Origin of the sequence: Picosynechococcus sp. PCC 7003, from assembly GCF_001693255.1 — a bacterium.
Taxonomy (GTDB): Bacteria; Cyanobacteriota; Cyanobacteriia; order Cyanobacteriales; family MRBY01; genus MRBY01.
The window spans coordinates 2,459,244-2,516,914 of record NZ_CP016474.1 but is presented as its reverse complement, the minus strand read 5'-3'; the positions used below and the strand labels follow the sequence as shown (position 1 = coordinate 2,516,914).

Genomic DNA, 57,671 nt, shown 5'->3' with positions numbered 1-57,671 from the left:
CGCCGGAATTTGACCCTGATTTTCTAACAGCTTGACTTGGCCTTGGTAATAGAGCAGCGGTGGCGGACTGGGAATTTCTAACAATAACTTTGGGTACTCTGGATCCGCTGGCGTCCAAAATTGCGGGTTTTTCTCAAGGTGCTCATGGTAAAGCCGCTCTGGATCCAAAGGCGATCGCCCAGCCAGGATCAGGCGAATCAACTTATCCCCTAAGCCATCCACTGCCCCTAATTCCTGCCCAGAAGCCTTCCAGGCCCGTTCCATGGAACCGAAACCGTGCCAAATTTTTTTGAGGCGACTTGGGCCGATCCCCTTGATTTGTGACCAGGCCACCCAGTAATACTGTTCCATCTTGATGACTAATTTACTTAAAAAACAAAAATGTATTGAGAAGAAGTTGCAGTAGCTGCTAAAATCACCATTACCTTGATAACATCATCTCTCAATTACAACGCTTTATGAAATCCCGTTCCCTGTCCCTCTGTGGACTTTTTCTTGGCTTGGCGATCGCCACCGGTTGCACCCCAACCACCGATAACAATGATTCCACCGACACAACCCCTGATCCCGGTACCCCCTCCACCGAAGCAACCGGCGAAGTTAACCTCTACTCTTCACGGCACTACGACAGCGACGCAGAACTATACGAAGCATTTTCCGAAGCCACCGGCATTCAGGTCAATCTCATTGAAGGCAGTGACGACGAACTCCTAGAACGGATTAGAACCGAGGGAGAAAATAGCCCCGCCGATGTCCTGATTACCGTAGACGTGGCGAGACTTTGGCGTGCCCAACAGGATGGCCTACTGCAACCCATAGAATCCGAAGTGCTGACTAGTGCCATTCCCGAAAACCTGCGCAGTAGCGACAATACTTGGTTTGGTCTGACAAAACGGGCGCGAATTATCGTGTACAACACCGAAACCGTTGATCCCACTGAACTGTCTACCTACGAAGACCTCGCTGATCCGAAATGGGAAGGTCGAGTGTGTATCCGTAGCTCCAGCAATACCTATAACCAGTCCCTCGTGGCCGCGAAAATTGTCGAAAAAGGCGCTGAAGCGACCGAAGAATGGGTACAAGGTTTAGTTGCGAACTTTGCCCGTGAGCCGGAAGGGAACGACACTGCCCAAATTCAAGCTGTTGCTTCCGGTGAGTGTGGTGTCGCCCTGGTTAATAGCTACTACGTCGCCCGTCTGCGCGCCTCTGAAGATCCCCAAGATCAAGAGATTGTGGCCAATATCGGCGCATTTTTCCCGAACCAAAACGCAGGTGAAGGCGGTACTCACATCAACATCAGTGGGGCTGGCATTATCGCCAATGCACCGAACGTTGAGGAGGCCCAAGAATTTCTAGAGTTTATGGTGACCCCAGAAGCCCAGGAAATTTTCGCCAACAATAACAATGAATACCCTGTGGTAGATAGCGTTGCCCCCAATGACGTGGTGGCCGAGTTCGGTGACTGGACCGCTTCGGATCTACCCCTCGAAAGTTTTGGTGAAAAAAATGCGGAAGCCGTTATGTTAATGGACCGCGCTGGCTGGAAGTAAATTTCTCCTTCAGGAGTTACGCAATCAAACGAAATAGCCCCGTGTCCATGCTGCCTTTTTAGTGGGGATCTCGGTATTTCAGGATGCAATTAAATCGCCGTAACTCCTGATCCAAGATAGGGGATTTGCCCTAGTGAAAATTACGGCCAATAACCTGAATTGATAGTTTTGTCTAAATACACACTAGATGTAAGCCTTCTACTAAGTCCACGTTCAAGATGGGTCATCAGTACGAGTATCCGAGGGGAAAAGATGGATTTGCCGTTGACTAAGACCTCGATAAATACCCTCGATTGCAAAGGCTAGACCAACCATCGCGACTACTACCCAAAGATGCTGTGGTTGGGTTCGAGCTGTTTCTGAAAGTAGTACAATTACTGCTCCCAAACAGGCCACTGTTCCAATCAAGGAAATCCATTGATGACTCTTGGTTTGACGGTGTAGTCGTACATTCGCAAAATTAACCACCGCAAAGATCAGTAAAAAACCGGAACTGCCCATCGTCGAAATTTCGGAAAGATTAAAGCTATTGGCAATCACCAAGGTCAGTCCACTTGTAATCAATAATCCTTCAATTGGCTGATTCCAAATTTTTTTTTCTAATGCTGCAGGTAATTCTCCAGATTTCGCAATAATGTAACTGAGCCGAGAGGTGCCATAAAGAGTCGCATTTAATGCCGAAGCTGTAGATAATAATGCGGCGATCGCAATCATCGTAAACCCCACAGAACCCATAAAGGGTTTTGCTGCCACTGCCAACGCATATTCCTTCGCCTCAATAATTTTATCCGTTGATAACGAGCCGACGGTGATGCCGGCAATCAGCAGATACAGTACCAAGACAAATCCCACTGCAGAATAATAGGCTCGAGGCAATACATGCTCTGGATGGTGTACTTCTTCAGCGGTATTGGCCATCAACTCAAACCCCTCAAACGCCAGGAAAATGATCATACCGCCAGAGACAATCGCCAAAGGATCAGCCCAATTCTGCGGTTCTAAACGCGTTACGTCCACTCCCTGAACGCCAATACCAATAAAAACCAGCAAAATTAGCAACTTAAACGCCACAATCCAACTTTCTGCTTTGCCAATCACGTCTGCGCTAAGCAAATTTAGCCCTGTAATGCCGATAATGGATCCACTAATCAAGATATGGCGCATGAGTGACTGCACCGACTCTGGGAAAAAAGCGGCTCCGTAACTCCCAAATGCAGAGGCATACAAAGATAACATCACGATATAGCTCAACCAGAGCAACAGATTTATACTGCCGGTAAAAAAGCCTGTACCAAAGGCTTTATTTAAGAAAGTGACTGTGCCTCCACGGCTGGGAAATGCCAGGGACAGCTGTACGTAAGCATAAGTTGTAACCAAAGCAATTAAGCCAGCGACCACAAATGCGATGGGTGCGCCCCCCTGAGCCAACTCTACCGATAAACCTAATACTGCAAAAATGCCGCCGCCGACCATGCCGCCAATTCCGACAGCGGTCACTGACCAAAATCCCATTTTTTCTTTTGCCATTAATCTGTTTTTATAAGTTCCACTAGACGTTAAAAACTGTTATTCCCATTGGGATTGTTTTATGTTCTATGTCATGCGTTGCTGAGTGCCATACGAGATAATGCAAGTTTAGATTTCTTGCTGAACTGTAGTTATTGTGCGCACTGTTAATGTTGACGCAGATTTTTCAAGATTCGACAACGTCCCAGAATCGTGACCATAAAGACTCGTCCATACTGGCAATGCCTTCAGGAATGAGTCAGGAATGAGAACCTCTGATGCCCCACCTAAGAGGATGTCTAAAAAGCCCCTCGCCCCCCAACTTGGGGGGAACTGCTCAGATATTAAGCAAATGAAGTCCCCCAGCATGGGGGATTTAGGGGCTAACAACATTTGGATACTTCTCGGACAACCTCTAAGGGCAACGTAATAAGCGCGAAAATCTCTCCCCTTTTTTTCCATGATGTAATTCGTTCAGGGCGCTGCCTTTCTCCCATCACTGTAACGAGGATTAACTTCCATGGCGATCGCCCCGGAAAGGGCACCAAAATCACATGGATTTCCCAGCAGATTATTCCGGGTCATAAACATTCGATCTCTCTAACGAAAATCGCTTCTAATCGCCAGGGCAGAACCCCCTAAATCCTGTCTTATTTCAACGATATGCCCTCGAAAGTTTGACAAAAATGTATCTATTTCTCCGTAAAAAAACTTAATAGCATAAACCCATAAAACCAGTTAACCTACGAAACTGAGCAGTCTTTTAATTTTGTTAACTTTCTTTAACAAACCTTTTAATATCTATTCATTTTCAGTAAGAACAAGGGACTTATTTCTATGGTCGCTAACCTAGCAACAATGTTAAGAGAGGGAACGAAAACTTCCCACACGATGGCGGAAAACGTTGGCTTCGTGAAATGCTTCCTGAAGGGAGTCGTGGAGAAAAAATCCTACCGGAAGCTTGTGGCAGACCTTTATTATGTTTACTCGGCGATGGAAGAGGAGATGGAGCGCCTCAAGGATCATCCCGTCGTCTCCCAAATTTATTTCCCTGAGTTAAACCGTAAACAAAGTCTCGAAACGGATCTGCGCTATTATTTTGGCTCCAACTGGCAAGCCGAAGCGAAAATCACCCCCGCTGGTCAGGCTTATGTGGATCGCATCCATGAAGTGGCCCAGACTGCGCCGGAACTATTAGTCAGCCACTCCTATACCCGCTACCTGGGCGATCTTTCTGGCGGGCAAATCCTCAAAAAAATTGCCCAAAATGCGATGAACCTCGACGGCGAAGGAACTGCTTTCTATGAGTTTGAGCATATCTCCGACGAGAAGGCTTTTAAGGATAAGTACCGGGCCGCGATGAACAGCTTGGATGTGCCGGAAGAAACAGCAGAACAGATTGTTCAGGAAGCCAATGATGCCTTTGGCATGAATATGAATATGTTCAAAGAGCTGGAAGGAAACCTCGTTAAGGCCATCGGTGTGATGCTTTTCAATACCTTGACCCGTCGCCGCACTAAGGGCAGTACCGACGCTGATCTGTCTCCGGCGAGCAACTAACAAGTTTCGTCTAAACCTCAAACAATGGGTTCCTCAGTCGCGGTTGTGATTGGGGAATTTTTTTTGGTTAGGGGTCTTGGGAGGCTGGGGCATTAGTCTCCGTATCAGCAGTTTGGTTCGGGGCTTGGCGATCGCCACGGGCGGTGGCAGCAGATAGACCGTCCCCTTGGTAACCGAAATACCATAGGGCGATCGCCGCTTCCTGTTGGGTAACCGTTTTCTGGGGCTGAAAGAGGGTGGTATAGCCAAATACCCGCCGCACATTCGCTTGGTCACCGTTCTGAAAGTCCACGTAGAGGGCTTGGAGCGCTCTGGTGTCAATTTTGGGGGCATCCTGAAAGCCCCAGGTTTCGGCGATATTATCGAGGCTGGTTTGGGGCAGAGCCTGGCGACGGTCGAGGGGCACCTTCCAGGCGATCAAGCTTTCCCGGGTGAGGGGGGCATCGGGGCGAAACGTTGTAAGGGTGTCGTTGGTGAGGGTCGAAGGAATAATCCCCGCTTCGGCCAAGCCTTGGATAAAAGGAAAGTCGGGGTCACTGGCCGGCACATCGGTGAAGATCGGTTTACTGTTGCTATTGGCGCGGCGAATTTGTTGGTTTTGGCGATCGCCATAGATGGCGTTGTGGGCCTTGAAGAGCCAGCGGGCAAATTGACGCCTCGTAATCACCGTATCGGCCTGAAAATCAGTAGCGGTAAAAACCTTGAGGGCAATGAGATCCTGTACCTGGGCCGCAAGGTCAGTATCCGCAGGCAAATTTGAAGTATCAGTGGGGGCGGTATCGTCAGTTCCGGTGGTACTTAGGGCGCGATAGCTCAGGGCGAAGGTGGTGCCCGCAACAGCTTGGTCGGAGTCATTGGTCGTGGGAGAAGCGGCTTCAGACAGGGACAGGGTCACTTCCAGGTCGCTGGTGCGAGCCACAATTTCTAAGAGATTATCCGGTGCGGCAGCAGGGGACTCGACAATTTCCCAGGGGGCTTCACTAAAAGCTTTCCGGTAAAAGGCTTCGAGGCTCTGGACATTATCGGCGATCGCCCAGACGGTAGTCTTGTCTTCTGCTTGAATGAGGGTTGCTTCAGGGTAGAGGGGAATTTCTGCTGGAAAATCGGTCGGTAAGGAGGAATCTGCGGGGGGGTCGGTTTCAGCGGCTTGTTCCTGCTGTTCTACAAGGCGCGGATCAGGGGCCAAGCTTTCTTCCAAATTGCCCAATTGGGCACAGCTCCCCAAGAGAACCAATAACCCACTCAAAAGTCCAAATTTCTGCCAACTGTACTGCACGCCTGGTTTGCCGCTAACTTTACATCGTTTGTGATCGTAGCGTATTCCCTCGCTCGGTTGGCGATCGCCTTTTTGGAAAATTGAGTTTAAAAATCCCTCACAAGATTACGCACCTTCAGAATCTTTTGCCTCATTGGGCAGCGGTACAAAAGCTGTGGGTAATGGTGGGGGTTCGGGAGATGTCGTCGCTGTCTTTTTCTCCTTTAACTCGGCCAGGAGAGATTCCACATTTTGCAGCACTGCGTTGTTACTGGTATCAGCATTGTTATCCTGTAACAGGCCTTTCACCTGGGCCAACAGCGCCCCCAGCTTACCGTCTTCTAACAAACCATTCACCAACGATAAACCGCTGGTCGAGAGCAACAATTTATTAATATCCCCTAAGCCTGCCCCATCGCCATTGGTGCCCGGAAAGGCAAACACCTTCGCATCGCCCAGTACACCGGGTTGGGGGGCGAGGGACTTCATGATGTCTGGCAGTTGGTCGGCCAGGGTCGGCAAAAAGAGTTTCATCAATTCGGCAGTACGGTTGGCATTGCTCAGGGCATTTTCCGCTTCGATTAAAGCTTGTTTCCCCTGGGCTTCAGCGAGGGCCTGGTAACGGTTGGCATCGGCTAGGGTGCGGATCGATTCTGCTTCTAGTTCCGCCGCTTGACGGGCAATTTCTGCTTGACGCCGCCGCCGGAACACATCAATTTCCACCACATTTTGGTCGGCGATCCGTTTTTGATCCGCTTCTTTTTCGGCATCAATAATCGCCAAGCGTTGCTCCCGGTTCGCCTGTTCGACGGCCTTGGAGGTAGCCACTGCTTCTTCGGCTCGGGTGCGTTCTGCTTCTGCGGCAAGGCGTTCTTTTTCTTTGTTGGCAATGGCGATCGCCGCCTGTTGTTGGGCAATTTTTGCTTCTTCTTCCGCCTCCGCCATGGCAATTTTGAGGGCTTTATTTTGCTGCTCTAGGGAAATATCGGCGGCAATTTGGTTTTGCTGAATTGAAAGTTTCTGTTGAATTTTTTCTTCTTCGACGGCCTTTTCTTGGAGGATGCGATTTCGTTCAATCTTGGCTAACTCTTGATCCTGGGATGCCTGAATTTCCTGGGCCTGTTGCGCCTTGAGAAACTCAATTTCCTTTGCTTGATTCAGCTTGGCCTCTTCTTTTGCCTTTGCAAGCTTTAGGGATTTTTGTTCGGCGGCCAGTTCTTGTTCTTCGATTTCCACCTTGGTGCTGAGTTCCAGTTCCCGCTTTTCCTTGAGTACCGTTAGCTCGACATCAAGTTTTTGTTTAATGGATTTTTGGATTGTTTCCGTGCGGAGACGGACGCCTTGGGCATCGAAGAAATTATTTTCATCGTAGGTGTCGCTTTCTTCGATTTCAGAAATGGCAATATTATTAAGGGTCAGGCCCACTTTCTTGAGATCCTGCTGGATGAGATTCAAAACCTCGTCCGCAAATCCCAGTTTGTCAGAATCAATTTCGGCGATGCTTTTGCGCTTGGCGGCAGCGCGAATCGCGTCATCGGCCCTTTTCTCCAGGGCTTCTTTAATATCTACTTCGGAAATGCGGCCCTGTTTCGAAAGTCTGGCGGCGGCGACTAAAACATCTTCTTCATTGGCATTAATGCAAACATAAAAAGTTACCCGCATATTCGCCCGCAGGTAATCTTGGGTCCGCACGGCAAGGTTTCCGGTACGTTCGACATCAATGGAAATTTCCCGCAGGGGCACCCGGGTCAGCTCATGGAAGCCGGGTAGAACAATGCAGCCCCCGTTGAGAATGACCGTTTTCTTTTTGCGGATCACGCCCCCGGTACGGACAAAGGCTTCGTTATTGGGGGTAATCACATAGACCCTGGTGTAGGCCCAAATGCTCATCAGAAAGAGCACAATCAGGGTGACGATAATGCCGGGAAAGATCAACGCGCCACTAACGGGGAGTTGGGCCGGGGTCAGGGTGGCAGAGACCGGAGAAGTGGGACGCGGATCAAGCCGCAGTGCCTGGGTATCGATTTCGGAATCGAGTAACTCTACCTCCATAGTGCTCAGGTCAGGCAGAGATTGGAGCAGGGTAAACCAAAACTTCATGGGCACGCATCCTTCGGTAACGGGCATTCTGTTTTTATTTTGCCCGTGCCCCCTGGGAATCAAGCGATTCACGCAACAATATTTACATCTGCGCTATGGATAGGCTTTTTGCGATCGCCAGTTCCAAAAAAACAGTGCGGTAGGAAGCCCATGGCTATGTACAATGGAAAAACTGTTTGCTCTCCAGAGAGCTTTAGAGATATTTGTACGAGAGAGGACAAGAAAGGTTTATGAACGTTGGCGATCGCATCCGTGTTACGGCATCTGTCATTGTGTACAACCACCCCCAAAACCGGAAAAAAGCCTTTGATCTAAAAGGTATGGAAGGGACCATCGAAACGATTATCGGCCGCCCGATCACCGCAACGTTACCAATCAAAGTCCGGTTCGACCCGAAATATGCGGCCCACCTCCGGGAAGAGGAAATCGAAGTCATCTGAGATTCAGTCAGGGGCGATCGCCAGCCATTAACGAGACGACAAACAACGAAGCAAGTCATTTCTACAACAGTGATTTTGGCGGGGCATTGGGATTAAACCTAATGTCCTTAAGTTTTTTATGGGGCCATCAAACTTTGCAAGGGCAACAAAACCGCCGCACAATAGAAAGACTTTGATGGGCAATTCCAGACCCGTAAACCGACAATATTATGGTGACAACTTCTTCTCGCTGGCAATTTTGGATTGATCGGGGCGGCACTTTTACGGATATCGTCGCGAAACGCCCTAATGGCGAGCTGGTTACCCATAAGTTGCTGTCGGAAAATCCAGAATGTTACCCCGATGCACCGGTGCAAGGAATCCGGGATTTATTGGGTCTCAGTCCGGATCAACCGATCCCCACAGAACAAATCGACGTGATCAAGATGGGGACGACGGTGGCCACCAATGCCCTGTTAGAACGGAAAGGTGATCGCCTAGTTCTCGTGATCACCCAGGGCTTTCGGGATGCCCTCAGAATTGGCTATCAACATCGCCCCGATATTTTTGCCCTAGAGATCAAGCTGCCGGAGATGCTCTATGAATGGGTGATCGAAGCGTCAGAAAGAATTGACGCCCAGGGTCACATTTTGCAGCCCTTGGATCTCGCGCAGGTGCGCCAAGATTTACAGCAGGCCTTTGATGGAGGGATCCGCAGTTGTGGCGTGGTGCTGATGCACGGCTACCGTTACCCCGACCACGAACAACACATTGGGGCGATCGCCCAAGATATTGGCTTTACGCAAATCTCCCTGTCCCACCAAGTGAGCCCTTTAATCAAACTGATCAGTCGGGGTGACACAACAATGGTGGATGGCTACCTGTCGCCAATTTTGCGCCGTTATGTGGATCAAGTGGCGAGCTATCTCCAGGCGGAGGGGCAGAGGCCAAAGCTGATGTTTATGCAATCCAATGGGGGATTAGCAGAAGCCCAGCAATTTCAAGGCAAAGACAGTATTCTATCTGGACCAGCTGGGGGCATTGTCGGGGCAGTCAAAACCTGTGCGATCGCCGGCTTCGAGAAAATTATTACGTTTGATATGGGGGGAACCTCCACCGATGTCGCCCACTACGATGGCAGCTACGAACGTAGCTTTGAAACAGAAATTGCCGGGGTGCGTTTAAAAACACCGATGATGGCGATCCATACCGTGGCGGCGGGGGGCGGTTCCCTAGTGCAATATGACGGGGCGCGGTTTCGGGTCGGGCCAGAATCTGCCGGGGCGCATCCGGGGCCAGCCTGTTACGGCAAAGGGGGGCCACTGACGGTCACGGACTGCAATGTACTGTTGGGAAAAATTCAGCCGGATTTCTTTCCGCAGGTTTTTGGCTCAGAGGGCAAAGCCCCCTTAGATCGCGCCATTGTCGCAGAAAAGTTCCGAGCCCTCGCCCAAGCTCTAGCGCAAGAGCCCGCCGAGATTGCTGCCGGTTTTTTGGCGATCGCCGTGGAAAATATGAGCAATGCGATCAAGCAAATTTCCCTGCAACGAGGCCACGATGTGAGTGATTATGCCCTCTGTTGTTTCGGTGGAGCCGGGGGTCAACATGCTTGTGCGATCGCTGATACCTTGGGGATTAAAACCATTGTGATTCATCCCTTTGCGGGAGTGTTATCCGCCTATGGGATCGGTTTGGCAGAAATTCGTATTTTGAAAGAAAAAGCCATTGAAAAAGTTTTAGAAGCAGACCTTTTCCCTGAACTAGAAGCAGAATTTCATGGACTTAAACACCAGGCCACCGAGGAACTTACCCAACAACATCCCCCAAACAAAGCGGAAATTTTCGAAGAATGTAAGGCCCATCTCAAATACCAGGGCACCGACTCGACGTTAATTGTGACCTTTGCCGATCAAAAAACAATGGCGGCAGAGTTCTCCTCTCTACACCAACAACGTTACGGTTTCACGTTACCAGATAAAGCCCTGATCGTCGAATCCATTAGCTTGGAACTCATTTGTGCCACTCAAACTGTGCCAGAAACACCTGAAACCTTACACACTAACGGTCAGCCCAAGCCGCTTGAAACCGTTGCCATGTTCAGCGATGGCCAATGGCAACAAACCCCCGTTTATGATCGTGCCATTCTCCGACCCGGTGACGTGATTCCCAGTCCGGCACTCATTACTGAAAAAACCGGCACCAATGTGATTGAGCTCGGTTGGCAAGGTCGCTTAAATGAATACAATCACCTGATCCTCGAAAAAGTAAGTGACATATCCCCAGAAATTAAATCTGTATCAACAGACTTTAGCCAACCGGATCCCGTCACCCTGGAAATTTTCAACAATCTCTTTCGGGCGATCGCCGAACAGATGGGAGTCACCCTGCAAAACACCAGTTACTCGGTGAATATTAAGGAGCGCTTAGATTTTTCCTGCGCGATTTTTGATCCCCAGGGTCACCTCGTCGCCAATGCCCCCCACATTCCCGTCCACCTCGGCTCCATGAGTGAGAGCGTTTATAGCCTGATCCAAGCCCACGGCGCGCGCCTCAAACCGGGGGATGTGTATATGGCCAATAATCCCTACAACGGCGGCACCCACTTACCGGACGTGACGGTGATTACGCCTGTTTTCGCGCCGGGACAAGGGGAAAAGACCCAGGCCAAACCCTTATTTTTCGTTGCATCTCGCGGCCATCACGCCGATCTAGGGGGCATAACACCGGGTTCTATGCCGCCCCAAAGCACCCAGATCCAAGAAGAAGGGATTTTGATTGACAATGTTTGCCTTGTGAAACAGGGGGAATTCCAAACGGAAACCGTTGAGAAATTGTTTACCGAAGCGGCCTATCCTGTGCGCAATCTAACCCAAAATCTAGCGGATCTCCAGGCGCAAATTGCCGCCAACGAAAAAGGACTCCAGGAACTGCAACGGCTGGTGCACCATTACGGTCAAGGGATGGTTTTGGCCTATATGCAGCATGTGCAGGATAACGCCGAACAAGCAGTAAAACAGCAGCTTCAACAACTCCGGGATGGAGAATTTACCGTTGCCCTAGATCATGGCGATCGCCTCCAGGTCAGTATCAAAATTGATTGCGAGCAGCAAACGGCCACGGTAGATTTCACGGGCACTTCCCCCCAATCGACGACAAATTTTAATGCCCCGAAAGCCGTGACCCAAGCAGCGGTATTGTATGTTTTTCGGAGCTTGGTGCAGGATGATATCCCGTTAAATTATGGTTGCCTCAAGCCGATCAAGGTAATTGTTCCCGAAGGCTGTTTGCTTAACCCCCAATATCCAGCGGCGGTGGTGGCAGGTAATGTGGAAGTGTCCCAAAATATCACCGATTGTCTCTATGGTGCTTTGGGGGTGATGGCGGCCTCCCAGGGAACGATGAATAATTTCACCTTTGGGAACAACCATTATCAATATTACGAAACCATTTGTGGCGGCTCAGGCGCTGGCCCCCATTTTCACGGCACCGATGCCGTCCAAACCCACATGACCAATTCTCGCCTGACGGATCCAGAGGTGTTGGAATGGCGCTTTCCGGTGCTCCTAGAGGAATTTTCGATTCGTAAAAATAGTGGCGGCCCAGGACAATTTCACGGCGGGAACGGGGTGATCCGCCGCTTGCAATTCCGGGAACCGATGACTGCGGCAATTCTTTCTAGTCGGCGGCAAGTGCAACCCTTTGGGTTAGAGGGGGGTTTACCAGGTCAACGGGGTGAAAATAAAGTGATCCGCGCCGATGGGACAGAGATAACCTTACCGGGAACCGTTGAAGTTGCCATGGAAAAAGGCGATCGCCTAGAGATCCAGACCCCCGGGGGCGGTGGCTATGGCTCCCCTGGTTAAATGCCTTTTGCCCCGGTAATTTTCGTCTGATCATTCACGTAGGCAAAATAAAATTTCGTGCCGCTGAGATCAGTTTCGCGCAGGTTGCTCCCCAGAAAGCTCGTGTTGTGGAGCACCGCATCCTGGAAATTACTGCCACTGAGATCTGCCTGGTCAAAATTGGTATTTTGCAGACGGGTATTGCTGAAATTTGACTTGAGAAAAACCGTTTCAATGCAGGTGGCACAGGACAAATCGGCCCCAGAAAAATCAACGCTGCCCTGGTGATAAGGATATTTTTTATTGCCTTGGGTGGCGCTGCCATTGAGGTTTGTGCCGCAGAGCCTCGCCCCGATAAATTTAACGTTCGACAAATTTGCATTGGCCAACTCCATCCGCTCCAGATTCCCTTGGGAAAAATCAGCATCCACTAACACCGCCCCTTCCCATTGACTGTTGGTAAATGTTGTCGCTGTAAAGTTGCCTTTTTTGCCGTTGGTTTGGTTCAGAATCGCCCCTGCAAAGCTCGCCTGGAGACAATTGGTTTCCCCCAGATTGCCCCCGCACCAATGCACATTCTGGAGATTGGCCCCCTGAAAGTTGGCGCGGTAGGCATTGGCTTGATTGAGGGTTGCAGCGGTTAAATTGGCCTGATTAAAATCAGCGTTTACCAAGCAGCTATCGGTTAAGTTAGCCTCTGTCAGATCCGCCTGGCTAAAGTTAGCCAACTCGCCGTTAATACCTGTTAAATTCGCCTGCTTCAGTTGGGCCTGACTTAAATTTGTGCCTCCTAGGTTCGCTTGACTCAGATCGGCCCCTTGTAAATTCACCCCCTGCAAATTGGTCTGACTGAGATCCATGCCGCTCAAATCAGCACCAGCGAGGTCGGGCAAATAGGTTTCATATTCACGGAATTGGTTCCAGGCTTTGATGCCGGCTTCCCCTGCCTTGAGGAGTTGGATCGCCCGCTTGGTGTTGATCAGGTTAGCTGACTCTGGGGAAGATTCACTATCGGGTGGATGTTGGGTTGTCTTTTTTTGGTTTGCTGTTTTTTCAAAGCGAGCAAGGAGCTGCTGAATCTGCTGTTTGATCTGGGGTGAGTGCACCACCGACAGGGCTAATTCTAGATAGGTTTTAATCTCTGGGGCGATCGCCACCGGATTGTTGTCGAGTAACTGGCGACTGTAGAGCATCAGCACTTCGCCATAGAGATCTGCACATTGGGGATCGGTCGGAAATTGTCCGTAGAGGCTCTGGGCCTGGGCGATCGCCGCCTGGAAATTTTTTTGATCCCGGAGTTGCCGGACGGTGCGTAATAGATCTGCTTTTTCCGTGCCTTGGAGATCTTGGTTATATTTTTGCCGCTGTTCCGGATTAGACAAAATTTCGTAAATGCGATTGAGCTCCTTAAAGTCTTCCTCGGCTTGTTTCCGCTGATCGGCAGGGGTATTAATCGTTAGGGTATCTGGGTGGAGGGCGATCGCCTTGCGTCGGTAGGCCGTTTTAATTTCTCGTTGATTGGCCGTAATCTGAATCCCCAAAATCTCGTAATAATTCATAAGTGCCCCGCTGCGACTGATGATTTTCTATCCTAGTGCTCACCTTTTAAGCCGTCGCAACGGTGCCGTGATTTATCAACTAAACGTTAAAAATATTTATGCTTAGATACGCAATCGTTATGATTAAAAAAAAGTAGCCAATAACCCAATCTCTTTTTGAACCACCTCATTTCTCCTGCCATCCCCTAGCCGCCAATGCCCCACCAACCCCTACCGATCCAAACCGAAAAACCAGTTTATTCTTGGGCTGGCCATAATCTAGGCTCCCAGGAACTCCAAATGGCGAAAAATGTTGCTTCGTTGCCGTTTGTGTTTAAACATGTGTCCCTGATGCCTGATGTTCACCTAGGGAAAGGAGCCTTAGTGGGTTCTGTCATTGCCACAAAGGATGCGATCATTCCAGCGGCGGTTGGGGTTGATATTGGTTGTGGCATGGCCGCCCTCAAATTGCCCTTTAAAGGCGATCGCCTCGACGGAAAACTCAAGCAAATCCGCAAAGATCTCGAAGCCGTGATCCCCGTTGGTTTCGACGAAAACAAAGACGTTGATAAAACCGTGGCCAATTGGGGCGGCTGGCGAAATTTTAAAGATCTCCACAAAGGGGTAAAAAATCTCGAAGGTAAAGCCCTCAAACAAATGGGTTCCCTCGGTGGTGGCAATCACTTCATTGAAGTATGTCTCGATGAAGAAAATAATGTGTGGTTAATGCTCCACTCCGGTTCCCGTCACATTGGCAACAAACTCGCCCAATGCCACATTGGGACGGCAAAGGAGCTCTTGAAACTCGCAGAAACCAAAGTCCCAGATCCCGATCTCGCCTATTTTGTCAAAGGAACGCCGGAATTTGAAGCCTATTGGCGCGACCTCCAGTGGGCCCAAAACTATGCCCGGTTTAATCGCGATGTGATGCTGGAGAGGTTTAAAAAAGTCATCGAAAAACATCTCGCTGGCGGCAAACCGACAAAAGCCTCGATGTTTGTGAATTGCCACCATAACTACGCCGAACAAGAAACCCATTTTGACGAAGACATCTATGTCACCCGCAAAGGGGCCGTGCGAGCACGCCAGGAAGACTACGGTATTATCCCCGGCTCCATGGGCGCAAAATCCTACATCGTCAAGGGCAAAGGCAATGTGATGAGTTATTGTTCCTGTAGCCACGGTGCTGGGCGTTTAATGTCCAGGGCCAAAGCCAAAAAAACCTTTACTTTAGACGACTTAGTGGCCCAAACGGCTGGGGTTGAATGTCGCAAAGATAGCGGCATTATCGACGAAATTCCTGCCGCCTACAAACCCATCGAGCAGGTGATGGCCCAACAGACGGATTTGGTAGAGGTCGTTGCTACCCTCAAGCAGGTTTTGTGTGTAAAAGGCTAAGAAAAAGGCGACATGGGGAACTGGCTGAGGTAGTCCGAAGCGACGATCATCGACCCAATGCCATCGTTGGTAAAAATTTCGAGGAGGAGGGCATGGGGAATCCGTCCGTCGATGATGTGGGCCGCCTTAACGCCTTGGGCTAGCGATCGCACACAACAGCTTACCTTCGGGATCATCCCCCCGGACACAACACCTTGGTCAATTAACTCTCGCGCCTGCTGCAGGTTCAAGCGGGGAATCAAGGTCGCGGGGTTATGGTAATCCTCCAAAATGCCAGGGGTATCGGTGAGTAGGATCAGTTTTTCGGCGCTGAGGGCAGCCGCTAACTCGCCAGCGACGGTGTCGGCATTGATATTGTGGGCTTGACCTGTTTCGTCGGCGGCCACACTGGAAATAACAGGTACATAGCCATTTTCAACGAGGGATTGAATCAATTTCGTATCAATGGTGGTCACTTCCCCGACAAAACCAACCCCTTCTTTCCCGACGTGGCGGGCTTGGATCATGTTGCCATCTTTGCCACAGAGACCCACAGCAGCGCCACCTTCTTGGTTGATCAAAGAGACAATTTCTTTATTCACCCGACCCACAAGCACCATTTCCACCACGTCCATGGTGTCGGCATCGGTGACCCGCAGGCCATCTTTAAATTGGGGTTCAATGTTTAGTTTGGCCAGCCAGGTATTGATCTCTGGGCCACCGCCGTGGACAACAATGGGCCGCATGCCGATACAGGAGAGAAAGACAATGTCGCGAATGACTTTATCTTTGAGGGTGCTGTCTTTCATCGCGGCGCCACCATATTTCACGACAATGGTACGCCCCGCAAATTGCTGCATATAGGGGAGGGCTTCGCTAAGGATGCGGACGCGGGTGGCTTCGGCTTCTCTGATGTATTCGCTTTCCATGAATTGTTGTCGTTTCTAAGGATGGACTGAGCGCGGTGATGCGGCTCGACATGGGTCGGTATTGTACGGGATCGGCGATCGCCCCATTTGTTCCCAATTAGCATTTTTAACGAATTTTTAGGTTTGGCTCCCGTTAAGGGCGATCGCCAATAAATTCTGGGGGTTTGCGGAGAACCGAAGGAATTTGGGCGATGATATCCTCTGCAACGGCCCGGGGGGGACGATTACCCGGAATTTGAATATGTAAATCTGCCTCGGCATAACGCGATCGCCGTTGTTGGAGCAGTTGCGTTAATTTGCGCTCAAGATCAACATTTTGCAAAAGGGGGCGCGACGTATCACTCCGCAGCCGTTCTACCAAAATCGGCACTGGCACATCTAACCAAATGGTCAAACCCTGGCGCAGATAATACCAATTGGCTTGGGACACAACAATGCCGCCCCCCGTCGCCACGACCGTCCGTGTTTGTACCGCAATTTGCTTGAGGACTTGGGTTTCTAGTTTTCGAAATTCGGCCTCTCCCATCTCCGCAAAAATCTCACTGATGGACTGTTTTGCTAGGGTTTCAATGATGCTGTCCGAATCCAAACTGCGGTAGTTCATCAACTCCGCAATGATTTCTGCGAGGGTACTTTTTCCCGTGCCCATCATGCCGATGAGATAAATATTTAAACCTTTGAGCAAATCATCCATGGGTTAGCAAGTCCGAACCGACAAAAACACCATCATAAAGGGTTTTTTCCCACTCCCCTAACGACGGGAGCCCAAGGGAATTAAGCTGCCCAAGATGAGACCCAGTCCGACCCCAAGGGCGAGTAGGATACCGAAGGGTAAACGCACCGATTGCCACAGGAGAAACCGGATCGACACCAGTTCAATATTTTGGATCGACACCACCGCCACCACCACAATCACAGCGGCCAGGAGAGACATGGCAATCAAGCGGCCTAGGGTCTGCATCGGTTATGCTCCGCGACTAAACAGCTTGAAATAGCTTGCCACAAAAAATTCCTTGATGGGAAACAACAGATAGGTGAAGGGGTTGATAGTGACAATGATGTTGCGAAAATCTCGTCTGGCGCCACCGACAATTCCTTTAGCGACCCAGCGGGCCGACATCACGCCCACAGGATTTAAGGCACTCTTAAACGGCCCCAAAATGAGCTTACGGATCACAATGGGAGAATCTAAACGCTGGAGGGTAACGAGGTCGCCCAAGGCTCGCTTACTGAGTTCGTAGAGGGGACTGACGGCGGGGCTCACTTCCGCCTCGGAGGTGTTTACCCAAATTTCTTTGCGAACCCGGTCTTGGTTGGTTTCAACGGTGCTGAGGAACAGCTCAATTAAACGCTGCTGGGAAAAAGTATTGATGGCGTAGGATTTGTGGATTGCTGCGGGAGTGCGATCGCCATGGACGTTGATCCCATGGTTCAGGACAAGAATGTCAACTTTTTTTAAGGTTTCTAATAAATCTGCTTCCGCGCCAATCTGCCAAGGCACCGTTTGCAGGGGAACCTCTTGCTGTTGAATGGTCAGGGAAATTGTTTCATGGCTAGAAGTGAAGGCGATCACCTTGGCCCCAGCCTGATGTAATTCCGTGAGGAGAGCATGGCCCAGGGTACCCGAAGCCCCGGTCACAGCAATGCGTTTACCTTTTAAAGAAAGTGCGGTGCCCATTAATTTATCGACGAGGGTAAAGGTGCCACAATAATAAGCCTCTTGATTATCAAAATGGTGCCGCCAGTGGTAAGGACGATTCACAAACCAATCCCCTGGCAACTCCGTAAAAGCTCCGGGGCGGTGGGTTAGATCCGTCAGTTCATCCACGTAGGGTAAACCCAAGCCCCTGGCGATCGCCGCCCCCAAGAACGAGAGCGTATACAGACAGCCCGCTAAACCGAGCCAAGCCGTGGGTACCGCCAAAGCCACCAACAGCCCCCAAAGCAATAACCCAAAACTGAGCATCACCAACGCCTCTGGCACATCATTGTACCAATGGGCTTTACGATAAATGTCCTCGTTGACAGGCGTTAGATCCCGCCGGAAAACCCGATGGTGCCATCCATGGAGGCGACCCACCGGCTCCCACATATGGGCAAGGACATGGTACAAATCCCGCACCAGCTCCACCCAAAAGACAGACCCAAAAATCAGGCCACTACCGAGAACAAGTTGGCTACTGCTGATCATGCCCAAAGAATTACAGAATAATTATCGAGAGTTTTTGCTACCCAATTGTTGTAGCATTGTTTCTTTTTCTTGGGAACTTCCCCAATCGCCGCACGCCCCTAGGCTAACAACCCAAGTCACTGCTTTGGCGATCGCCTTAAACCCAGGCAAACCCCGGACTTGATGTCTGTCAATTTGTACTTGACAAAAATAAAAAACAGTGAATTTTCAAGTTGTTTTTGGCGGTGATCCCCGCAAGCTTCGATAAAATAAGGCTTTAGCCAACCCCACAAATCTTAAAACACCCTGAACTTTTCCCGCTGATTCGCCAGACAATGTATTAGAATAGAGCCAAGTTAACAAAAATTAAAATATGCTGGTTCCGATTCTCATCTTTGATGTTGCCTTAGTTGCGTGGTCACTCCACCTGATGCAACAGGCATTTGACCAACAGGAGTTTTCTCTAATGTTGGCGGGAACCTTAGTTGCAGCAGCAGCGGCTGCCATGATGGTTGTGTACTTTTTGATGAACAACTGTCTCCACCAATTGTTGTTGTCCTGAGAAGCAAAAAATAAAACCCCTAACATAAAGCCCCCCATGCACAATGGAGGGTTTTATTTTGGTCTCAACTTGAAAATGTTGAAACGAAATTTTAAGCTTCTATGCCCACAACGGCACCATCGAGGGCCTCGACTAATTGGCGCACCGTTGCCACCATCGCCAGGGGATCGTTGAGCTTGTTGATTGCAGAGCCGACGCCAATCCCAGCAGCACCAGCGGCGATCGCCATGGGAGCCGTCACATCAGACAACCCAGACGCACACATCACAGGAACATCTACCGCCCGGGAAATGGCATGGGCTGCCGCCAAGGTGGGCGCTGCTTTTTCGATTAAACCAAGGGTGCCAGCACTGATCGGATGGCTAGAAGTCCCCCCTTCTGTTTGGATAATGTCTGCACCCGCTGCCACGAGTTGTTCGGCGAGGGCAACCTGCTCATCGAGGGCAAGGATATGGGGAACCGTCACCGAAAGGGTTACGTTGGGTAATAACGCACGGGTTGCTTTCGTGATCGCGAGAACTTCCTCAGCCTCAAACCGAATTCCTTGGGCGTAGAACGCATCGAAGTTACCAATTTCCACGAGATCAGCCCCCGCTTCAACCGCATCAGCTAAAACTTGAGCATCAACCCCAGAGACACATACAGGTAGAGAAATAGCTTCTTTCACCTGACGAATCAAATCTGCATCGGCGGCAATATCGACAAAGGTTGCGCCACCGGCTTCGGCTGCACGGGCCACGGCGAGAACATTGGCCGCATCAAAGTTATTCAAACCACTAATGACCTTTAATGCCCGACGTTGAGCAAAGGCATCTTTGAGCATGGGATCCATAGAATCAAACAGTTATTCAAAATTTTTGCTTCCCTCTAGTGTATCCTTCAATGTTCCTTCCTTCGTCGCTGGCGGGCATGACTCGGTAGAATTGTTCGAGTCCCTCTAGAGAATCTTGGTAATGGCAGAACAATGTGATGCAACCTTAAGGGTCTGTGCGCAAAATCTTGGCCTAGATCGAATTGATCGCCATGTGTTTATTTGTGCTGACCAAACGAAGCCCAAATGTTGTGATAAGCAGGCCAGCATCGACGCCTGGAACTATCTCAAAAAACGACTGAAAGAATTGGGATTAGATGCCCCCAGTGACACTTCACCGCACATTTTCCGCACCAAAGCAAACTGTCTCCGGGTCTGTAGTCAGGGGCCAATTTTGGTGGTCTATCCTGATGGTATTTGGTATCACAGCGCGACACCAGCAGTCATTGAACGGATTATTCAAGAGCATTTAATCGGCGATCGCCCCGTCCAGGACTATGTGTTTATGGCCCATCCCCTACCCGAGCCATCACCAGCGAACCCCATCCCAAATTCGTAATCCCAGCGAAAATTCCTTTGCTAAGATTTGGCTAACCCTGACCTTTGCGACCCCATTCCTACCATGAGCGATTTCCCGCATCCCCAAGGTACGACTCTACTCTTGATTGATGATGATCCCAATCTAATTTTGCTGGTGCGTGATTATCTCGAATTTCGCGGTTATGACATGCTGACTGCGGCCAATGGTGCAGAAGGACTGCAAATCCTCGAAGAAACAACCCCTGACTTGATTATTTGTGATGTGATGATGCCGGAAATGGATGGTTATACTTTCATCCAAAATGTCCGTCAAAATCCGCAAATTAGTTGGATCCCTGTGATTTTCCTATCGGCAAAAGGACAAACCCGCGATCGCATCGAGGGTCTTAACCAGGGGGCTGATGTGTACATCGTGAAACCTTTTGAGCCAGAAGAATTAGTCGCTCAGGTGGAATCCTCCTTAAACCAGGCGCGGCGCATCCTCAGCCATTCGGGGGCGACGACCGCCTCAATGGCCTTCCAGGTACCGAGCCATGTAGAGCTTACCCCCACGGAAACCAAAGTCGTGGGCTTTGTCGCCCAGGGACTGTCTAACCGGGAAATCGCCGAAAAGCTCAATGTGAGCCAGCGCACCATCGAAAGCCATGTGTCAAATATGTTGAACAAAACCAGCTTAAATAACCGTACAGAACTGGCGCGGTGGGCCATGGACAGTCGATTGGTCTAAAAGGCTTGACAATTTCCGGTGCGCTTTTGCTATACTTGCATACGGTTTAGAGACCAATGCCCACGTAGCTCAGTTGGTAGAGCAGCTGATTTGTAATCAGCCGGTCGCAGGTTCAAGTCCTGTTGTGGGCTTCTAAAATTAGGCGTTTATCAAACATCACGAGGGAAGGCGATCGCCTTCTGCTGAAGGAGTACCATGGCGGCGGAAATTATCTGTGTCGGCACCGAGATTCTCTTGGGAGATATCGTTAATAGCAATAGTCAGTACCTTGCCCGGGAGTTCGCAAAACTCGGCATCACCCATTACTTTCAGTCTGTGGTGGGAGACAATATTTCCCGCATCCATTCCCTGCTAGAGATTGCGGTACAACGGGGAACGAAAATTTTAGTGTTTACAGGGGGCCTTGGCCCCACCCCCGATGACCTCACCACCGAGGCGATCGCCACCTATTTCAAAACCCCCCTCGTCGAGCGGCCAGAGATTATCACCGATATCACCACAAAATTTGCCCAACGGGGGCGCGTTATGACCCCCAACAACCGCAAACAAGCCCTTTTGCCGGAAGGGGCCGATATCCTCCCGAACCCGACGGGGACTGCCCCTGGTCTGATTTGGCAGCCCATTGCAGGACTGACGATTTTTACGTTTCCGGGTGTCCCTGGGGAAATGAAGCGGATGTGGCAAGACACCGCCGTGCCCTACCTCAAGGCCCAGGGCTATGGGCAAATTGTGATTCATAGCGAAATGATGCGCTTCCGGGGCATTGGTGAGTCGAGTCTAGCCGCCAAAGTTGACCACCTTTTTGAGTTAACAAACCCGACCGTAGCCCCCTACGCCTCTAAGGGAGAAGTCAAACTACGGGTGGCTGCCCGGGCAGAATCCGTTGAGGCAGCAAAAAAATTAATGGATCCGGTGGTCGCAGAAATTAAGGCGATCGCCGGGTTGGATTACTTTGGTTCCGATGGGGCTAGTCTCCCCCAAGTCATCGGCGACTTCCTCCGGACACGTCAGGAAACCCTAGCTGTTGCCGAATCTTGCACAGGGGGCGGCCTAGGCGCATTGATTACAAGCGTTTCCGGAAGCTCCGACTACTTTTTGGGGGGCATTACCGCTTATGCCAATGCCGTAAAAATAAACCTTTTGGGCGTGAATTCTGCCGACTTGCAAAACCAAGGGGCTGTCAGTGAAACCGTTGCCCAACAGATGGCCCTGGGGGTCAAGCAAGCCATCGGTAGCGATTGGGGTATTGGCATTACAGGCATTGCTGGCCCCAAGAGTGATGACTCCGCAAAACCTGTCGGCTTGGTTTGTGTCGCCTGGGCCGATCCCCAAAATCAAGTATTTAGCCACACCTACCGCTACGGCACAGACCGAGACCGGGAATTGATTCGTTATCTGAGTGCCTGTGATGCCCTCGATGGCCTCAGACGGTATTTCAAGAGCGACAAACCTTAAAGTTTTGTTACGAAAATCGGTGGTTTCTGAGGGGAAAGTCTAAGCCGGAACTCAGGATTGGGCGATCGCCCCCCGAAAAGCTTATGTTATTCTTAATATATCTATAAGAACAACGTACCAAAGACGCCAAGATCTATGATGAATAAATCAGAGCGTGGTACATCGAGTTTACAGGAGTCGTCTTTTTGATGGGCTATATCGAAAAAGTACTGGAAAAACTCAGAGAGTGGGCGGAAAAAGTCGTTGAAACCCTCCTTGGGCCAGCGGCCGAACCTGAGCCTGAACTCATCCCGATCCCTGTCCACGACCGTCAACGTCGCCGCTACTAAAGGTCTTGGGCGTTGGGATGCTAACCTTATTAGTTAATCTGCTTTAGGTTCACCACCGTTGTCCACTTTGAATATCCTTGTGCTCCACGGGCCCAATTTGAATTTGTTGGGCTTACGGGAGCCTGAAATCTACGGCGCTACAACGCTCAAAGACATCAATGCCCGCCTCGAAAAGGAGGCCCAAAGACTTGATGTTTCTCTGCAATGTTTCCAATCCAACCATGAGGGCGCGTTAATCGATCAGATCCAAGCCGCCCTCGGCAAGTTTTCTGGCATTTTGATCAATCCGGCGGCCTATACCCACACCAGCGTTGCCCTCAGGGATGCTTTAGCGGCGGTGAATTTACCCACCGTAGAAGTGCATCTCAGCAATATTCACCAGCGCGAAACTTTCCGCCACCATTCCTACATCGCGCCCATTGCGGTGGGTCAGATCTGTGGCTTTGGGGCCGAAAGTTACTATCTCGGCTTACGGGCTTTGGTAAACCACATCCGTTCCTAAGCCCTTGATAAAAATTGCCATGGTGCAGCAGAGTACAGGAATTTGGTTGGCGATCGCCTTGGTGCTTGGAGGCATCGCGTGGGTCGTTACACAGCGACAAAATACCTTAACAACCTCAGAATCAGAGTTTGTCGCCGCCGATGCTGAGATTCTTTTCCCTGTCCAGGCAGCAGCGATCCGTTCTTTGTCTCTAGAAATCCAGGGCGAGACCCTCAACTTTGAGCAACGCTTTGAACCCGTAGCTCAATGGTGGCTAACCAGTCCCGTTGAAAAACCCGCTAATCGAGGGGCGATCGCCTTTCTGTTAAATTTACTCATCGAACCCCAGCGTTACGATAGTTTTCCCGTCGCTGCTGAAGAACTCGCTGATTATGGCTTGCTTGCACCCAAGGCCGTGATCACGCTCCAAACATCGGCAGCACAACCCTACCAACTGAGCCTCGGCACAGAAAATTTTGACCAAACCAAAATCTATGGTCGCTTGAATGATGAAAATATCGTTCTGGTCTTACCGCTAGAATTTCGCCATGGTGTAACCCGGCAGTTTTCGGAATGGGTCGAGGGCAGTTAAGCGCCAAAATTCTAAAGAAATTGTTAGGATGAAATTCCTTTTGTGGTGTATGTTAGGGGTTTCTAACGTGAACGTTCGGGCAATGAGAAGATGGTGAATATTGCGGTTGTTGACTACGACATGGGGAATCTCCACTCCGCCTGCAAAGCCCTAGAAAAAGCGGGGGCAACTCCCACAATCACGGATCAACCAGAGCAAATCCTTGGGGCCGATGCGGTACTTCTGCCTGGGGTTGGTGCCTTTGATCCGGCAATGCAACATCTCCGCGATCGCCACCTCGAAGCCTCGATTCACCAGGCGATCGCCAGCGGCAAACCCTTCCTCGGCATTTGTTTGGGGATGCAAATTTTATTCGACAGTTCCGCCGAAGGGACAGAAAAAGGCTTGGGGGTCATTCCCGGCACCGTGAAGCGATTTCAGCCAGAACCAGAGATTACCATTCCCCACATGGGCTGGAACCAACTGCAACTGACTCAGCCCGCTCACCCCATTTGGCAAGATTTGCCCAAAGATCCTTTCGTTTATTTTGTGCACTCTTTTTATGTTGTCCCAACAGATCCTAAAGTAAATGCCGCCACCGTCACCCATGGTAAGCAAACTGTCACGGCGGCGATCGCCAAAGATAATTTAGTTGCGATGCAATTTCACCCCGAGAAATCATCAGCAATTGGCCTAAAAATCCTCGAAAATTTTGTGCACTGGATTAAGCAACAGTGAAACTCTTTAAGTCTCCTACAGAACAATGATTTAGAGATTTATTAAAGTCTCCCTTCCGAAGGGAGATTTAGAGGGATGTCCCCTTCCCAAGCAACTTTCTTTACCTTTACCGTTCTCCTTTACCATGGCTCAAATCAAACTGATGCACGCGAAACTACACCATTTGCGGGTGACCCAGGCTGAGCTAGATTATGTGGGCAGCATCACCATCGACCAGGCCCTCATCGAAAAAGTGGGAATCTTGCCCCTCGAAGAAGTGAATATTTGGAATGTCGAAAACGGTAATCGTTTAACGACCTATGTGCTCCCTGGCGAACGCAATAGTGGGGTTGTTTGTCTCAACGGAGCGGCGGCCCATCTTTGTACCCCAGGCGATCGCCTAATTGTCGCAGCCTATGAATTACGCGATCGCGCCAGTGTTTTAGCGCAAGGTCACACGGCAAAGGTGATCCTGACCGATGAAGAAAACCGCTGCCAGACTTTTTTTGAACAACGCCTCGATCCCCAAGGCCAAGTGGGTGCGAACTTACAGGTAACAGATCAATACTCAGTGACAGCAGATGGGGCAGTGCTGATCGGTTAACAAATACCCTAGGCGGAGTCACAAGCATTGGTCAAAGTTTCGCGGTAGGATAGCAGTTAGCTTTAAGCGTGCTTTTTTATACCGAAAAACTATGTTAAAGAAATTTTTATCTCGCCTCGTGGCGATCGCCCTGGTGGTTATGGTGAGTGTTACCGGACTAACTGCCTGTAGTGGCGCCAGTGCCAGTGGCCTTACCGGGAGATATGTTGATGATACTTTACTCGTCGTCGAAAATCTGACCGAAGCGATTCAACTCCCTGCCGATGCCCCCAACCGTACCGAAGTCCAGGAAGCGGCTCGCCTACAGATGAATGAATATATGTCCCGCTACCGTCGTGACCCCAAAACCTCTGGGTTGCGTTCTTTTACCACGATGCAGACTGCGTTGAATGCTTTGGCTGGTTATTACAGTTCTTTCGGGAGTCGCCCCTTACCTGAAAAGCTCAAAACTCGTTTAGCGACTGAATTTGAAAAGGCTGATATTGCTGTTAAGCGTGGAATTTAGGGAACCTCGATTAATTGCTTCTTTGAACTTGGGCGCGGCAGTCCCTATCCCTCTTTAGGGTAGGGAAGGATAGCGCAGCTACTGAAGAGAAACGGAAGTAGCCAAATCAATCAGGCTTAGGCAATCGCCTTATGTACTCTCTGATAATTTGAGCCATGCTGACATCCTTGTTGGACGCGAACGCCTTGAGTCTTGCCAGATCCTCTGATGTTAGCCTTATTTTTAGTACTTCTGACTTGTTCATTGTGGGTACAATAGACTACAATAAGAGTATGGTAACACGCCGAATCACTTACAGGCTCTATCCAAGTCGCCAACAGCAAAAAAAGCTGCACTATTGGCGGCGTTTACATTGCAGTTTGTACAACGCAGCAATCGCTAACCGTAAAACCCAGTACCAAAAGTTCAACCATGCAGTCGATTACTTTGAGCAGCAAAATAGTCTGCCAGGGTTCAAGCAAGTATGGCCAGAATTTAAAGAACTGGGTTCCCATGCCCTACAGGCAACGTTAAAGCGAGTGGACTTTGCCTTCAACCGATTTTTTAAGGGATTGGGGGGATATCCAAAGTTCAAGGCATCTCGGAAGTATTCGGGGTGGACATATCCTTGTGGTGCAGGCTGGAAGGTAGAAACAGGAGGTCACCATGGCTTTCTCAAGTTGAGCAATGTGGGAAGGTTGCAGATGAGGGGCAAGGCCCGTACCTGGGGAAAGCCAACAACCTGCACGATATTCTTCCGCCAGGGTAAGTGGTACGCCTCAATCACCGTCAAATGTGAACCCAAGCGGGAAACCGAGGGTGGGTCTGTGGGGATTGATTTAGGTTGCAAGGAAGCAATTGCCCTTTCGACAGGGGAGCAAATCAGCAAGCCAGATTTTATTAAGGAGGGAGAACAACAGGTTAAGCAAGCATCCAAGCAACTCAGACGAAAGCGTGCACCAAACCGAAATAAGCGAGTTAAAGCATCGCGGCGGTGGCAAAAAGCGAGACGGCAGGTATCAATGCGGCAACGCAAAATTACCCGTCAGCGCGAAGATTGGCTGCATCAAATCACAAGCGACATAGTCAGCGGTAATAGCCTGGTTGCAGGTGAGCAGTTAAACGTCAAAAACATGACCCGCAAAGCCAAAAAAGGCAGCAAACGGAAAGCTCAAAAAACAGGGCTTAACCGCTCCATTCTCTCGGTTGGCTTCGGCATGATTGGTTCAATGCTGGAATACAAGCTGGCAGAGGCAGGAGGATTTTATGTGGAGTCCCCGACAAGGACGCTTAAGCCCTCTCAGCGTTGCGCTAAATGTTGGGAGCTAACGCCAAAGACATTGGCAGACAGGGTACATATTTGCTCAAACCCAAACTGTGGCCACAGGGAGGATAGAGATATCAATGCAGCTCAGGTTAATTTAGCCTGGGCAAGGGGTCAGGAACTGGCCTCTTCAGTCGCGGAGCCGCCAAGCTCTACCGATTGCGGAAGCATGAGGCAACTTGGGGTGATGAAACGACGGAAACTCCATGCCTCTTAGGCTGGAGTAGTTCATAATTTTTTAAGCCTGAAACAACAAAAATACGTTACTGATCTAGCGAAATTTTAAATTTTTCGAGGTTTCCTTTAATCTCTCAGGGTAAATTCCCCGCCGCTTGTGGCGTACAATATGATCATCTTGACCACCAACTCCCAAAGTGAAAACCAAGCTAAAGGGACGTGTTGCAAGAAAAAGTATGGGTCTTAGGAACTAGGACTTCTGCCTGGTGAGGGATGATAAGACTTGCTATCTTTAGGGGTAAAAAGCGCATCCCATTGAAACAGGAAGCTCCGTCCACTTGCGGCGGGGTGGTCAGGGTAAACGCATCTAAATTCTCAAACCTTTACCAGATAAAGGTTTGAGAATTTAGTGAAAATTACGACCATCTCTGAAAAGCTTGTATAGCCTGCTTTTCGCAAATTAGATGCGTAGCCCCTGGCGGGGTGGTTCACTTAATCATCTTAAAAAATATGTAAGGAATTGACAGATAGTTATGTTGATTCCTTTTTTGTTTTACTAAGAAATAAAATAAAGAAGGAAAGCAATGACCTCATTAGGACTATGGCCTCATTGAAATCCTCTATACTTTTAATTGATTAAATCGATCAAATCTCCAAAATAATCAATAAGTAAGCAATGAAAAAAATCAAAATTGGATTTATCATTTCTAAGTACAAAGGACTAGCTACCAAATATAATTATGGGCTAGAACAAAACACTTATTTTCTGGTGCAGTTATTTCGCTCTATTCCAGAGTTTGATGTTTCCTATGTCATTTGTGAGGAAAATGTCCTGGAGGAATCTCTAAAAAATCGTACCGAGGTTGGGGAAGATACACCATTAATCGAACAAAAAGACCTCAACCCAGATTTAGATAATCACTTAATCTATGATGTTTTGATCACGACAGAGGCTTATCTTGCGCCTGACTTGATGAAAAAAATCAAAGAAAAGTACTCCACTAAAATTGTTGAATTTCATGCTGGAATTATCATGTGGGGACTGATGGAGGATGTTATTTATAACATCGAGAACCGTTTTAGTGGCGCACTTCTAAAACGCGAACCCGGCCTGGTTGATGAGATTTGGATGTCACCTCACCATGCTTATCATAAATCCTATGTCGAGACCGTCTCCAAATCCCGGGTGACAATTAGCCCTTATCTGTATGAACCTTGGTTTTTGCAGAAACTAGAGATTGATCGAACAACGGTCAATCCCACTTTTAATCCTCGTTACCAAAAGAATAACAATAAGCATATTGGTATATTAGAACCCAATATTAATCTTGTAAAAAATTTTGTCATTCCAACAACAATTGTGGAATCTTTATATTCTCAAAATGCATCTATTTTTGGCCGCAAAAACGCTCGAATTTATTGCTCTAACCATATCATTGAACGTCAGGCTTTCAAACACTTTTATGGCTACCTAAGTTGCCAAAAGATTTTATCTTCTGAAAAACGCTATCCAGTAATTGACATCTTTCATTCTGACTGCAGTCTGGTGATCAGTCACCAACATCTTTGTGAACTAAATTATCTTTACCTTGATGCTTTGTATTACGATATTCCTCTAGTTCACAACTCCCCTTTATTACAAGACTGTGGCTACTATTATCCGGAATTTGATGTCAAAAAAGGGGCGCAGGCACTCAGACAAGCTCTGACAGAACATGATCTGAGATTGGATGAATACAAAGAACAAGCAAAAAAAACGTTGTATCGGTACAGTACCAAGAATCCAGACAATGTTCGTGGCTACCGAAACATTATCCAAAATTTAGTTAATGCTTAACTTAAGTAAGCACAAAAAATACGTTTGTGTTTCATGTGTATTTCGAAAGCAGATTGAATTCATGATGCTCAACACCAGAAAGCCATAAGATTTACACCAACAAAAACATAAGATATATTTATGCATCACAAAAAAAAGCTAGGTGAAACAAATAAATCAATACAGAAACATTTTAATGTTTTCCGGAAGGTTTTGAATTATACTTTGGTAGCAATCAGTTCACACTTTTGTTTCGTCTCCTCCGAATTGCGCTCACTTAGACTAGTCCTTGGAATCTAGATGATCACCCAAGGATCCATGCAAAATCCTCTGTGGTTCGAAAATTTAGCACCTTGGGTTGTAAAACCAAGGCATTAACAAGTGACTAGTCTAGCCAGTACAACTAGGGAAACAATTCTCCAATGAAAATCAAAAATTATAGTCTCGTATTCAACAACATCCTTGGACTTGCCGTCCTCCTCAGTGGTTGGTCTTTTGCATCGCCTCGCGCAGCGGCACAAGCTTGTCCTGCCCAAGCAATTGACGGTGTTACTGTGATTAGTACTGTTTCTTTCTCGTTTCAGACTGGTCTAAACATCACTACTACAGAAGTGGCAACTGAAGGTTCCACTCAAACTGCTGTTGATAATTTAGTTAGTTGTAACAATGTCAACTCCACCAACATCGTGAGTAACGCGACTGATATCGCGACCAACTCCACCAACATCGTGAGTAACGCGACTGATATCGCGACCAACTCCACCAACATCGTGAGTAACGCGACTGATATCGCGACCAACTCCACCAATATCGTGAGTAACGCGACTGATATCGCGACCAACTCCACCAATATCGTGAGTAACGCGACTGACATCGCGACCAACTCCACCAATATCGTGAGTAACGCGACTGACATCGCGACCAACTCCACCAACATCGTGAGTAACGCGACTGATATCGCGACCAACTCCACCAACATCGTGAGTAACGCGACTGACATCGCGACCAACTCCACCAACATCGTGAGTAACGCGACTGATATCGCGGATCTCAAGCAAGATGTCAAAGAGCTCAGAGCTGGTGTAGCGAGCGTCATTGCAATGGATAATGCTGAACCTGAACTACGTCCTGGTCACCGCTTTGGTATTGGTGTTGGTTTTGGTACATTCCAAGATGAAACAGCACTTGGCGCTGCTGCAAAATTCCTCTTTACAGATCCAAACAGTACTGGCACAGCTGTTACCTTTAAAGGTAGTGCTGGGTGGGGATTGAATGAAGATACATTCTCAGCAGGTGCTGGTATTGGTATTAGTTTCTAAGATCACATCCTGTTGATTTAGTAGAGTTTTTTCTCTACTTTAAGCAAGATAAACCTCGTACTTTATGTCTTTAGGTATGGGGTTTATTTTTTGTAAAGTAATAACTTATCGATACTGATACCAAGCATAGACCGTTATTGTGCCAAAGTAGTTTGGTATATCCACTAAACAAAGCTCTTATTAGTACCAACCAATATAATGAATAAATATCAAAATCAAATTATTCAATTTAAAATTTTTGGGGAACGTCACACGGCGACCAATGCGATTGCAAGATTACTGATACAAAACTTTGATTTAGATTATCCTTACTACGATTTCCTTGGCTGGAAACATCGAAAAGCCCCTAATGCAGAGGAACTACAAAATAAGCCCTTAGTTGCGCGTACATTATTTATTATTACGGTACGCCATCCCTATGAGTGGGCGGCGGCAATGCACCGTTGGCCATACTGTGATTCTGATGCAGTCATTCACCGGTATAGCTTCAAGCGATTCTTAGACTATCCCATTGAAGACTACGCAAGTATTTTAGATATGTGGAATCAAAAATATGCTAGCTACCGAAAGTTTATCGATCTGGTGCCCTATGTAAAAGTTATTCGATACGAAGATTTTAAAAAAGATCAATTAGCTGTTCTCCAAGATTTATATCAGTGGTTACCTCGGCCAGAAAAACCGGAAATCTTTAACCAATATATGCATGGTGGTGTTGGCTGGAATTTGACCTTAACAAATCGCACAATTGACAAGCTTATTTATCAACATTGGCTCCAATTCCCAGTGGATGCCAGTAATTCTAGTGCCCCTCAAAAACCCCTTGAACCCATCACTGATGACATTGCTAGTATGATTAATGAGCGGATAGATGATTCAGTGTTGCATTATTATTATCCGAAGCTTGGTTAACTCAATTTTTTATAATCTTCTGCTATAAATAACCTAATAGCTGATTCATAAAGCCCCCCGGCCCCCGGTCTGGGGGAGATTTTTTAGATCACAATCCACTATTTTGCCGGAACTTTAGTGAGGAGATTTGGGGGAAATTAAGAAATTCATTTACTTCCTCTAACGAAGATATTTTTGTAGTGCTTTGAGTAATTCGTCTGGTGTACTCGTTTTTGAAATAAAATCTGTGACTCCAGTTAGGCGTCCTTTAACGCGATCAAAAAGACGGTTGTTATCGGTCATGATCAAGACTGGTGTTTGACGAAACAGTGATAACTTTTTCAGTTGGGTACAAAATTCAAGGCCGTCTGTATTGCCATCAAGCTCTAGATCTAAAAGAATGAGGTTTGGTTTTTCTGTTAATAAATTGGGCAGTGCCTTCGTGAGATCGGCGATCGCCAAATAACGATAACGTTGTTGCTTAAGGATTTGACTGAAGTCTTGATGTTGTTTGGGGTCTAGGCTTAGATAGGCGATGAGCGGCTTATTTTCAACAATCACGGGTGCGGCAGCCGTCGGTTGTGGGGGAGCATTCGTCAGTGGTGACGCCAGATCCTCTAACATTTTCACATCAATAAATCCTAGTTTCATGTAGGGCATCAGGAGTCGGGCGACCTGGGCAACCTCCTGTTTCAGACGGATCGATAAATCCCAAAAAGTTCGCCGTCCCGTGATCAAACTCGTCAGTAACTGGTAATTGGTCTCAGAAGAACGCGCTTTTAATAGATCGGGTTTGACGATGACCGGGGCTACTTGGGGCGAGAGGTGAGCAATCTCTAGATTATTCCACTGCTCAAAGAGCCGCCAAGATCGCAAAATACTTTGGGCGGGGTCAATTAAAATGAGCGGATCTTCCTGTTGTTCTGTGACGGGGTCGAAATGGTAGGTGATTTGGGTGCTCTGGCTCATTTCGAAAAAAATCTCGGTGGCGATCGCCTCAATCATGCGGCGAATTTGATCCCGCGTAATGCGTTGTTGCGAATGCCAAGTTTGAATCAAATCATATTCCCAGTGCAGTTTAATTGTATGGGATGTAATAGCCGATAAACTCTGTTGCAACAGTTGCGTATTGGCCGCAATATGAGGCATTTGAGCCGTCAAATGACGCCGCCAGCGCCTTACCGAGTGGGTTCCCCCCGACGCATAGACCAGGCGACCAAAATACAAGAAAAAAGACCACTGATGCGATCGCGGATCCGTCAAGATCAAGCGACCCGTAAACTGCGGCATTTTAAGGGTCTGAAAAAGGGTTGTCTGTTTCGCGGCATCAAAATTGCGAATCGGAATTTCAGGGGGTAAATTGGCCTTTGTCATCGCATAACCCTTAAGCTGCAAAATAGAAACACCACTGCAATATTAGTTGACAAATAAACCGCAGTGATTGTCTACACTAATACTCAATACTAAGCCATTTATTCCGTCTGTATCATCACCATGACACACCACAGTACAGATTTTTCCCATTTAGCCAAACAATTAGAAGCCTATACCCGTAAGTATGCCCATGAAGTTTTATTACTGCACCTCGGCCACGGGGAAATAGAAGACCAAATTATCATCTTTAAAGGCTTTTCCAGTTCTCTAATGCAGCCGACAGACTTTAATCCCGATAACCCAGTTCTAGCAGAGATGCCAATTCTCAGGATTGATCGTCTCCAAAGTCCCTACAATCCAAACCAGCCTATTTTTCTCGAACAAAACCTTTCCCTAGAAAAGATGCAGCGATACCTGAGCGAGGCTGGCATCGCCTAAAGAGCAATTTTTTCTAACCCACGAAAAAAAGGAGAGCCACCTTGTGACTCCCCCAATCATCAGGGTGCATCTACTACTTTTAATATAGCCCAGTCCACCTGGGGGGACAATCCCCTCACCCCAAGAAAATTCCTAGCCACGCAGTTTCTGCGCCAGGATTTGGTTGAGTAGTTTCGGATCAGCGCGACCGCTGGTTTTCTTCATCAGTTGCCCCACAAAAAAGCCCTGTAGCTTCGTTTTCCCGGCGCGGAATTGCTCCACCTTCTCCGGATTAGCAGCCAGCACTTCATCAATCATTGCTTCGAGGGCACTGGTGTCAGAAATCTGAGTCAGACCCCGGCTTTCCACAATTGCCTTGGGCGAACCGCCTTGCTCCAGAAGTTCCGGGAGAATTTCCTTGGCAATTTTGCCACTAATGGTACCGTCATTAATTAAATTGACGAGTTCGGCTAGTTGCGTTGCTTTTAGGGGAAGCTCGACAATCGTTAGACCGACATTTTTATTGAGGTGAGCCGCGATGTCTTGGGTAACCCAGTTCGTCACTTGTTTGGGATCTGCCCCAGCCGCCACTGCCGCTTCAAAGTATTCCGCCACGTCACGATCATCGGTTAAAACCCTCGTGTCATAGGAAGATAAACCATACTCAGTTTCATAACGCTCTCGTTTTTGGGCGGGGGTTTCGGGAAGTTCGGCGGCCCATTTTTCCAGTTGCGCTGGGGTCACTTCGATGGGGGGCAAATCCGGTTCCGGGAAATAACGGTAATCGCTAGAGCCTTCTTTTTTACGCATGCTGAAGGTGCGTTGACTGCTTTCATCCCAGAGGCGCGTTTCTTGGTATATGGGTTCGCCGGCTTCAACAGCTTTGATTTGTCGCTCGATTTCGTAGTCAATCGCCTTTTGGATCGCGCTGAAGGAGTTCATGTTTTTGATTTCGACCTTAGTGCCAAATTCTTCCTGGCCGACGGGACGAATGGAAATATTCACATCACAGCGGAGAGACCCTTCCTGCATGTTGCCATCACCGACGCCAAGATAGCGGACGAGGCGGCGTAGTTCCTGGGCATATTCAGCGGCTTCTTTGCCAGAACGGATATCCGGTTCTGAGACAATTTCTAAGAGGGGAATCCCAGTACGATTGAAATCTACTTTGGAGTAGGTCGAACCCGCGAGGCGATCGCTCCCGGCATGGACTAATTTTCCGGCGTCTTCTTCCATGTGGAGGCGAGTCACACCGATGGTTTTCTTGACTGGAGGGTCACTGGGTTTGTCGGCGATCTCAATCTCTAGGTGACCCTGTTCAACAATGGGGAGATCAAATTGAGAGATTTGGTAATTTTTCGGCAGATCAGGATAAAAATATTGTTTCCGGTCAAATTTGCTGTAGGGGCTGATTTTTGCCTTGAGGGCCAGGCCCATTTTTACCGCCGATTCAAGCACTTTTTCGTTAAGAACGGGCAAAACTCCAGGATAGCCTAGGCAGACGGGACAAACGTTGCTGTTGGGGTCGCTGTCAAACTTAGTGGAACAATGACAAAAAATTTTGCTGGCGGTATTGAGTTGACAATGGGTTTCTAGTCCAATAATCGCTTCATACTCGGTTTTGCGGGGTGCTGCAACTGCCATAGGACTTTTTATTTTAGGAAACGTACAAAAATCGATAGCCTCTATTCTATCCTTGGCAGGGAGCGTTACTGTACTCGGCTAGGGTCTTGACAGAGAAAAAAGCGTTGTCATTAAAGCTTAGAGATTGAAAAGATCGTATGGGGTCAGGGTCAGTTCAGGAAACTGTTGTGAAATAATCTTCTCTTCGCTAGTGAAAACACGTTCATCGTATAGACCTTCATTGAAAGTCAGAATCGTAATTTTTTTGGCGCTGGGATCAATGAGCCAATATTCTGGAATGGCGATCGCCGCATATTCAGAACGTTTATAACGGTAATCTCGAGTTACCGACTCTGGACTGACAATTTCCACAACCAAGTTGGGGGTCGCTTGATAGATACCCGCTTGATCCATTGCAGCGGCAACCTTTTGTTGATCAACCACCATCAAATCGGCAATCCTTGATTTTGCGTAACCGACCCGCAACCCGGTTTCCCGGAGGCAATATAGAGGCAGGTTTAAGCGCGCGATTTCTTGTTTCAGGCGATCGCTGAGTTTTTCCGCAAGTAAAATATGGCGAAAGGTGGGGGGCGTCATCGCAACTAAATCGCCATCCTCAAGTTCATAGCGGGTATCGGTGCCGTCATCATATTGGCAATACGCTTCAAAGCTATAACGGTTTGTCGAGGTGGCAACCATGGACGGAGGTTTCTTCAGAGAAACAGCTTCATTGCTTCTTCATTGTACTGGACTGTTTTTCCAAGTACAGTTCAGCCTTAACGGCTCGCAATTTGGGCGAGGTGCCAATCGGGGCGGAGGTTTTGGGCGTAGCGTAGGTAGGAGTGGTAAATTTCGGCCTGGGGTTTGGGGGTATTGAGGTGAATTAAAACACGGATACAACGCTCTAGGCTCCCTTGGACGGCCATCTGCTGCACATCCAAGAGGGGGACATTATCCCAGTTGGGTCGTTGCCGGGCGATCGCCGCCGGAAAAATTGCGTCCAAATCAGCGGTAGCCGTAAACACCACACTGATAATTTCTTCGGGGTCTAGTTGGTTGCGGACTTCAATGTCATCGAGTAGTTCCCGCACCGCATCGGCGATCGCCTCCTTGGTATTGGCCGTTGCTGTAATTGCACCTCGAATAGCCCGCACCTTCCAGTCCACGTTGGTTTCCTCCGCCTCAAGCATCAAAATTTTTTCGAAATTAGGGTCGATAGAGCCACAGGGGTTGTCCCGCCGTTGCCAGTTCAAATTCTACCCAATTAAGGGCGTTCCCCACGGGTGAACTCAATTGATTGCGGCTCAAAAGGCGAGTAATCAGGGGTTTGGGTTCTTCGATGGTGCGGCATTCTGCTTTGTCTGGATCCAAGCCTGCTAATTTTGCGGCCCAAATGCGGGCATCTTCCTCGGTGCCGAGGCGATCAACGACCCCCAGCTCCTTGGCCTGCTCTCCAGTAAAAATGCGGCCATCGGCAAAGGTTTTCACCGTTTCTACATCTAGACTGCGGGCTTCGGCGACGGTGTTTATAAACTGGCCATAGCTGATGTCGATCATTTCCTGGAGAATATTTTCTTCCGCCTCGGTTAACTCCCGATCAAAGGACAAAATATCTTTGTAGGGGCCAGATTTAATCACCTTAAAAGAGACACCCACTTTTTCGAGGAGCCGCTCTAGGTTATTGCCCCGCAAAATGACGCCAATACTGCCTGTGATTGTCCCCGGATTTGCAACGATGTGTTGCGCCCCCATGCCAATGTAAACGCCCCCAGACGCCGAAATATTCCCAAAGCTGGCGACGATTTTGGTTTTTTCTTGAAGTTTTTTCAGGGCGTAATAAATTTCTTGGGAGTCGCCCACGGTGCCCCCAGGGGAATCGATCCGCAACAGCAGGGCCGGATATTTTTTTTCTTCGACTTCTTCGAGGGCTTTAAGGACTCGTTTTCGGGTATCAGCGGCGATCGCCCCGGTGATTTCAATACGCGCAACTTGTTTACGGGTTTTCGGAGGAAACGGCCACACCATAGGGATTTGTCAAAAATAAATAACGAAATGTTAGCAGGCCCCGCAGGTTAGACTTTGAGGGCACTAATCCCCTATGCTAACTGATCCTCTGGGTCTTACCGTGTTTTTCGGGGCGGAAATGGGCAAGTTTTTGGGGCCAGCGGCGGGGGGACTGTACGGGAAAGAACAACAAAAATTATAAATTTCCCCTATGCTTAACATTACTACACATTACAGTGAGTCCTTATCGTTGCCCTAAATTTATGGCCCTCAATCTCTCGAAGTCGAACTTTAATCAATTTCCCTTGGTACTGATTGCGCCCTTTTTTCTGTGGGGTACAGCCATGGTGGCCATGAAGGGCGTGATTCCCCAAACGACCCCCCTATTTCTAGGCGGTTTGCGTTTACTACCAGCGGGGTTATTGGTGCTACTGTTTGGACTCCTGTCGGGACGCGATCGCCACATTTCCTGGCAAGGTTGGCTCTGGATTGGTCTCTTTGCCCTGGTCGATGGCCTCATGTTCCAGGGCTTTTTGGCAGAGGGTTTGGTAAAAACGGGGGCGGGGTTAGGTTCCGTGATGATTGACTCGCAACCCCTTGCTGTGGCCCTTTTATCGAGTTGGTTATTTGGGGAAGTGATCGGGCTCTGGGGTTGGTTGGGTCTCGGTTTCGGGATTTTAGGGATTAGCTTAATTGGGATCCCCGATGCTTGGATTTTGGCGCTGCTGCAGGGAGATTTTTCTTTTTTTCAGTGGGAAAACCTCGGCGTTAGTGGTGAGGTGTTAATGCTGGGGGCTTCCCTATCGATGGCGGTGGGCACGATTTTAATTCGCTATGTCAGTCGTCACGCGGATCCGGTGATGGCAACGGGCTGGCACATGGTTCTCGGCGGCATCCCCCTCTTTATCGCTTCGGATCAATTGGAAACGTTGCAATGGCAATTTATTAACACCTCAGGCTGGTGGTCTCTCGCCTATGCGACGATTTTTGGGAGTGCGATCGCCTATGGTTTATTTTTCTACCTTGCCTCCGAGGGCAATTTGACAAGCCTTAGTGCTCTGACCTTTCTTACCCCTGTTTTCGCCTTAATTTTCGGCAATGTTCTCCTCAACGAAAAATTAAGCCCCCTGCAATGGGTCGGTGTAGGTTTGACCTTGGTGAGCATTTATTTAATTAACCAACGGGAAAAAATTGCGGCCTGGTTTTCCCAAGCCGAAGCTGTCGCAGAGGTAAGTGCGCCCCAGGACAGTAAAATTCCCGTCGAAAGTGGCAAACAAAATTAGGTTTCTTTTTGAAACAAATGCTGGTTGAGAAACTGTGATATTTGGGCCAAGGCGATCGCCGGAATTTCGTGGCCCCCGGAAAATTCAAAATAATCGAGGGGGACGCCCACTTGACCCAGTTGGGTTTTGGCTTGGTGGGCTGCTTGGATCGGCACAACGGGATCTTGGGTGCCATGGATCAGTAGCGTTGGCGAAAAATTCCCCGGCCGTCTTTGGGGTTCGTAATGGAGATAACCACTACAACTACAAAGGGCCGCAAAATTAAACTGTAAACCGACATCGAGGGTCATGGCACCTCCCTGAGAAAAGCCAATCATCGCCGTCCGTTCCGGAGGAATATCCGTACTTTCTGGCAAGGTTTGTAACCACCGAAAAAGGCGATCGCGCGCTTCTGGTAAACCTTGAAAATCTTCCCGTTCCAGGGCATACCAAGCCCGTCCCTGGGGACTTTGGTAATGGGGGAAAGGCGCATTGGGGAAAAGAAAGCGGCAGTGGGGCAAATCCAGCATCCGGGCCAAGGGCTTTAGGTCGTGGTAGTTGGCCCCCCAGCCATGGAGCATCACCACCAAATATTGCGCGGTCTCCGCTGGGCAGTTGGCAAACTCTAAACTTTCTAACGGGGCGATCGCCATTTTTTCTATTCTCCAAATTTCCAATGAACTCAATACTGCAAACAAAAAAAGAGAGCCACCACAGCCCTCTTTCACCTTTCTCATTCCAAACAATTAACGGTCAACCGAACCCATAATCACGTCAATGCTACCGAGAATTGCCATAATGTCCGCCACCTTCACGCCTTTCAGCAGGTGAGGGAGAATTTGCAGGTTGTTGAAATCCGCCGAACGAATTTTCCAGCGCCAGGGGAACACATTGTTATTACCCTGGATGAAAATGCCGATTTCTCCCTTGCCGCTTTCGAGACGGACATAATGTTCGCCATCGGGAATTTTAAAGGTAGGCGCAACTTTCTTCGCGATGTATTGGTAATCAAAGTCGTTCCATTCAGACTTTTTCCCTTCTAACATCCGCTTGGCTTCGAGGTTTTCGTAGGGGCCACCGGGCATTCCCTTGAGGGCCTGACGAATAATTTTCACCGACTCGCGCATTTCCCGAATCCGCACCAGATAGCGGGCAAAGCAATCGCCAGCGGTTTCCCACTGCACATCCCAATCGAAATCGTCATAGCACTCATAATGATCAACTTTGCGGAGGTCCCACTTCACTCCAGAGGCCCGGAGCATTGGCCCCGACAGACTCCAGTTAATCGCTTCATCGCGGGTAATCGTGCCGACCCCTTCTACCCGGCGGCGGAAAATGGGGTTATTGGTGATTAGTTTTTCGTATTCGTCAATTTTGGGATCGAAATAGTCGCAGAAATCTAAACATTTATCGTTCCAGCCGTAGGGCAGATCGACGGCCACACCACCAATGCGGAAGTAGTTGTTATTGATCAGGCGCATTCCTGTCGCCGCTTCCCACAGGTCATAGATCATTTCCCGTTCCCGGAAGATGTAGAAGAAGGGAGTCTGGGCCCCCACATCAGCGAGGAAAGGGCCAAGCCAAAGGAGGTGATTGGCAATGCGGTTCAGCTCCAGCATAATCACTCGGATATACTGGGCGCGCTTGGGCACTTCGATATCAGCAAGCTTTTCGGGGGCATTGACGGTAATCGCTTCATTGAACATCCCTGCGGCATAGTCCCAACGACTCACATAGGGGACGTACATGACATTGGTGCGATTTTCGGCAATTTTTTCCATGCCCCGGTGTAGATAGCCGATGACGGGTTCGCAATCAACGACGTCTTCCCCGTCAAGGGTGACGATCAAGCGCAATACGCCGTGCATGGAGGGGTGGTGAGGCCCCATGTTAATCACCATAGGTTCGGTACGAGTTTCAATTCTTGTCATGGATCCGCAGGTCTTCCGTTATGCTTATTTAAATTAAATCTGGTGATGGGGTTAGATGGTGCGTTCGTGAATTGCGTTTTTCCAATCTCCTGAATCACCGTCGCTTATGAGTGGTGGGTTTTCGGCTGGTTTGACGCTAGGTTTATTTATTCTCTGAACATTATAAAGTTTCGCTTAACCATGACAAGCTTGCCTCCCTTTCGGCGATCGCCTCTCCTGTTACAGGCGTTGACCCACCGCTCCTTTGCCAACGAACAACCAGAGACAATCCAAGATAATGAGCGCCTTGAATTTTTGGGAGATGCGGTGCTCAAGTTCATCATGGGGAAGCTGCTGTATGAGCGTTATCCGGACTTTCAGGAAGGGGAACTGAGCCGACTGCGGGCCAGCTTAGAAAATAATCGCCATCAGTTAGCGGAATTTGCCCAGGCGTTGGGCCTCGATCAGATCTTGCGTCTTGGGAAAGGGGCGGAAAAGGAAGGGGCTAGACAAAACCCGGAAATTTTGAGCAATACCTTTGAGGCGGTCGTCGGGGCTTATTTTTTGGATGCAGGGATCGAAGCGGCGATCGCCTTTGTCGAAACCTTAGTCATTCCCGTGGCTGATCGCCTGGTGCAGCAACCAAGCGATCCCCTGGCCCAAAACTTCAAAGGCCAATTGCAGGAATGGGCCTTGGCCAACCATGGCAAAATTCCAAAATACAAAACCCTAGATGAATCTGGGGCCGATCACGCCAAAACTTTTACGGTGGCCGTTTATCTGCAAGGGCAAGAATGGGGCCGGGGTCAAGCCGCCTCAAAAAAGCAAGCCCAAAAAGTCGCTGCTCAGGTTGCTTTACAAAAATTAATGCCATCATCAGTGCCCACAGACGAGACCCCTGAACCACCAGCAACAGACGATCGGTTTGCCCTCCTCCAAGCCCTTGCCACCCAAATCACCCCACGACAATCCCCTTAATTGAGCCAGAAAATCGCGGCACTTGATCCCAGGCGAAGGTTTGGGTTGGTGTTGCTGCGAAAAATTTCGATACAATATAGTGTGATTTACTTTACAAAACCACACAATTCATTGACGGCGAAACCACTGTGACCCAGTCTCCTTCCGTTGCCCCCGACCATAAACTTGGTTCTACCACCTTGACCCGCTATGACGCCAAGGCGATCGCCAAACATTACCGTTGGCGACCCTGGCAATCCCTGTGGCGTGCCTTTACGATTATTTGGTTATTTGGGTGGTTTTCCCTCAAATTGTGGCTAGACAGCAAACGGGAAGAGGAGCCAGTAACCCGGGTCCGTCGCGCCAACGAATTGCGTGAAATTCTGACCCGCCTAGGGCCGACATTTATCAAAGTGGGGCAAGCCCTTTCGACCCGGCCTGACCTGATTCGTCCCGACTTTCTCGAAGAATTAATCAAGCTCCAAGACCAACTCCCTTCCTTTGATAATGAGATTGCCTTTGCGATCATCGAAAAAGACCTCGGTCGCCCCGTCGATGACGTTTACCAAGAAATTTCCCCCCATCCCGTGGCTGCCGCGAGCTTAGCCCAGGTGTATCGGGCGCGCCTTTATAGCGGTGAAGAAGTTGCGGTTAAGGTACAACGGCCTAAATTACTGCCTGTTTTAACCCTTGATCTGTATTTGATGCGTTTAGGGGCGAGTTTGTTTGCGCCCTATCTTCCCCTCAACTTGGGCCATGACCTGACCTTGATTGTGGATGAATTTGGCACCAAACTTTTCGAAGAAATTGACTACATTAACGAAGGTCGCAACGCCGAGAAATTTGCCGCTAATTTTCGTGATGATCCCACCGTTAAAGTGCCCGCTATTTATTGGGAATATACGAGCCATCGCCTCCTCACTTTGGAGTGGATTCAAGGTTACAAACTCAACGAATTAGACCGCATCCGCGCCGCTGGCCTCGACCCGAACAGAATCATTGAAATTGGTGTGACCACGGGACTGCGACAATTGCTAGAACATGGGTTTTTCCATGCCGATCCCCACCCTGGTAATTTGTTTGCCACCTTTGACGGACGCATGGCTTACATTGACTTCGGCATGATGGATCAGTTGGATAACACCACCAAAGAGACCATTGCTAGTTCCGTCGTGCAGTTGATCAACCAGGATTATCAAACCCTAGCGAAGGACTTTGTGGAATTGGGTTTCCTCGCGCCGAAAACGGATATCCGCCCGATTATTCCGGCCTTAGAAAAGGTATTGGGGAAAGCGGTGGGAGAAAGCGTTGGTGATTTTAACTTTAAGACGATTACCGATGAATTTTCGGCGCTGATGTACGAATATCCGTTCCGGGTACCGGCCAAATTTGCGCTGATTATTCGCTCCCTTGTGACCCAGGAGGGACTGGCCCTGAGTTTGAATCCAGATTTTAAGATTGTTGAAATTTCTTATCCTTATGTTTCTCGGCGTTTGTTAACTGCTGAAACCCCAGAACTACGCCGCAAGTTGTTAGAAGTGCTCTTTAAAGACGGGAAATTCCAGTGGCATCGCCTCGAAAATATGTTGGCGATCGCCCAGGCCGATAATCAGTTTGATATTTTACCCACGGCCCAAATGGGTTTCCAATATTTAATGTCCGAAGAGGGTGCAGAAATCCGGCGGATGATCCTCTTGGCCTTAACGGAAGACGATCGTCTCCACACCGAAGAAGTGCAACGGATCTGGGCACTTCTAAAGGACGAATTTCAACCCCAAAAATTACTGGGGGCTGCCTGGTCAAACCTCCGCCAATTTTCCGGTGAGCGTTTAACGGCTGTTTTACCGAGTTTCGCCCAATCTCGGTCATAATGAAGGCTAGTTAATAAAGTTTTGTTAAAAAGTTCATGGAAGAATATTATTACTACTACATTCCTCAGCCGCCGTTTTTGTTGGTGGGCCTTGGCTTGTTTATTGCCCTAACCAGCGGCCTCGCGTTCCAGAGCACCCTCAAACTTAAAGCACGGGGGATCGTCGCCAACAACGAAAGTATTCGCAAACAATTATCTGTTATTGATTTGCAACTCCCTCTCTTTGGCATTGGTATGGGAATGAGTATTTTTCTTGCCAGTGGTTTAGAAGTCTTTTTTATCCCCGCTTGGTTTGCCTATAGTTTGTCCTTGCCCCTAACCATCGGTACTGTGGGGCTTTTGTGGAAGCAATTGGAGCGGGTCTTTATGATTCTCCGGGAAGGTGGCTCAAAGGCTTTAGAAGTCGATTCTTTTAATATTTTTTAACGCAGACTTAGCACCCAAAATAATCAAATTATCGAGCAATTGCCTCCTTTAGTCCGGGAAAAAATGCACCAGGTTAAATCCTGAAGCTTGTCCCAGCAGTTCAAAGGGAGGCAATTCTTCTTTTAGGGCCGATTGTTCTGTCAAAAGATCTTGGTGAATGAGCCAATATTGATCGCCCACGGGAGCTTCGAGGGTCTGGGGCCGCACAGGGCGATCGCCATAAAAATCTAAACTGGGCCGACTGTAATCAAAGGTCGTAAAAATAACGGCATCTTCTGGGGTTTCCGTCCGAATGATCGCAGCGATGGGTTTGACAGGAAAAGCTTCGTTAATTTCCCAGACCCAAGCCTGGGAGCAAAACAATAGAATTAAGCCGCAGTACATTCCCCCTACCAAAGCATAAAGAGCCTGGGGTCGGGGCCAAAGCCAGGTAGTGACAGCAAACATCCCCCCTAGGGTCAAGGCCATCAAAATCAAGGGGATTTGGGGATCTGTGAAGTAGAGATAAATGCCTCCCCCCAAAGCAGCGATCGCCAACAGCCCAAATAGCCCCCGCAGAAACATCGACTTACGTGGTGGTTTCACCCAGAGCTGTGCTAAATAGTTGCCTAGAGCAAGGGCAACAAAGGGGTAAACAGGCATCACATACCAGGGCAACTTGGTTCCCATCACAGAAATTAACCCCAGATAAAAGATACTGCCCGTCAAAATTAATTTGCTGCTGGACCTTTGGCGGGCCTGCCAAAGGTATTGATAGCTTTGGGGAAGGAAAAATAACCAAGGGGCCGTATATTTTGCAATCTCTAGTAAATAAAACCAGGGGGGCTCTTGGTGACTCTCAACGGTACTGGCAACCCGATCAAACCCTTGATTGAGAAAATGAACCTGAATAAAAGTTGCACCATAATGCTGAATTTGCGCCCCATACCAGAGAAGTACCGGAAAAACTCCTAGGCCCAAACCCAGCCAAATGTAGGGAATTGTAAACACAAACCAGCGGCGATCCCAAATCACAAACAATAGGGCGATCGCCCCTAGGGGAAGCATTAATAACCCTTTGACAAAGGCAATGATACCCAAGCCAAGACCGAAGCCCAGCCCCCAGATGGGGGATTTTTGCGCCTTGAGTAAACACCAGAGACTCAAGATGAGGGCCGTTAAAACCAGACCATCGAGCATCAACAGACGACCATGACGCACTACTGGGAGGAGGGTGAGATAAACTAGCGCACTCCACAAAGCAGGCGATCGCCCCTGGAATAATTGCCGCCCAAGACAGTAAAGGAGAGGCACTCCTAGAGCACTTCCCACAGCCCCCGGTAAGCGACTTGTCCATTCATTAACGCCGCCAAGGGCATAGCTGCTGGCTACCAACCAATCCATTAAGGGAGGCTTCAGCAGATAAGGGGCACCAAATTGGGTGGGATGCAACCAGTTGCCAGTACGGAAAATTTCCCGCGCCACCATTGCCCTGGTGCCTTCATCCCAATCTCGTAGGGGCATATTTCCCAGATTCAGGCAAAACAAAAAAAGGGCCGCCAGACTTAAGCCGAGAATAATTTGGCGATCGCCAAGGGCTTGACCCCAACCTTCCCAACAGCACTTGCTATGGCTCATGAAGAAGTTTTTGTTTTACGGCTGGTAGTTTTCTTTGCCGCTGTTTTTTTCGTGGTGCTCTTTTTCTTGGAGGTTGAACGTTTCTTGGTTGCTTTGCTACCGGCTTTTTCCGCGATCAGCTCGAGGGCTTTTTCGAGGGTGATTGTTTCTACCGTTTCTCCTTCTGGCAAACCTGCATTAACTTTCAGGTGATTCACGTAAATGCCGTAGGGGCCTTCGTAAACATTAACTGGCTCGTTATCAGCAGGATGTTGCCCTAATTCCTTGAGGGGAGTCTTTGTTTTACCCCGGCCGCGGGAACGTTTAGGTTGCGCTAACAGTTCCATCGCCCGTTCAAAGTCGATCGCAAAAAGATTGTCTTCTTTTTTGAGAGAGCGGTAATCTTTGCCTTCTTTCCCTTGGTCGTGGACAACGTAGGGGCCAAAGCGACCGAGGCCCACTTTGACGGGTTTGCCAGTTTCGGGATGTTCCCCCAATAGGCGCGGTAACGCTAATAGATCCACCGCCATTTGTAGAGTGAGTTCTTCGGGTTTAACGGTTTTGGGGAGGGAAGCACGCTTGGGCTTTTTCTTTTCTTCGGTGACTTCGCCCAGTTGGACGTAGGGGCCATAGCTGCCGACGAGTAAATAGATCGGATCGCCTGTTTCAGGGTGCGTCCCCAATTGTTCGGGGCCTTCGGTTTTTTGTTTGAGGATTGTTTCGACTTGCTCAGGATCGAGATCAGCGGGGGTTAAGTCCGCTGGTAGGGAAGCAGTGATTGTTTCTTCGCCGTTAGCTGCCTCAATGTAGGGGCCAAAGCGGCCGATTTTAACTTTGACGGGGAGATTTTCGATGGCGATCGCCTTTGCGGTGGCCGGATCAATATTTTCTTCACGCACTTTGACTTGGGTGCCTAGGCCATCATCTCCGAGGTAGAAATTCTTCAGATAGGGTAACCATTGGGCTTTCCCGGTGGCAATTTCATCGAGGGTCTGCTCCATTTGGGAGGTGAAATCTGTATCTACTAAGTTAGGAAAATGTTCCTCCAGAAGAGCCGTCACCGCAAAGGCAGTAAAGGTAGGGGTTAATGCCTTGTCACGAATTTGGACATAACCGCGATCAACAATGGTGCCGATGATTGTGGCGTAGGTACTGGGGCGACCAATACCTTTACTTTCAAGAGCTTTGACCAAACTGGCCTCGGTATAACGGGCCGGGGGTTGGGTATTGTGATCGACTTCCTCTAATTTTTTGCAGGTGGGCTGATCGCCTTCCTTGAGATCAGGGAGCACCACTTCTTGGTTTTCGAGGGCGGCATCGGGATCATCAGACCCTTCCACATAGGCCCGGAAAAAACCCGGAAAATCAATGCGTTTACCAGCGGAGCGAAACTCGGCATCATCGACTTTAAGAATGACCGACAATTGGGTGAGACGGGCATCGGCCATCTGACAGGCAACGGTTCGTTTCCAAATGAGGTCATAGAGGGCTAACTCCCGACCACTAAGGCCGGTTTCCTGGGGCGTACGAAAGCTGTTGCCCGCGGGCCGGATCGCTTCGTGGGCTTCCTGGGCACCTTTGCTCTTGGTTTTGTATTGGCGCACCTTGGGGCTGAGGTATTCTTTGCCGTATTTTTCTTCAACACAACTACGCGCCGCGGCGATCGCCTGTTCCGAGAGATGCACCGAATCCGTCCGCATGTAGGTAATGTAGCCCTCTTCGTAGAGCTTCTGGGCAGTGCGCATGGTGTCCCGCGCCGAAATACCGAGTTTGCGGTTCGCTTCCTGTTGCAGAGTAGAGGTGGTGAAGGGGGCAGAGGGTTTGCGGGTGCTGGGTTTCTCCTCGGTTTTGCTCACCGTCCAAGGTTGATCTTTGAGACGATCCTTGAGGGCGATCGCCTCTGCTTGGGAGAGAACAACGACCTTTTTGCCCTTGCTGAGTTTCCCCGTTGCCGCATCAAAATCACTCCCTGAGGCCAGCTTTTTACCGCCGAGGGTGATTAATTTCGCCTCAAATTTCGATTTTTTCTGGAGCAGTTCTGCCTTGAGATCCCAATAATTGGCCGATTGGAAAGCTTGCCGTTCCCGTTCCCGTTGCACCAATAAACGCACCGATACCGACTGTACTCGTCCCGCTGAGAGACCCTTGGCAATTTTGCGCCAGAGCAAAGGAGAAAGGGTATAGCCCACTAAACGGTCTAAAATGCGGCGGGTTTCCTGGGCATGGACAAGATTTTCGTCAATTTCCCGACAGTTAGTTAAAGCCTTTTGGATGGCTTCTTGGGTAATCTCATGGAAGACCATCCGTTTAATCGGCACCTTGGGTTTAAGCACTTCCAGCAAATGCCAGCTAATACTTTCCCCTTCGCGGTCTTCGTCCGTCGCCAGAATTAACTCGTCGGCTTCTTTGAGGGCTTGCTTGAGTTCGGTAACGACTTTCTTTTTTTTCTTCGGCACGATGTAGAGGGGCGCGAAGTTGTTTTCCACGTTGACCCCAAGCTGGGACCAAGGCTGTCCTTTTTGATCCTTGGGGATTTCCTCCGCCGAGGAGGGCAAATCGCGGATATGGCCCATGGATGCCGTCACATGATACCCCTTCGGTAAATAGTTCCGAATGGTGCGGGCTTTAGTCGGGGATTCAACAATGACAAGGGTAGACATGGGCTGTCAAAAAAAGTGAGGGTTTAGGTGTTTAGGCTTCTGATATACCTTACATATCTAATCAATGGCCCATAAGCCCCTGTTTCGTCAAGGATTAAATTTTTCTAAGTCTCCGGGATAGAACTGGAAATACAGGCGTTTGCCCTATTTTTCATGGCTTTGTTTAACGGCAACGGGTTGAAATCCCCGTCCTTTGGGGCGTACCATGGGTTGATACATCTTGACCACTGCATCCCAAAGCGCAAACTTAAGCGCAGCGGGTCGTGTCCCAAGAAAAAGTATTGGGTCTGGGGAACCCGGACGCCTGCCTGTGGAGGCAATGTAAGACCGAAGGAACGACTAAGATCTAGAGGCCATTGCCGTCGAATCAGGAAGCCCCTTCCGTTTACGGTGGGGTAGTTCACTGGAAGTTGGTTCACTAAGCCGAAGAGCAAAGATGGATTTTTCAAGCACTGTGGCAAGCCAGTTATACACTGGGGCAATTCTGCCGGAAAGTATCGTTATTTTGACCCTCATCGTCGTCTTGGTGGGGGATTTAATTGTCGGGCGCACCCGTTCGGGTTGGATTCCCTACGCGGCGATCGCCGGACTGTTGGGGTCAGTATTCGCCTTATACCTGGGTTGGGATAACCCTCATCCCGTTGCATTTTTGGGGGCATTTAACAGCGATAACCTCAGTATTTTATTCCGGGGCATCATTGTCCTGTCTACGGCCTTCACGATCATGATGTCGGTGCGTTATGTCGAACGTTCCGGCACCGCCCTCTCTGAATTTATCTGCATCTTGCTCACGGCCACATTGGGGGGGATGTTCCTCTCTGGGGCAAATGAGTTGGTGATGATTTTTGTCTCCCTCGAAATGCTCAGTATCTCGTCTTATTTATTGACGGGTTATATGAAACGAGACCCCCGTTCCAATGAGGCCGCCCTCAAGTATTTGTTAATCGGTGCTGCCAGCTCTGCCATTTTCCTCTATGGTGTGTCTTTGCTCTATGGCCTATCGGGTGGCAAAACAATCTTGTCGGAAATTGCCGTTGGCTTTACAGATCCCCAGGGGGGACAATCCCTCGCCTTGGCGATCGCCCTAGTGTTTGCGATCGCCGGGATCGCCTTTAAGATTTCAGCAGTACCGTTCCACCAATGGACCCCTGACGTTTACGAGGGTTCACCCACCCCCGTTGTTGCCTTCCTCTCAGTCGGATCTAAAGCGGCCGGTTTTGCCCTGGCGATTCGTTTGTTAGTGACTGTCTTCAACCCCGTGAGCGAAGAATGGCACTTCATTTTTACGGCGCTCGCGATCCTCAGTATGGTCTTGGGGAACGTAGTTGCCCTGGCGCAAACCAGTATGAAGCGGATGCTCGCCTATTCTTCCATTGCCCAGGCGGGTTTTGTGATGATTGGCCTCGTTGCCGGAACTGATGCGGGCTACTCCAGCGTAATTTTCTATCTGCTGGTGTATCTGTTCATGAACCTCGGCGCGTTTACCTGTGTGATTCTCTTCTCCCTCCGGACTGGCACAGACCAAATCGCGGAGTACGCGGGACTTTACCAAAAAGATCCGTTACTAACCCTCGGCCTCAGTGTTTGTCTATTATCCCTTGGGGGAATTCCACCATTGGCTGGGTTCTTCGGGAAAATTTATCTGTTCTGGGCTGGCTGGCAAGCGGGACTCTATGGTCTAGTGCTGTTGGGTTTGATCACCAGTGTGATTTCGATCTATTACTATATCCGCGTCATCAAGATGATGGTGGTCAAAGAGCCCCAGGAAATGTCTGATTCTGTGCGTAATTATCCGGCTGTGACTTGGACTGCTGTAGGGATGAAGCCCTTACAAGTGGGTCTGGTGCTATCAGTGATTATCACCTCTTTGGCAGGGATTCTCTCGAATCCGTTGTTTGTGATTGCGGATCAATCTGTGACCAGTACCCCAATGTTGCAAGCAGCGAATCATCCCACGGAACAGGTCGTTGCCCAAGTAGAAAGTGAAATGGTTGAAGTGGCGATCGCCGATCATTAAGCCACAGCAAAACAACATTTACAGTTCAAGATCATCACCCTCTGCCGAAATTGGTGGGGGGTTTTGATTAGCATGGGAAAAGAATTCCGCTAGGAAAACGACATGACCCGTACAGTTTTGATCGGTTGTCAACGATTTTGGGAAGTCGCTCGAAGATATTTGATGATTACTAAGAGTCAAAAAATGATGGATAAAAGATATATTGCCTAGCTGATGCTTACTTGTAAATCACATAATTTGAAACTTAGCTGAGATGCTTAGGCAAAAGTAGGTACCAGAACATTACAATATTTTCTGACCAAATACGACAAGGTTATAATAAGAGATATAAGGATCACGACGCGATTTACGCTTTTACTTCTGTGAGAGACAAGTATAGCTAAGTATACTCACAGATAATTTGTCACATAAAAATCATGCTGTTCCAGATTAGAGATATAGTCGTTTTTGAATGTTCTCGATCAAAGGCACAAGCAACTAGCAAGCTTGGAATTGTTAGCGAGTGACCTAAGTCAAAATCCAAGAAGTAAAGTTGTCATTTCTTACTTCTTTGCGTGACCAATCATCTCATTGCAGATTTTGAGTAATATCCATAAAAAAAGGAGAAACTAATGGGCATGCAAATAGGTTTATGGATCGATCATCGGCAGGCTATTGTGGTCTCCATTACAGACCAAGGGGAAGAGCTAGGACTAATAATATCTCAGGTAGAAAAACAGCTCCGTCGTTCCGGGGATGCACCACTGAGTGGTGCCTATGAATCTCAGCAAGTACCAAAAAGTGATAGTCGTCAAAAGGCTTTAACAGGACATTTGAACATGTATTATGATGCTGTTATCGCATCTATTCGTGATGCAGAGTCTGTTTTGATATTTGGTCCTGGTGAAGCAAAGGGTGAGCTAAAAAAACGTCTTGAAAAAAATAATCTTAATGGACGCATTGTCGGCATTGAAACGACGGACAAGATGACGGATCGTCAAATTGCGGCAAAGGTTCGGCAACATTTTGGCAAGTAGCATTCGACAATAGAATTAGGGTTGAGAAAGAAACTCTGGAGATACTCTTCAAGAGGACGCAGAAAAAATGGAAATCATGATGCTGTGCTTTAAGGCTCCAGAAATCGCTAAGATGAGGGGCGATCGCCTTTTATTCTTGTTAAACTGCCTTAAAAACTATGGATCTAAAATCCCTGATTCGTGACATCCCCGATTTCCCCAAACCTGGCATCCTTTTCCGCGACATTACCACCCTCCTCAATCACCCCGAAGGAATGCGCTATACCATGGACGCCCTGGTGCAACTCTGCCTTGAAGCAAACCTCAAGCCTAATCATGTGGTGGGGATGGAGTCTAGGGGGTTTATCTTTGGGCCAACCCTCGCCTATAACCTCAATGCTGGCTTTGTTCCCGTGCGTAAACCAGGCAAACTCCCTGCCGCCGTCCACACCGTCGAATACGAACTCGAATACGGCACCGACACCCTCGAAATTCACCAGGATGCCGTGGGGCCTGGGGACAAAATTGTCATCGTCGATGACCTCATCGCCACCGGGGGCACCGCCAAAGCCACTGCTGAACTGCTAAAAAAAATTGGCTGTGACATTATTGGCTTTGTGTTTATCGTCGAACTGCTAGATCTCAAGGGCCGTGATCGCCTGCCAGACGCCCCTGTGCTTTCCCTCATACAATACTAGGCATGATTTGGAAAACTCGATTTAACCCCAAATGAGCATTCGTAATCCCCTGACGATCTTCGACCGAGAAACAATTCTTTATGTTTTGAAGCGCCTGCTCCAGGCGATCTTTACTCTGTTTTTGGCTTCAATCCTGAGCTTTGTGATCATCCAACTGGCTCCAGGGGATTACCTTGATGCCCTCAGGCAAAACCCCAAGATGACCGAAGAGACACTCTTAGATCTCCAAAGTCGTTTTGGCCTCGATCAACCGATTCTGACCCAATATGGCCGTTGGTTGTGGCGGGTGGTACGCTACTTCGATTTTGGCATTAGTTTTGAGTCTTTCCGGCCTGTCCACGAGCTGCTCCTAGAACGGATGCCTGCGACTCTGCTCCTAGCGATTACGTCAATTGTCGGCACCTGGGCGATCGCCATTCCTTTGGGGATTCTCAGTGCCGTGAAGCAAAATACCGTCCTCGATAAATTTTTGCGGGTGATCAGTTACCTCGGCCAGGGTTTGCCTAGCTTTATCACAGCCCTGGCGTTGCTGATGGTGGCCCAACAGGTTTCCCCTTTGCTCCCGGTGGGGGGCATGACCAGTATTAATTTCGTGGATCTCCCCTGGTACAGCAAAATTCTAGATATTGGCTGGCATATGATCCTGCCCACCATCGCCCTGAGCTTAACGGGCTTTGCGGGGCTGCAACGGCTCACCCGGGGGCAACTTCTGGATGTATTGCGGCAAGATTATATTCAAACGGCACGGGCCAAGGGCTTACCAGAAAATCGGGTGATCTATGTCCATGCCCTACGCAATGCGATCAACCCCCTGATTACCCTGCTGGGCTTTGAATTTGCCAGTCTCTTAAGTGGATCGTTTATTTCTGAATTTTTCTTTAATTGGCCTGGCCTAGGGACATTAACTTTACAAGCGGTGCAATCCCAGGATTTATATTTAGTCATGGCGGCCCTGATGATGAGTGCAACCATGCTCATTGTGGGCAACCTCCTGGCGGATTTGATGTTAAAGTTTGCCGACCCTCGCATTAGTTTGAATGATTTAAAGTAACTATTTTCCCGTTATTCCACCGGAGCAAAGATTTATAACTAAGGCTCCCCCGTTGAGGTTTCTTTTCCTAGAGTAGAGAAAAAGACGGGGGACTTATTTTATGGTGCGTTGGCTGAAGCGTTTCTTGCGGAATTTTGTCCGTAAATCGACCCATGTCCGTCAGGAGCCACTCAATAAAGTTAGTATTGTGATCCTGATTTTGATCGACATTTTTGTGTTGATTAATGTATTTCAAGGCATTGATAATGTTGGCAACTGGCCTCTGTCGCCCCAGGAACGGTATCCTTGCTACCGCGTTTATCAGACCTATCAAAATAACGATAACTCTGATAAAGACTTCACTTGGGTGATGGAAATGCTGGGGGATTATCCTTCCCAGACGATTCAACCCGTCGAAACAGAAGGACGTTTGGGGGAAGTTTCTGGCCAGTGCGATCGCCTCTTGGCCCTCACACCAACGGTAAAAAACCCTGAAACTCTGGCTTTATCCCAGGATATTCAAAATCTACAGACCCAAATCAATGAAGTCAATCAACGCATTGCTACCTACAAAGCGCAATATGATTCGACGCTTTTAGAAGAAATTGCGGGGCAAGATCCGAGTCAATCGATCAATGAAACAGCGGCAGCCCAAACAAAGGCAGACATTGAGGCCGCCGAGGCCCAAAAAGCAGCCCTAACTGAAACCCTAGACAGTAAAAAAGCTGAGCTTCTCAGTCAATCAGAGGTACAAGCCTACTTAACCGCCATCGGCGATCGCCAATTTTTTGCCTCCCTGAAACAGGATTTTGAGCGGGCCGAATTTTGGCATCCCAATCGGCAATTCTTTTTGCAGACCCTTTTCCTATTACCACTGATCCTCATTGGCTATTTTTGGCATCGTCAGGCGGTAGATCGACACCGGGGAACCCAGGCGCTTTTAAGTTGGCATTTATTACTTATTTTCCTGATCCCCCTCCTGATTAAAATCCTCCAATTTATCCAGTTTGGCAATCTGGTGCGGGCAATTTTTGATGTTTTGATTGCGATTTTTGGCGGCTTAGTTTTTATTTCTAGCTATCTACTAATTCTGATTATTCCGCTGTTGGGCTTTGGCTTGATTAAGTTTCTCCAGCGGTTTGTTTTTAATCCCAAGGTTCAGGCGAAAAGTCGCATCCAAAAACAGCGCTGCATTCAATGTAGTAGTCACCTCCGCAAAGGAGACCAATTTTGTCCTTTTTGTGGGTTTGACCAATGGATTAGCTGCCCAAACTGTGCCGCAAAAACTTACAAATACACCGAATTTTGCCGCCAGTGCGGTATCGATTTATCAGATTCTCTGCCCCAGTAGCTCAAAAATTATTCAGGGCGCTCTAGGTTTTCTGGGAGATCAATGAATACACGGTCTTCTGGGGTAACGCCCCGGACAATTTGGGTGCGATCGCCGACGGTAGCCCCAATGATCACAGGCTTAAATTGGGGGGTGTTATTGGCATCGGGAATGAGTACCCCAGTTTCGCCATTTTCTGTGGCGATCGCCACCGTGGGCACAGTCATCACATTGGTTAAATTTTGGCCGATGAAAGTAACGTCGGTATTCATCTTCGAGCGTAAAAACTCCCGACCCGACAACAGGGCAATGCGTACCTCAAAAGAAGTGACATTATTTTCCACAATCGCCTCTGGGGCCACCAATAGCACTCGCCCCCGGAACACCTGGGAAGGATCTGCATCAGCGACAATTTCCACATCCTGGCCCGGTTCAATCTGCTGAATATCTACTTCTGGCACCTTGGCAACCACCTCCAAACCCCGTGCCAGGGCCAGAATCGACGAAGAAGTGGCAGAGGCGGTGCTCGAAGCGGAAGTGGTTGGCGTCACAAAGGCCCCCTCGGTGGCGAATTTTTGGGTGATTACCCCATCAAAGGGCGCCCGAATAATCGTGTCTTGAAACTGTACCGATGCGATTTGCCGCTGGGCTTGGGCTTGTTCGAGAGCTGCCGTTAGTTGAGTGAGTTGGGGTTCGGTGTTGCGTTCGAGGCGATCTAGGGTTACTTTGGCCTCGACGGTGGCAGCGGTAAGGGCTTCGAGTTCGGGATTGGCGGTATTTCTGACCTGGGCTAACCGTTGCTGGGCTTCAAAGAAGCGAGCATTGGCGTTGTCAAATTCGTTGCGGACATCGTCATAGGTTTCCTGGGCGATCGCCCCACTGTCGAGGAGCGTCTCAAAGCGTTGGACTTTATCCTGAGTACGTTGGAGATTAGCCTGGGCTGCCGCCAGTTGCGCGTTGGCTTGGTCGATGTCCTTGGGGATGCGTTGTTCCGCCTGCTGGAGTTGGGCCTGGGTGCGGATGTAGCGAGCACGGGCCTCTTCGATTTCTCCTTGGATGCGGGTTTCTGTGGCCCGGAGTTCGGCAATGCGCTGTTTAATCAGTGACTCGGTGCGAATCCCCTCGGCATACAGCTCACTATTGTCCATAATTGCCAGTTCTTGGCCTTCGGTGACGGTATCACCCTGTTCGACGAGCAATTGCGCTAGACGACCGGGGGTTTTGGGGCTGATGTTGACGCTCTGGATGGGTTCAACAATGCCGTTGGCCTCAATGCGTACCGCTAAATTCTCTACTTCAACCGGAACGGTGAGGGCCACGAGTTGTTCTTCACTCACCCCTTCTCGGCGATCGCCAAATATTCTGGCCACCGGCAGACCAATGAGTAGTACCCCACCAGCTAAGGCAACCAAAGACAAAACAACTTTTTTCGGGGTGACAAGGGCACCAATCATAGGAATTTTTGCGGGGGGTTGGGTAAATAGGACTAATCCGTAGTCTACTGTAATCCTCAAAAATTGAAATAGCCCCTAGTAGGGAATCTTTTTACAATGGTTTTACGTCAATTGCGGGGGAAAGTCGCTAGACTTGATTTTAAGAATCGTTGTTTCGTGAAGAGTTGAACCGTGCCTAAACATCGTTGGTTAGTTGCCCTTGGAGCCTGTATTAGTGTGTTGTCGATGGGAAGTCCTGTGCGATCGCAGGCGGTACTCCCCCTAAGGCGAGATTTTGACCAGGACCAAATGGAACAACAGGGGCTCATGCTTATTGAAGATGCAATTCAGCTTTCCCGTTTCCAACAGTATGAATGGGCGATTCCCCGGGCAAAACTCGCCACCCAACTGGTACCAGAACGTTTTGAAGCCTGGTATATCCTTGGCACTCTTTTAGTACAAGAGCGAGACCTTGATGCCGGGATTCAAGCCCTCACCACCGCAAAACGACTCAACCCCCGCGAAAGTGGCGTCCATAGTATTTTAGGCTCGGCCTATTTCCAGCAGGGAGACTACGAAGGGGCGCTCCGGTCTCTGAAAACAGCTACCCAGCTTGGCGATAATTCCATTGAAACCCTTTTTGATCTTGGCAATACCCAATACAAGCTCAAGCAATATGACGCGGCGATCGCCACCTACAACCAAGCCGTTGCCATCGATGCCACCTTTTGGCCGGGAATTAATAACATTGGCTTGATTCAGTACGAGCAGGGCAAAGTTGATGCGGCCATTGACAGTTGGCAAAAGGCGATCGCCCTCGACCCCACCGCCGCAGAACCCCAACTCGCCGTTGCGGTGGCTACCTACACCAAAGGCGATCGCGCGAAGGGCTTAGAACTAACCCGCAGCGCCCTGGATCTCGATGGTCGCTATGGCGAAATTGATTTCCTTATCGAAAACCTCTGGGGTGAAAAGTTGATCCAGGCCACCCAGGCTGTGTTTGATACGCCAACCGTCCAAGCTTTTTTCACAGAACTCGACCGCCGGGCATTTCAACCGGAGATGGAACCCTAGGGACAAGGGTGCGATACCATAAGCATCACTTGCTTCTCTGTTGATGGGAAAACATTGCCGTGGCCCAGGTTCTACTTAACGATATTCACAAATCCTTTGCGGATCGCTCCACCGGGAAAATGACCGCCGTCTTGCGAGGGATTAACCTCCAAATTCAGGCCGGTGAATTCATGGTGCTGGTGGGGGCCTCAGGCTGTGGCAAAAGCACATTACTGCGCCTCATTGCGGGCCTCGAAACGGTGACAACGGGACAAATTGCCATTGGCGATCGCCCGGTTAATGATCTCCCGTCTAAACAGCGCGACATTGCCATGGTGTTCCAAAATTACGCCCTGTATCCCCACCTCAATGTCTATGACAACATTGCCTTTGGGTTGCGGCGGATGCCTACAGCAGAAACCAAAAGCCATTGGCTGCAAAATACCTGGCGGGGCGTCACCAGACCACTCCCGCAATCCCTGCGTTATCAACCGACTGCCGAATTACAAATTCGCCAAAAGGTACAGCAGGTCGCCCAACTGCTGCAAATTGATCATCTTCTGACGCGGCTCCCGAAACAATTGTCCGGCGGCCAAAAACAACGGGTCGCTCTGGGGCGGGCGATCGCCCGTAATCCCCAGGTTTTTCTCATGGACGAACCCCTTTCTAATTTGGATGCGGCCCTCCGCAGTGAAACCCGCGCTCAGATCGTCCAACTCCAACGTCAACTGGGGATCACCACCATCTACGTGACCCATGACCAAACCGAAGCAATGACCATGGGCGATCGCATTGCGGTGATGCACCAAGGGGAAATTCTCCAGGTGGCCCCACCCCTTGAGGTCTACAACCGCCCGGTAAATCGCTTTGTGGCGGAATTTATTGGCTCTCCACCGATGAACTTTCTGCCCGTGCAGGTGACCACTGAGAGTGTCATTGAACATCCCCAATTTCGCTTTCCTATCCCAGAAGGTTGGCGGCCCTTACTCCAGCCCTACCAGGGGCGATCGCTCCTCCTCGGCATCCGACCCGAACACCTCAGCCTCAGCACCGCCGCCCCCCAAAACCTTGAAGTGGCCATTGATCTTGTCGAAGCCCTTGGCAATGAGACCTTTCTCTCAGCCCACCCCGTTGACTTGCCGCTGCTGAATCTCAAGGTGCGCATTCCCCCCAAGGCGAAGGTGATCCCCCAGGAAAAAGTTTGGCTGGCCTTTGATCGAGAACAACTCCACTTTTTTGATCCAGAGACGGAATTTAGCCTCGGCCAACCCCACCCCAAGGGTGAAGCGGAACAACTGATCCGTTAAACTTTGGGATGTTGAGTCGTGTGGCGATCGCCCCAGCACCGTATGAATGAACTGCTGACCAAAATTCAACACACCACGCGCCACGCCAAACAGGTAGGGGCGCTTCACTCCCTAACCACGGCCCAGGAAGTGATTGTTGACCATGGAATTCCTTTTGTGGTGCGCATTTTAGAGCAACTCGACCGCAAGGAAAATTACCAAGCAAAGCAAGAAAAAGCGAAAGTGAATCCTTTTTTGCCCTACGAGCAGGATTTATTTGTTTGTGATCTGACGCCCCACCATGTCTGTCTGCTGAATAAATTCAACGTCGTCGATCACCACATTTTGATTATTACCCGGGAGTTTCAGCCCCAGGAAACTTGGTTAATGGAGGCGGATTTTACCGCCCTGGCCCATTGTCTCCAACGCCTTGATGGGCTGGCTTTTTATAATGCCGGGGCGATCGCCGGGGCGAGTCAACCCCACAAACATCTGCAATTGATTCCCTTCCAGAGCAATGGGGAGACTTTTGCGGTGCCCATCGACCAAGTGCTGTCCCACCTTAAGGAAGATATGCAGCCCCAGCAGATTTCCCTCTTTCCTTTTGTGCATGGCATTGTGCCGCTGCCCCAGGATTACGACGGCAAAATTTTGTTCGATTGTTACCGTGCCCTGCTGC

52 protein-coding genes and 1 tRNA gene (2 of these 53 cut by a window edge) are annotated in these 57,671 nt (G+C 49.1%); 33 read left to right on the top strand and 20 right to left on the bottom strand.

Going from position 1 to position 57,671, the window contains the following annotated elements:
• Positions 1 to 351, bottom strand: partial view of a DNA-processing protein DprA gene (dprA, locus tag AWQ21_RS11960; protein WP_065714728.1) — the start only. 795 nt of this gene lie to the left of the window's left edge; 351 of the gene's 1,146 nt are visible here — the first part of the coding sequence; it begins with the start codon at positions 349 to 351; the stop codon falls past the left edge of the window.
• Between the two features lie 107 nt (positions 352 to 458).
• Here dprA and AWQ21_RS11955 point away from each other — a divergent pair, with 107 nt between their 5' ends.
• On the top strand, positions 459 to 1,550 hold the full coding sequence (locus AWQ21_RS11955) for a Fe(3+) ABC transporter substrate-binding protein (RefSeq protein WP_065714727.1): 1,092 nt from the start codon (positions 459 to 461) through the stop codon (positions 1,548 to 1,550).
• Between the two features lie 213 nt (positions 1,551 to 1,763).
• Here AWQ21_RS11955 and AWQ21_RS11950 read toward each other — a convergent pair whose 3' ends face one another.
• Positions 1,764 to 3,077 (bottom strand): APC family permease, encoded by a 1,314-nt coding sequence (locus tag AWQ21_RS11950; protein WP_065714726.1) that lies wholly within the window; start codon positions 3,075 to 3,077, stop codon positions 1,764 to 1,766.
• Between the two features lie 816 nt (positions 3,078 to 3,893).
• Here AWQ21_RS11950 and AWQ21_RS11940 point away from each other — a divergent pair.
• Positions 3,894 to 4,616 carry a heme oxygenase (biliverdin-producing) gene (locus tag AWQ21_RS11940; RefSeq protein ID WP_065714724.1) on the top strand — a complete coding sequence of 241 codons (723 nt, stop codon included), beginning with the start codon at positions 3,894 to 3,896 and terminating at the stop codon, positions 4,614 to 4,616.
• A gap of 67 nt (positions 4,617 to 4,683) precedes the next feature.
• On the opposite strand, the gene AWQ21_RS11935 is transcribed toward AWQ21_RS11940, so the two are convergent.
• Together AWQ21_RS11935 and AWQ21_RS11930 are read right to left on the bottom strand one after the other, a co-directional pair.
• Positions 4,684 to 5,892, bottom strand: coding sequence for an S-layer homology domain-containing protein (locus AWQ21_RS11935; protein WP_065714723.1), 1,209 nt, complete (start codon positions 5,890 to 5,892; stop codon positions 4,684 to 4,686).
• A 105-nt stretch (positions 5,893 to 5,997) separates the two neighbouring features.
• Complete coding sequence (locus tag AWQ21_RS11930) at positions 5,998 to 7,971, bottom strand: flotillin family protein (protein WP_065715333.1); 1,974 nt, start codon at positions 7,969 to 7,971, stop codon at positions 5,998 to 6,000.
• A gap of 230 nt (positions 7,972 to 8,201) precedes the next feature.
• On the opposite strand from AWQ21_RS11930, the gene AWQ21_RS11925 reads away from it, so the two are divergent.
• Together AWQ21_RS11925 and AWQ21_RS11920 are read left to right on the top strand one after the other, a co-directional pair.
• On the top strand, positions 8,202 to 8,411 hold the full coding sequence (locus AWQ21_RS11925; protein WP_012308107.1) for a ferredoxin-thioredoxin reductase variable chain: 210 nt from the start codon (positions 8,202 to 8,204) through the stop codon (positions 8,409 to 8,411).
• A 209-nt stretch (positions 8,412 to 8,620) separates the two neighbouring features.
• A complete protein-coding gene (locus AWQ21_RS11920) occupies positions 8,621 to 12,253 on the top strand; it encodes a hydantoinase B/oxoprolinase family protein (protein ID WP_065714722.1) in 3,633 nt (1,210 codons plus the stop codon).
• Here AWQ21_RS11920 and AWQ21_RS11915 read toward each other — a convergent pair.
• Positions 12,250 to 13,791 (bottom strand): pentapeptide repeat-containing protein, encoded by a 1,542-nt coding sequence (locus AWQ21_RS11915; protein ID WP_065714721.1) that lies wholly within the window; start codon positions 13,789 to 13,791, stop codon positions 12,250 to 12,252. The two genes, AWQ21_RS11920 and AWQ21_RS11915, sit on opposite strands and share 4 nt — an antisense overlap.
• A 195-nt stretch (positions 13,792 to 13,986) precedes the next feature.
• On the opposite strand from AWQ21_RS11915, the gene AWQ21_RS11910 reads away from it, so the two are divergent.
• A complete protein-coding gene (locus AWQ21_RS11910) occupies positions 13,987 to 15,168 on the top strand; it encodes an RtcB family protein (RefSeq protein WP_065714720.1) in 1,182 nt (393 codons plus the stop codon).
• On the opposite strand, the gene argB is transcribed toward AWQ21_RS11910, so the two are convergent.
• From argB to AWQ21_RS11890, 4 genes are all read right to left on the bottom strand, one after another.
• Positions 15,165 to 16,076 (bottom strand): acetylglutamate kinase, encoded by a 912-nt coding sequence (gene argB / locus AWQ21_RS11905; RefSeq protein ID WP_065714719.1) that lies wholly within the window; start codon positions 16,074 to 16,076, stop codon positions 15,165 to 15,167. The two genes, AWQ21_RS11910 and argB, sit on opposite strands and share 4 nt — an antisense overlap.
• A 133-nt stretch (positions 16,077 to 16,209) precedes the next feature.
• Entirely contained in the window at positions 16,210 to 16,770 is a 561-nt protein-coding gene (locus tag AWQ21_RS11900; RefSeq protein ID WP_012308113.1) for a shikimate kinase, read from the bottom strand.
• A 57-nt stretch (positions 16,771 to 16,827) separates the two neighbouring features.
• Positions 16,828 to 17,037 carry a lipopolysaccharide assembly protein LapA domain-containing protein gene (locus AWQ21_RS11895; protein WP_065714718.1) on the bottom strand — a complete coding sequence of 70 codons (210 nt, stop codon included), beginning with the start codon at positions 17,035 to 17,037 and terminating at the stop codon, positions 16,828 to 16,830.
• Positions 17,038 to 17,040: 3 nt separating this feature from the next.
• Complete coding sequence (locus AWQ21_RS11890; RefSeq protein WP_065714717.1) at positions 17,041 to 18,267, bottom strand: bifunctional sterol desaturase/short chain dehydrogenase; 1,227 nt, start codon at positions 18,265 to 18,267, stop codon at positions 17,041 to 17,043.
• A gap of 352 nt (positions 18,268 to 18,619) precedes the next feature.
• Between AWQ21_RS11890 and AWQ21_RS11885 the strand changes: the two genes are divergently transcribed.
• Complete coding sequence (locus AWQ21_RS11885) at positions 18,620 to 18,808, top strand: hypothetical protein (protein ID WP_024545261.1); 189 nt, start codon at positions 18,620 to 18,622, stop codon at positions 18,806 to 18,808.
• 91 nt (positions 18,809 to 18,899) lie between these two features.
• On the opposite strand, the gene AWQ21_RS11880 is transcribed toward AWQ21_RS11885, so the two are convergent.
• Positions 18,900 to 19,640 (bottom strand): DUF561 domain-containing protein, encoded by a 741-nt coding sequence (locus AWQ21_RS11880; RefSeq protein ID WP_065714716.1) that lies wholly within the window; start codon positions 19,638 to 19,640, stop codon positions 18,900 to 18,902.
• A gap of 121 nt (positions 19,641 to 19,761) precedes the next feature.
• Between AWQ21_RS11880 and AWQ21_RS11875 the strand changes: the two genes are divergently transcribed.
• The 14 genes from AWQ21_RS11875 (at position 19,762) to AWQ21_RS11815 (ending at position 31,072) form a co-directional block, all read left to right on the top strand.
• Positions 19,762 to 20,178 (top strand): ferredoxin, encoded by a 417-nt coding sequence (locus AWQ21_RS11875; protein ID WP_065714715.1) that lies wholly within the window; start codon positions 19,762 to 19,764, stop codon positions 20,176 to 20,178.
• 63 nt (positions 20,179 to 20,241) lie between these two features.
• Complete coding sequence (locus tag AWQ21_RS11870; protein WP_065714714.1) at positions 20,242 to 20,886, top strand: response regulator transcription factor; 645 nt, start codon at positions 20,242 to 20,244, stop codon at positions 20,884 to 20,886.
• Between the two features lie 58 nt (positions 20,887 to 20,944).
• Positions 20,945 to 21,017 (top strand) — tRNA-Thr (locus AWQ21_RS11865).
• Positions 21,018 to 21,081: 64 nt separating this feature from the next.
• A complete protein-coding gene (locus tag AWQ21_RS11860) occupies positions 21,082 to 22,341 on the top strand; it encodes a competence/damage-inducible protein A (protein ID WP_065714713.1) in 1,260 nt (419 codons plus the stop codon).
• Positions 22,342 to 22,526: 185 nt separating this feature from the next.
• Positions 22,527 to 22,670 carry a hypothetical protein gene (locus AWQ21_RS16265; RefSeq protein WP_157094756.1) on the top strand — a complete coding sequence of 48 codons (144 nt, stop codon included), beginning with the start codon at positions 22,527 to 22,529 and terminating at the stop codon, positions 22,668 to 22,670.
• Positions 22,671 to 22,728: 58 nt separating this feature from the next.
• Positions 22,729 to 23,172 (top strand): type II 3-dehydroquinate dehydratase, encoded by a 444-nt coding sequence (aroQ, locus tag AWQ21_RS11855; RefSeq protein WP_065714712.1) that lies wholly within the window; start codon positions 22,729 to 22,731, stop codon positions 23,170 to 23,172.
• Between the two features lie 19 nt (positions 23,173 to 23,191).
• A complete protein-coding gene (locus AWQ21_RS11850; protein ID WP_065714711.1) occupies positions 23,192 to 23,743 on the top strand; it encodes a DUF4340 domain-containing protein in 552 nt (183 codons plus the stop codon).
• A gap of 90 nt (positions 23,744 to 23,833) precedes the next feature.
• Positions 23,834 to 24,460: an imidazole glycerol phosphate synthase subunit HisH gene (gene hisH / locus AWQ21_RS11845; protein WP_065714710.1), complete on the top strand. Its 627-nt coding sequence runs from the start codon at positions 23,834 to 23,836 to the stop codon at positions 24,458 to 24,460.
• Between the two features lie 124 nt (positions 24,461 to 24,584).
• A complete protein-coding gene (panD, locus tag AWQ21_RS11840; protein ID WP_065714709.1) occupies positions 24,585 to 25,043 on the top strand; it encodes an aspartate 1-decarboxylase in 459 nt (152 codons plus the stop codon).
• A 91-nt stretch (positions 25,044 to 25,134) separates the two neighbouring features.
• Entirely contained in the window at positions 25,135 to 25,548 is a 414-nt protein-coding gene (psb27, locus tag AWQ21_RS11835) for a photosystem II protein Psb27 (protein ID WP_065714708.1), read from the top strand.
• 272 nt (positions 25,549 to 25,820) lie between these two features.
• Positions 25,821 to 27,068 (top strand): RNA-guided endonuclease TnpB family protein, encoded by a 1,248-nt coding sequence (locus AWQ21_RS11830; protein WP_065715212.1) that lies wholly within the window; start codon positions 25,821 to 25,823, stop codon positions 27,066 to 27,068.
• Positions 27,069 to 27,704: 636 nt separating this feature from the next.
• Positions 27,705 to 28,865 (top strand): DUF2827 family protein, encoded by a 1,161-nt coding sequence (locus tag AWQ21_RS11825; protein ID WP_065714707.1) that lies wholly within the window; start codon positions 27,705 to 27,707, stop codon positions 28,863 to 28,865.
• A 401-nt stretch (positions 28,866 to 29,266) separates the two neighbouring features.
• On the top strand, positions 29,267 to 30,163 hold the full coding sequence (locus AWQ21_RS11820; RefSeq protein WP_065714706.1) for a YadA-like family protein: 897 nt from the start codon (positions 29,267 to 29,269) through the stop codon (positions 30,161 to 30,163).
• A 198-nt stretch (positions 30,164 to 30,361) separates the two neighbouring features.
• Positions 30,362 to 31,072 (top strand): sulfotransferase family protein, encoded by a 711-nt coding sequence (locus AWQ21_RS11815; protein WP_065714705.1) that lies wholly within the window; start codon positions 30,362 to 30,364, stop codon positions 31,070 to 31,072.
• A 159-nt stretch (positions 31,073 to 31,231) separates the two neighbouring features.
• Here the strand turns inward: AWQ21_RS11815 and AWQ21_RS11810 are convergent, their stop codons facing one another.
• Entirely contained in the window at positions 31,232 to 32,425 is a 1,194-nt protein-coding gene (locus AWQ21_RS11810; RefSeq protein WP_065714704.1) for a response regulator, read from the bottom strand.
• A 120-nt stretch (positions 32,426 to 32,545) separates the two neighbouring features.
• On the opposite strand from AWQ21_RS11810, the gene AWQ21_RS11805 reads away from it, so the two are divergent.
• Positions 32,546 to 32,863, top strand: a complete 318-nt coding sequence (locus AWQ21_RS11805) for a hypothetical protein (protein ID WP_065714703.1) — start codon at positions 32,546 to 32,548, stop codon at positions 32,861 to 32,863.
• A 132-nt stretch (positions 32,864 to 32,995) separates the two neighbouring features.
• Here the strand turns inward: AWQ21_RS11805 and gatB are convergent, their stop codons facing one another.
• The 4 genes from gatB to sppA form a co-directional block, all read right to left on the bottom strand.
• Positions 32,996 to 34,486, bottom strand: a complete 1,491-nt coding sequence (gatB, locus tag AWQ21_RS11800; protein WP_065714702.1) for an Asp-tRNA(Asn)/Glu-tRNA(Gln) amidotransferase subunit GatB — start codon at positions 34,484 to 34,486, stop codon at positions 32,996 to 32,998.
• A gap of 117 nt (positions 34,487 to 34,603) precedes the next feature.
• Positions 34,604 to 35,164 carry a Uma2 family endonuclease gene (locus AWQ21_RS11795; RefSeq protein WP_065714701.1) on the bottom strand — a complete coding sequence of 187 codons (561 nt, stop codon included), beginning with the start codon at positions 35,162 to 35,164 and terminating at the stop codon, positions 34,604 to 34,606.
• 77 nt (positions 35,165 to 35,241) lie between these two features.
• A complete protein-coding gene (gene aroH / locus AWQ21_RS11790; protein WP_065714700.1) occupies positions 35,242 to 35,655 on the bottom strand; it encodes a chorismate mutase in 414 nt (137 codons plus the stop codon).
• 16 nt (positions 35,656 to 35,671) lie between these two features.
• A complete protein-coding gene (gene sppA, locus AWQ21_RS11785; RefSeq protein WP_065714699.1) occupies positions 35,672 to 36,490 on the bottom strand; it encodes a signal peptide peptidase SppA in 819 nt (272 codons plus the stop codon).
• 242 nt (positions 36,491 to 36,732) lie between these two features.
• On the opposite strand from sppA, the gene AWQ21_RS11780 reads away from it, so the two are divergent.
• A complete protein-coding gene (locus AWQ21_RS11780; RefSeq protein ID WP_065714698.1) occupies positions 36,733 to 37,752 on the top strand; it encodes a DMT family transporter in 1,020 nt (339 codons plus the stop codon).
• Here AWQ21_RS11780 and AWQ21_RS11775 read toward each other — a convergent pair.
• Together AWQ21_RS11775 and AWQ21_RS11770 are read right to left on the bottom strand one after the other, a co-directional pair.
• On the bottom strand, positions 37,749 to 38,384 hold the full coding sequence (locus tag AWQ21_RS11775; protein WP_065714697.1) for an alpha/beta hydrolase: 636 nt from the start codon (positions 38,382 to 38,384) through the stop codon (positions 37,749 to 37,751). The genes AWQ21_RS11780 and AWQ21_RS11775 overlap by 4 nt on opposite strands.
• A 93-nt stretch (positions 38,385 to 38,477) precedes the next feature.
• Positions 38,478 to 39,662 carry an NAD(P)H-quinone oxidoreductase subunit H gene (locus AWQ21_RS11770; protein WP_065714696.1) on the bottom strand — a complete coding sequence of 395 codons (1,185 nt, stop codon included), beginning with the start codon at positions 39,660 to 39,662 and terminating at the stop codon, positions 38,478 to 38,480.
• A gap of 180 nt (positions 39,663 to 39,842) precedes the next feature.
• Between AWQ21_RS11770 and rnc the strand changes: the two genes are divergently transcribed.
• The 3 genes from rnc (at position 39,843) to AWQ21_RS11755 (ending at position 42,894) form a co-directional block, all read left to right on the top strand.
• Positions 39,843 to 40,619 (top strand): ribonuclease III, encoded by a 777-nt coding sequence (rnc, locus tag AWQ21_RS11765; protein ID WP_065714695.1) that lies wholly within the window; start codon positions 39,843 to 39,845, stop codon positions 40,617 to 40,619.
• A gap of 128 nt (positions 40,620 to 40,747) precedes the next feature.
• Entirely contained in the window at positions 40,748 to 42,469 is a 1,722-nt protein-coding gene (locus tag AWQ21_RS11760) for an AarF/ABC1/UbiB kinase family protein (protein ID WP_065714694.1), read from the top strand.
• A gap of 35 nt (positions 42,470 to 42,504) precedes the next feature.
• Entirely contained in the window at positions 42,505 to 42,894 is a 390-nt protein-coding gene (locus AWQ21_RS11755) for a hypothetical protein (RefSeq protein ID WP_065714693.1), read from the top strand.
• Positions 42,895 to 42,942: 48 nt separating this feature from the next.
• Here AWQ21_RS11755 and AWQ21_RS11750 read toward each other — a convergent pair whose 3' ends face one another.
• Together AWQ21_RS11750 and topA are read right to left on the bottom strand one after the other, a co-directional pair.
• Entirely contained in the window at positions 42,943 to 44,511 is a 1,569-nt protein-coding gene (locus tag AWQ21_RS11750) for a glycosyltransferase family 39 protein (protein WP_065714692.1), read from the bottom strand.
• On the bottom strand, positions 44,508 to 47,150 hold the full coding sequence (gene topA / locus AWQ21_RS11745) for a type I DNA topoisomerase (RefSeq protein ID WP_065714691.1): 2,643 nt from the start codon (positions 47,148 to 47,150) through the stop codon (positions 44,508 to 44,510). Before topA ends, AWQ21_RS11750 begins: the two co-directional genes overlap by 4 nt.
• 436 nt (positions 47,151 to 47,586) lie before the next feature.
• On the opposite strand from topA, the gene AWQ21_RS11740 reads away from it, so the two are divergent.
• The 5 genes from AWQ21_RS11740 (at position 47,587) to AWQ21_RS11720 (ending at position 53,241) form a co-directional block, all read left to right on the top strand.
• Positions 47,587 to 49,167, top strand: coding sequence for an NAD(P)H-quinone oxidoreductase subunit N (locus AWQ21_RS11740; RefSeq protein WP_065714690.1), 1,581 nt, complete (start codon positions 47,587 to 47,589; stop codon positions 49,165 to 49,167).
• A 611-nt stretch (positions 49,168 to 49,778) separates the two neighbouring features.
• On the top strand, positions 49,779 to 50,183 hold the full coding sequence (locus AWQ21_RS11735) for a hypothetical protein (protein WP_065714689.1): 405 nt from the start codon (positions 49,779 to 49,781) through the stop codon (positions 50,181 to 50,183).
• Between the two features lie 158 nt (positions 50,184 to 50,341).
• Entirely contained in the window at positions 50,342 to 50,860 is a 519-nt protein-coding gene (locus tag AWQ21_RS11730; RefSeq protein WP_065714688.1) for an adenine phosphoribosyltransferase, read from the top strand.
• Between the two features lie 31 nt (positions 50,861 to 50,891).
• The gene (locus AWQ21_RS11725) at positions 50,892 to 51,911 is read left to right on the top strand and encodes an ABC transporter permease (RefSeq protein ID WP_157094755.1); all 1,020 of its coding nucleotides are present in this window, start codon (positions 50,892 to 50,894) and stop codon (positions 51,909 to 51,911) included.
• 100 nt (positions 51,912 to 52,011) lie between these two features.
• On the top strand, positions 52,012 to 53,241 hold the full coding sequence (locus AWQ21_RS11720; RefSeq protein ID WP_065714687.1) for a zinc ribbon domain-containing protein: 1,230 nt from the start codon (positions 52,012 to 52,014) through the stop codon (positions 53,239 to 53,241).
• Positions 53,242 to 53,249: 8 nt separating this feature from the next.
• On the opposite strand, the gene AWQ21_RS11715 is transcribed toward AWQ21_RS11720, so the two are convergent.
• On the bottom strand, positions 53,250 to 54,674 hold the full coding sequence (locus AWQ21_RS11715) for an efflux RND transporter periplasmic adaptor subunit (RefSeq protein ID WP_065714686.1): 1,425 nt from the start codon (positions 54,672 to 54,674) through the stop codon (positions 53,250 to 53,252).
• A 171-nt stretch (positions 54,675 to 54,845) separates the two neighbouring features.
• On the opposite strand from AWQ21_RS11715, the gene AWQ21_RS11710 reads away from it, so the two are divergent.
• The 3 genes in view from AWQ21_RS11710 to AWQ21_RS11700 are tightly spaced (at most 59 nt apart) and all read left to right on the top strand, a layout consistent with a single transcriptional unit that may run on beyond the window.
• Positions 54,846 to 55,727: a tetratricopeptide repeat protein gene (locus AWQ21_RS11710; protein ID WP_065714685.1), complete on the top strand. Its 882-nt coding sequence runs from the start codon at positions 54,846 to 54,848 to the stop codon at positions 55,725 to 55,727.
• A 59-nt stretch (positions 55,728 to 55,786) separates the two neighbouring features.
• Positions 55,787 to 57,013: an ABC transporter ATP-binding protein gene (locus tag AWQ21_RS11705; RefSeq protein WP_065714684.1), complete on the top strand. Its 1,227-nt coding sequence runs from the start codon at positions 55,787 to 55,789 to the stop codon at positions 57,011 to 57,013.
• 42 nt (positions 57,014 to 57,055) lie between these two features.
• Positions 57,056 to 57,671: the 5' portion of a DUF4922 domain-containing protein gene (locus AWQ21_RS11700; RefSeq protein ID WP_065714683.1), read on the top strand. It continues 272 nt past the right edge of the window; 616 of the gene's 888 nt are visible here — the first part of the coding sequence; its start codon is at positions 57,056 to 57,058; the stop codon falls past the right edge of the window.

What these genes read in the sequence shown, in the direction of transcription:
- AWQ21_RS11770 (WP_065714696.1), bottom strand. Translation starts at nt 39,662, where the DNA reads ATGACAAGAATTGAAACTCGTACCGAACCTATGGTGATTAACATGGGG.
- AWQ21_RS11955 (WP_065714727.1), top strand. Translation starts at nt 459, where the DNA reads ATGAAATCCCGTTCCCTGTCCCTCTGTGGACTTTTTCTTGGCTTGGCG.
- AWQ21_RS11870 (WP_065714714.1), top strand. Translation starts at nt 20,242, where the DNA reads ATGAGCGATTTCCCGCATCCCCAAGGTACGACTCTACTCTTGATTGAT.
- AWQ21_RS11885 (WP_024545261.1), top strand. Translation starts at nt 18,620, where the DNA reads ATGCTGGTTCCGATTCTCATCTTTGATGTTGCCTTAGTTGCGTGGTCA.
- AWQ21_RS11725 (WP_157094755.1), top strand. Translation starts at nt 50,892, where the DNA reads ATGAGCATTCGTAATCCCCTGACGATCTTCGACCGAGAAACAATTCTT.
- AWQ21_RS11900 (WP_012308113.1), bottom strand. Translation starts at nt 16,770, where the DNA reads ATGGATGATTTGCTCAAAGGTTTAAATATTTATCTCATCGGCATGATG.
- AWQ21_RS11920 (WP_065714722.1), top strand. Translation starts at nt 8,621, where the DNA reads ATGGTGACAACTTCTTCTCGCTGGCAATTTTGGATTGATCGGGGCGGC.
- AWQ21_RS11895 (WP_065714718.1), bottom strand. Translation starts at nt 17,037, where the DNA reads ATGCAGACCCTAGGCCGCTTGATTGCCATGTCTCTCCTGGCCGCTGTG.
- AWQ21_RS11910 (WP_065714720.1), top strand. Translation starts at nt 13,987, where the DNA reads ATGCCCCACCAACCCCTACCGATCCAAACCGAAAAACCAGTTTATTCT.
- AWQ21_RS11750 (WP_065714692.1), bottom strand. Translation starts at nt 44,511, where the DNA reads ATGAGCCATAGCAAGTGCTGTTGGGAAGGTTGGGGTCAAGCCCTTGGC.
- AWQ21_RS11775 (WP_065714697.1), bottom strand. Translation starts at nt 38,384, where the DNA reads ATGGCGATCGCCCCGTTAGAAAGTTTAGAGTTTGCCAACTGCCCAGCG.
- panD (WP_065714709.1), top strand. Translation starts at nt 24,585, where the DNA reads ATGGCTCAAATCAAACTGATGCACGCGAAACTACACCATTTGCGGGTG.
- AWQ21_RS11850 (WP_065714711.1), top strand. Translation starts at nt 23,192, where the DNA reads ATGGTGCAGCAGAGTACAGGAATTTGGTTGGCGATCGCCTTGGTGCTT.
- psb27 (WP_065714708.1), top strand. Translation starts at nt 25,135, where the DNA reads ATGTTAAAGAAATTTTTATCTCGCCTCGTGGCGATCGCCCTGGTGGTT.
- AWQ21_RS11940 (WP_065714724.1), top strand. Translation starts at nt 3,894, where the DNA reads ATGGTCGCTAACCTAGCAACAATGTTAAGAGAGGGAACGAAAACTTCC.
- sppA (WP_065714699.1), bottom strand. Translation starts at nt 36,490, where the DNA reads ATGGTGTGGCCGTTTCCTCCGAAAACCCGTAAACAAGTTGCGCGTATT.
- AWQ21_RS11825 (WP_065714707.1), top strand. Translation starts at nt 27,705, where the DNA reads ATGAAAAAAATCAAAATTGGATTTATCATTTCTAAGTACAAAGGACTA.
- AWQ21_RS11795 (WP_065714701.1), bottom strand. Translation starts at nt 35,164, where the DNA reads ATGGTTGCCACCTCGACAAACCGTTATAGCTTTGAAGCGTATTGCCAA.
- AWQ21_RS11715 (WP_065714686.1), bottom strand. Translation starts at nt 54,674, where the DNA reads ATGATTGGTGCCCTTGTCACCCCGAAAAAAGTTGTTTTGTCTTTGGTT.
- AWQ21_RS11830 (WP_065715212.1), top strand. Translation starts at nt 25,821, where the DNA reads ATGGTAACACGCCGAATCACTTACAGGCTCTATCCAAGTCGCCAACAG.
- AWQ21_RS11755 (WP_065714693.1), top strand. Translation starts at nt 42,505, where the DNA reads ATGGAAGAATATTATTACTACTACATTCCTCAGCCGCCGTTTTTGTTG.
- AWQ21_RS11820 (WP_065714706.1), top strand. Translation starts at nt 29,267, where the DNA reads ATGAAAATCAAAAATTATAGTCTCGTATTCAACAACATCCTTGGACTT.
- AWQ21_RS11875 (WP_065714715.1), top strand. Translation starts at nt 19,762, where the DNA reads ATGGCAGAACAATGTGATGCAACCTTAAGGGTCTGTGCGCAAAATCTT.
- AWQ21_RS11720 (WP_065714687.1), top strand. Translation starts at nt 52,012, where the DNA reads ATGGTGCGTTGGCTGAAGCGTTTCTTGCGGAATTTTGTCCGTAAATCG.
- AWQ21_RS11735 (WP_065714689.1), top strand. Translation starts at nt 49,779, where the DNA reads ATGGGCATGCAAATAGGTTTATGGATCGATCATCGGCAGGCTATTGTG.
- AWQ21_RS11860 (WP_065714713.1), top strand. Translation starts at nt 21,082, where the DNA reads ATGGCGGCGGAAATTATCTGTGTCGGCACCGAGATTCTCTTGGGAGAT.
- AWQ21_RS11915 (WP_065714721.1), bottom strand. Translation starts at nt 13,791, where the DNA reads ATGAATTATTACGAGATTTTGGGGATTCAGATTACGGCCAATCAACGA.
- AWQ21_RS11805 (WP_065714703.1), top strand. Translation starts at nt 32,546, where the DNA reads ATGACACACCACAGTACAGATTTTTCCCATTTAGCCAAACAATTAGAA.
- AWQ21_RS11780 (WP_065714698.1), top strand. Translation starts at nt 36,733, where the DNA reads ATGGCCCTCAATCTCTCGAAGTCGAACTTTAATCAATTTCCCTTGGTA.
- AWQ21_RS11950 (WP_065714726.1), bottom strand. Translation starts at nt 3,077, where the DNA reads ATGGCAAAAGAAAAAATGGGATTTTGGTCAGTGACCGCTGTCGGAATT.
- aroH (WP_065714700.1), bottom strand. Translation starts at nt 35,655, where the DNA reads ATGCTTGAGGCGGAGGAAACCAACGTGGACTGGAAGGTGCGGGCTATT.
- argB (WP_065714719.1), bottom strand. Translation starts at nt 16,076, where the DNA reads ATGGAAAGCGAATACATCAGAGAAGCCGAAGCCACCCGCGTCCGCATC.
- AWQ21_RS11740 (WP_065714690.1), top strand. Translation starts at nt 47,587, where the DNA reads ATGGATTTTTCAAGCACTGTGGCAAGCCAGTTATACACTGGGGCAATT.
- hisH (WP_065714710.1), top strand. Translation starts at nt 23,834, where the DNA reads ATGGTGAATATTGCGGTTGTTGACTACGACATGGGGAATCTCCACTCC.
- AWQ21_RS11925 (WP_012308107.1), top strand. Translation starts at nt 8,202, where the DNA reads ATGAACGTTGGCGATCGCATCCGTGTTACGGCATCTGTCATTGTGTAC.
- AWQ21_RS11890 (WP_065714717.1), bottom strand. Translation starts at nt 18,267, where the DNA reads ATGATCAGCAGTAGCCAACTTGTTCTCGGTAGTGGCCTGATTTTTGGG.
- gatB (WP_065714702.1), bottom strand. Translation starts at nt 34,486, where the DNA reads ATGGCAGTTGCAGCACCCCGCAAAACCGAGTATGAAGCGATTATTGGA.
- AWQ21_RS11815 (WP_065714705.1), top strand. Translation starts at nt 30,362, where the DNA reads ATGAATAAATATCAAAATCAAATTATTCAATTTAAAATTTTTGGGGAA.
- AWQ21_RS11810 (WP_065714704.1), bottom strand. Translation starts at nt 32,425, where the DNA reads ATGACAAAGGCCAATTTACCCCCTGAAATTCCGATTCGCAATTTTGAT.
- AWQ21_RS11930 (WP_065715333.1), bottom strand. Translation starts at nt 7,971, where the DNA reads ATGAAGTTTTGGTTTACCCTGCTCCAATCTCTGCCTGACCTGAGCACT.
- rnc (WP_065714695.1), top strand. Translation starts at nt 39,843, where the DNA reads ATGACAAGCTTGCCTCCCTTTCGGCGATCGCCTCTCCTGTTACAGGCG.
- AWQ21_RS11730 (WP_065714688.1), top strand. Translation starts at nt 50,342, where the DNA reads ATGGATCTAAAATCCCTGATTCGTGACATCCCCGATTTCCCCAAACCT.
- AWQ21_RS11880 (WP_065714716.1), bottom strand. Translation starts at nt 19,640, where the DNA reads ATGGATCCCATGCTCAAAGATGCCTTTGCTCAACGTCGGGCATTAAAG.
- topA (WP_065714691.1), bottom strand. Translation starts at nt 47,150, where the DNA reads ATGTCTACCCTTGTCATTGTTGAATCCCCGACTAAAGCCCGCACCATT.